Below are 57,671 nucleotides of genomic sequence, written 5' to 3'. Positions count from 1 at the left end.
CGGATCTAGTTTGTACTGCTGTTTCCGTGTAGAGTCGGCGACGGCCAGCGAGCTGTAAACCAATGCCCTTAAAAGATTGTTGTTGACAGAGGCCGAGTCCTTTCGGGACTGGAACGCAGCATCTGCAAACTTTCTTGCGTTTTCAAGATTTTTAAATTCGCCAGTTTTGGTATATAAAGCAAAACTGTTGCTACCCTCTTTCAGATTCGATTGGGCAGCAACAGTTAAACTACTTGCAGATATGAACAATGATATCAGTAAGTTCTTCATTAGAATAATTGATTTTTATAAGTAATGAATCCATCTTGCGTGTTTATTTAATTCAGTACTGAGCTAAATTTACGCTCATGGCAGTTCATTCAATTTATTCTTCGTTTGAATCTGTGGTTTCTTCAGAAGCAAAGCCTTCCGTAGTTTCCGGATTTCCGATTTCTTCATCAGATTCTTCTTCACGATCTACTTTAGTGATGGAAGCAATCTCATCATTATCTTTCAGATTGATGAGTCTGACGCCTTGTGTCGCACGGCCCATGACCCTCAGTTCCTCTACCGCTATGCGGATAACGATGCCTGATTTGTTGATGATCATGAGGTCTTCAGCATCCGTAACGCCTTTTATCGCGACCAGTTCACCTGTCTTCTCCGTTACATTGATGGTTTTTACACCTTTACCGCCACGGTTGGTGACCCGATAATCTTCGATATCTGTACGTTTTCCATAGCCTTTTTCGGAAACCACCAATACGGTTGTTTCTGAATCATTTACACTAATCATGCCAATTACTTCATCTGTCTCCGAAGCTAATGTGATACCGCGCACCCCTGTAGCTGTTCTACCCATTGGACGAACGGTAGATTCATTGAAACGGATTGCCCGTCCCGAACGGAGTGCCATCACGATTTCGCTGCTTCCAGTGGTCAGACAGGCTTCGATCAATTGATCACCCTCGTTGATATTGATCGCATTGATACCATTAGCCCGCGGACGTGAGTACGCCTCCAGTGAGGTCTTTTTAATGGTACCTTTCTTGGTACACATGATAATAAAATTGTTTTCCAGATACTCCTGATCTTTCAGATTTTTGACCAGAATATAGGCTTTGATCTTTTCCTCCTTCGGAACGTTGATGATGTTTTGAAGTGCACGGCCACGTGACGTCCGGCTACCTTCAGGAATTTCAAAAGCCCGTAGCCAAAAACAGCGTCCCGCCTCGGTAAACAACAGCATATAGTTATGTGCCGAGGCTGTGATGATATGTTCGGTGAAGTCCTCTTCGCGGGTGTTGGTGCCGATGGAACCACGGCCGCCGCGTCCCTGGCGTTTATATTCTGACAATGGTGTACGCTTCACATAGCTATTGTGAGAGATCGTGATCACAATCTCTTCGTCATCAATAAAATCCTCCATCCGCATATCTTCCGCAGAATGTACGATCTGGGATCTACGTTCATCGCCATATCTTTCTTTGATTTCAATCAATTCGTCCTTGATGATTTTCATCCGTAAGGATTCATCTTCCAATACCGATTTCAGATAGTCGATTGTTTTCATCAATTCAGCGTATTCCTCTTTGATCTTATCCCGCTCCAGTCCTGTTAGGCGCCGCAGGGTCATATCCAAAATTGCGCGTGCCTGAAGATCGGATAGACCAAATTTGTCCATTAATCCAACCCGTGCATCTTCCGGTGTTTCGGAATTACGAATTAATCTGATGACCTCATCCAGATGATCCAAGGCGATCAGGTAGCCTTCCAGAATATGTGCGCGTTTTTCAGCTTCAGCCAATTCATAACGGGTCCGTCTGATGATAACATCATGTCTGTGCTCAACAAATTCATGAATCATATCTTTCAGATTCAGAAGCTGTGGACGGCCTTTAACTAAAGCAATGTTGTTGACTGAAAAAGAAGTCTGTAGTGCGGTATATTTAAAGAGATTGTTTAATACGACATTGGCGTTGGCGTCACGTTTGATGTCGTAAACAATGCGCATACCCGAGCGGTCTGACTCGTCACGGATAGCGGAAATTCCTTCCAGCTTTTTCTCGTTAACCAATTCGGCAGTACGCTCAATCATATTGGCCTTATTTACCTGATAAGGGATTTCGGTTACAATGATCTGCTCTTTGCCTGAGCTGCTGGTTTCTATTTCTGCTTTGGCGCGCATGACGATGCGGCCACGTCCGGTGTTGAACGCGTCCTGCACCCCTGCATATCCATAGATTAATGCTCCGGTAGGGAAATCGGGACCTTTTATATATTGCATCAGTTCGGACACCTCAATATCACGGTTGTCGATAAAGGCCACGGTGCCGTCAATAACTTCTGAAAGGTTATGGGGAGCCATATTTGTTGCCATACCGACCGCAATACCCGAAGCGCCATTGACAAGAAGGTTGGGTATCCGTGTCGGTAATACGGTAGGTTCCTGTAGTGAGTCGTCAAAGTTATTTTGGAAGTCTACAGTATCTTTGTTGATGTCGGACAGCATTTCTTCGGCAATCTTTTTTAATCTTGCCTCGGTATAACGCATTGCCGCAGGTGGATCGCCGTCAATGGAACCGTAGTTACCCTGACCGTCTACCAAGGGGTAGCGTAAACTCCAATCTTGTGCCATACGGACCATCGTGTCGTACACGGAAGAATCACCATGTGGGTGATATTTACCTAATACATCCCCCACGATACGGGCAGACTTTTTGTAAGGCTTGCCGCTGGTTACCCCCAAGTCCAACATACCATAAAGCACACGTCTGTGAACAGGCTTCATACCATCACGCGCGTCAGGAAGGGCCCGGGATACAATGACCGACATGGAATAGTCAATGTAGGCGGACTTCATCTGGTCCTCGATATTAATTGGGATAATCCGGTCGTTTGCCGGAACAAGATTGTTGTCGTTTTCTGTTTCTTCAGCCATATGAATTTGGTTTCAATAAAACTAGTAAGCAAGCCTTATACCTGGCTTGCTACGCATGCGAAGTTACAAAAAATTAACCTCAAAAGCGAATGAATTGAGCCCTAATATACACAAAAAAGAGAATCTTTTATGGATTCTCCAGGTACTTATGCGGTCTTGTTTTTACTTCAGTTTTTTAAAACGGAGCCGGATGGAGTTGCCGATGACGATAAGGTTTGAAAAGGCCATACTCAAGGCGGCTAACATTGGTCCCAAATAGCCCGCTGCGGCCAGCGGTATAGCGACGATGTTGTAAGCAAAAGCCCAGAACAGGTTTTGTTTGATTGTCAATAGTGTATGGCTTCCGATGCGCAGCAGCTTTTCTATGGACCGCAGATCATTGTTCAGAAGCACTACTTTGGCAGACTGTATCGCGACATGGGTGGCGTCACCAAGGGAGATTCCCACCGTCGCTGCTGTCAAAGCCGGAGCGTCATTGATGCCGTCGCCGACCATAGCTGTCGGTCCCAATTTTTTGATTCCGGATAGGACGTCAAGTTTTTCCGCTGGAGATTTTTCCCAATACACATCCGCGATACCCAGTTTCTGTGCGGTGCGCTCACATTTGCTTTTTCGGTCTCCGCTTAGCAGGATGGGACGTATACCGTTATCCTTCAAAAACTGTATTAATTCCTTCGCATAAGATTTGAGCTGATCTTCCAACACGATGCCTGCGATGACAACGTCATTGATGGTTAATGTAAGATCGTACCGGTTGGAATAGTCTTTTTTACCGATTTTCGCATTGCAAATAGAATAGCTGTTGCCATTGGTGTCGGTCGCAAAAATGCCTTGGCCTTTGACTTCGTTGACTTCTTTAAAAATGATACGATAGGATTTCACCTCTTTTAACTGCTTGCGGATTGATCTGGCAATTGGGTGGTTAGAATAGCCCTCCAACTGTGCAATGATTGACTCCACCTGAGATTGTTCAATGCCAAACGTCTGAATGGCTTTGATGTTAAAATCACCGGTGGTGAGCGTCCCTGTCTTATCAAAGACCATTTGTTTGATATCAGATAGCTCCTCAATCGTACTGCCACCTCTGATCAGAATACCCTGTCTGGCTGCGCGGCCCAATCCGACCATCACGGCAGTGGGAGTGGCCAAACCCATGGCGCAGGGACAGGATACCACCAGTGTCGCTATGGCGTTCATTAAGGACTGCTGCAGGGATAGCTGCGCGATAAAGTAAGCAATGAAAAAGGTAAAAAAGGAAATGGCTACTACAATAGGTACAAAGTACGCTGCCACTTTATCACCAAATTTCTGGATGGGGGGCTTTTTTTGCTGAGCATCCTTGATCAACTGAATAATCTGATAAAGAACGCTTTTCTTTCCGACGCTGGTGGCAACCATACGGATATTGCCTTCTGTTAGCATAGTCCCACCGATCACGGCATCATATTTATCTTTTTCTACGGGTAGGCTTTCCCCTGTGAGCATGGATTCATCCACCCAAGCATGTCCTTCTAAAATATCTCCGTCGGCAGGAATCTGCTCGCCGGCATTCACCTTGAGTACGTCGCCGGACTTGATATCTCTGGCGCTGATTTCGGATTCGGTATCTCCTTCAATCTTTGTGGCGCTGACATCCTGATAACTTACCAGGTCTTCAATAGCGGACCCCGTCTTTTTAACCGCCCTTTTTTCAAGTACATTGCCCATGAACACCAAGGTGATGATGGTGGCACAAGTCTCGTAAAATTGGTAGTCGTGCCCGAGTTGGTAATAAGTGCCAATCAGGCTATAAGCAAATGCAGCTGTGGAGCCCGTAAAAATCAGAACATCCATATTGGGCATTTTATTCCATAAGGATCGCAGGGCGCTGCTTCCAAAGTAGATGCATCCCATCAGGTAAACCGGTGCACACAGCGCCAGCTGCACATAAGGTTCATGCAAAAAGGGAAGCCGGATAAACATGTGGCTCCATAAAGGGATCGTAAACAACAGACAGAGAATAAACTTAAGTTCTACCGATCTCCAGACACTCGGCCGCTTATCGTTGTCCCTCACGACTTTATAACCTAAAGATTCAATGCCCTTAACAAGCGCTGGAACTCGATCCGCAGGTATATCAGAAAATCGGACTTCATCTGAAACAAAATTGACGTAAATGTCCTTTGCACCATTGTCTTCCAGATATTTATGAATTGAAATTGCACAATTTGTACAGTGCATTCCGGTTACGTTCAGTTCAGTTTGCACGTTGGATTCCTTCATTTAGTGGCATGTCATGTCTTTATGCAAAGATAGGTATTTCTAGATACTCCTTTTTACGTAAAAGTAAAATCGTGTCGCGATGAAAAGTTTTTTATTTTCTTTTTAACGCGCAAAATCTTTCTTTGCCAGTAAGAAAACGATAATTTTGCTTTTATTTGCAAAGAGCTAAATGAAGAAGATGACTAAATCTATTTCTGTTTCTTTTGTTGTGAGGATTATTCTATGGATTGCGCTGACTGCTTCGTTTGTGCAGTTTGACGCTTTTTATCAGCAAAAAGAAACCATACGGAATATCGCCTATGGCCTCAATACTTTCCTCACTGCCAATGTACTGATTTCGATCGGTCATTTTATTTTGGTGAAGTTGTACAATAGCAGAAATGAACAGCAGGTCGTGCGCAGCAATTTTGTGCTTGGCGTGACCCGCGTTGCCACGGTAGTCAATGTCTTTTTTATCCTTGTCAGCCTGATGATTGCCGCTGGTATCAACCCGAAGGAGTTTATCACCAGCCTGACGATTGTGGCCATGGCCATTGCTGTTATTTTCAGGGAATATATCACGAATATGATCTCAGGGCTGATTATTATGTTTTCAGATCAGTTTGCCATCGGTGACCGGATTAAAATCGGAGAATATCAGGGGAAAATCGTGGATATAACACTCGCAAACCTCGTTGTCAGGGATGAAGATGATGACGCCGTCATGATTCCCAATAATTTGGTGTTTACAGCGACACTGGTCAATAAGACTTCCCAGAAATCCAATAAAATAGTCGTGAAATTTGAATTGCCCATTGACCGGGCGGTCGGCGTTGAAGAACTGGAACTTTACTTTAAGCCATTGTTCGGGCGCAATCCCAATCTAGACCATGCACAGGGATTTACGGTAAAAGTTGCGGATGTGGGCAAGGACTTTATTAAATATAAAGTGGAGGTGACGACGATCTCATCCAGCAATAAGATCCATCAGCAAGTGCAGAGCAGAATTTTGAATGAGGTGTTGCAATTTAAAAAGACCGTTGTTTAGATCTTCCTGACCTTCACGTTTTTGACAAAGTGGTGGCTACCTTTTTCGAGAATTAGATCTGCACGATAACGCGTGGGCAGAATGTTTTTGATCAGATTGGGTTTGTTGATCTCATTCCAGATGCTCACGGCCATGGCATGACTTTCCGTCGGTGTCATATCGGCATATTTGTGGAAGAAAGATTCAGGATTTTGGAACGCTGTGGCGCGCAGTGACTCAAATCGATTGGTATACCATTCAATAAGATTTTTTTCGCTGGCATGCACATAGATCGAATAGTCAAAGAAATCGGAGACGAAAACGCTATGTCCTTTACGTGGCCGCTGGGAGTTGACCTGTAAGACGTTGATGCCTTCAACGATAAGGATGTCAGGCTGTTCAATGATCTGTTGTTGGGTGTCGGGCAGTACATCGTAAACTAAGTGGCTGTATACGGGGACGGTAATTTTTGGTGCACCGGACTTTACTGCAGATAAAAAATGGATTAAACGTTTGGCATCGTAACTTTCGGGGAAACCTTTGCGGTTTAGTATGCCTTTTTCAATAAGCTGTTTATTGGGATAAAGGAAGCCGTCCGTAGTCACCAGGTCCACCTTTGGTTTGGATGGAAGCATGCTAAGTACACGCTGTAATACTCTTGCGGTCGTACTTTTTCCGACAGCAACCGAACCCGCGATACCAATGATATAAGGCAATCTGCTTTCTACTTTGCCAAAAAAACGGTTGGTTCGCTGGTGCAGGCTTTGAAAGCGGTCAATATGGATCTCGAGCAAATGGCTCAACGGAAAATATACTTCTTCGATCTCCTGATTGGTCAGCGGCTCGTTGAGTGCATGCAACTTTTCGAGGTCTTCCGGACTGAAGCTGTGCAGGACTTTTCCATTTAGATTTTTCCAGTCTTCCCGCTTTATTGATCTAAAAGGAGAGTCTATTGCTATTTGTGGATCCAATTGCATGGCTTTGTTTTTTTGTGCGGACAAATATAAATAGTGTCTTCGGTTATCCCAAGAAACAGCTACAAATGATTTGAACTTATTACAATAGGATTAGTTAATATTTTGTGTACTGGACAGCGGTCTGCAATCTTGAACAACCTTGTCTTCTGTTCCGTGTCGAGATCTCCTTTAAAGCTGATGTGGCATTTTATATAGGTCGTCTGCTGCTGCTCGCTGATTTGTACCTCATAGGTCAGTCGAACGATCACTTCTTCGAGCGGCCATTTTTTGCGGTCGGCATACATTTTTACGGTGATCGCTTTACAGGTCCCCAAAGAAGACAGTAATAGCGGAGTCGGGTTTATTCCCTGATCCTCGCCACCAAGTTCTTCCGGTTCGTCAGCAATGATCTGATGCTTGCCATATTGAACGGTTGTGGTATAAGGCACCTGGCCGATGGTGACGACAACTTCGTTTTCCATTATTCTGTTTAAATTATATTTTGTTAATCAATTAGATCCTCCAGTAGTCCTTCAATGATCAAGCTACCCGTTGCAGGGTTGGTTGCCAAGGGAACATTATACAAGTCACAGACACGCATGAGCATCTGGATATCTGGTTCATGTGCATGTTTTCCGAGCGGATCACGAAAGAAGATGATACCATCGACTTTTCCTTCTGCAGCCAGTGCCGCAATCTGGGCATCACCGCCCATGGGACCGCTTAATTTCAATTCGACAGGCAGTCCTGTCTTACGTACGTACGAACCTGTGGTTCCTGTCGCAATAATATCGGCATGTTCGAGTAGATCCTGATGGTCCTTGACGAAAGCCACCATTTCCGGTTTTTTACCGTCATGTGCTATAAGTGCAATTGTCTTTTTCATCTGTATCGTTGTTTGTGGGCTTTAGCCCCAGTTGCTATATCCCATTTAACGGTTGTGATAAACCTACCGTATTTCAGGTTATTTAAAGAAAATATACGAAATAATAATGGCAGCGACCACACCGGCCAGTTCAGCCAGTAGTGCACAGGGCAGTGCATGGCGCGTACGCCGGATGCCCACCGAACCAAAGTAGACGGCCAGTACGTAAAATGTTGTTTCGGTAGACCCTTGGATAACGCAGGCCACACGCGAGGCAAAATCCATTGGACCTTTGGCATTCATGAGGTCGACCATCAATCCCCGCGCTCCCGAGCCACTGAGTGGTTTCATAAATGCGACGGGTAGCGCGTCTACAAAAGAGGTGTCGAGGCCACAGAATGCGATGGCCCTGGATATACCTGCAACCATGTAATCCATCGTACCCGAGGCCCTGAACACAGCTATGCCGACGAGCATGGCAACAAGATAAGGAATGATTTTGACCGACACTTCAAAGCCCTCCTTGGCGCCTTCGATGAAGGAATCGTAAACATTCACCTTGCGGAAAAGAGCCAGGCCGATAAAAGAAGTAAACAGGCTGAACAAGATCACATTGCCAAATACTTTACTGAATATTTCGATCTCTGACTGTTGTAATCCCGAGAAGTAATACAATAGGCCTCCAATAAATAAGCACATACCACCCAAGTAACCAAGGACGACCTTATTAAACAGGTTGATTTTCTGGTAAATTGCCACAAGGATCAATGCGACCAATGTGGAGAAGAATGTGGCGATAAGGATAGGAAGGAACACATCCGAGGGATCCGGCGCACCTGCTTCCTTTCGATAGGCCATAATCGAGATGGGAAGCAGCGTCAGGCTGGACGCATTGAGGACAATAAACATGATCTGTGCATTGGTTGCCGTCTCCTTATTGTTGTTCAGCTCCTGAAGTTCCTTCATGGCCTTAAGTCCGAGCGGGGTTGCTGCATTGTCAAGACCGAGAGCATTTGCCGAAAAATTCATGAGGATCGAGCCGAGCGCCGGGTGATTTTTAGGTATTTCGGGAAAGAGTTTATGAAAAAAAGGGCCAACGATCTTGGCAAAGATGGCGATCATACCACCTTTTTCGCCGATTTTCATGATACCTAAAGCGAAGCTCATCATTCCGATCAGGCCCAAAGATATTTCGGCTCCGGTTTTAGCGCTGTCAAAGATCGAATTGACAATTTGTTGGAAGATCTCGGTATCACCAAAAAAGATCAGTTTGACAAGGGCAACGGCAAATGTAATTAGAAAAAATGCAACCCAGACGTAGTTTAATGCCATATAAATTTAAAATATGCGTAAAAGTAACTTTTTAGAACTTATCCATCAACTTACTCCATGGATTTTTCTTTTTGTTCTGATTCTTTTCTTTGAGCAGATGAGCCACAATATAGTCCAGTGTTCCCTCATGTTCACTGATCAGACGGTCTGATAAGGAAATCAGCTTCTGTATGTTATTGGCAGAAGCTGCATCCAGTGAGGGGTTGATGCTCGAGAGGTTTGCTGGTTCGAGACGTATGTAGTTTTGGCTTTTGCCGTTGCTATGAAACAGCTGCCTGATAAAATACTCGGTGCTCTCCGAAGAGGCACTGGTCATGATGTCTACCAGGGCAGGGCCGATCTGGATGGCGAGCTTTTTCTTAAAATGTTCGTAATTATAAGCAGTCTTTGACATTCCCGTACCCAACGATACCATAAACATATCATTGATTTGGGTGCTATTAAATGCTTTGAGTACTTCCAGAAGTCCACAGATGGATGGATTTTGTGCAAACACACCGCCGTCAATCAGCGGATATCGCGTTTTCGAAACGGAATAGATCTCAGCTACCGGGAAAAAGGTCGGAGCGGCCGAGGTCGCTTTACAGACATCTTTAAGATAGAAATCACGGGCTTCACCATGTGTAATCGCTTTTTGCTGTCTGAAGAAATGATTTTTCCGTAGCTCGATATTATAGGCTGTGATGATGCAGGGCTTGATGAGCTGGCTAAGCCTTGCATTCTGAAAATACTTGTCAAGCACATTTGCCAGCGGAGCAGATGAATAAAGTTCGCTGACCAGGCCCAAGCTGCTGAGAAAATGCCGCCATTTGGACGCGTTGAAAATTTCTGTACCATGATTGACGAAGAGGTTTAGTGCATCTCGTGCAGAAAACTTAGGTTGGCTGGGGTTGTTTTCATCTGGGAAAAGGAGTATGCTCGTCAGAATTCCGCCGCTGCTTGTGCCGGCAATAAAATCAAAGTAGGAGGCAATGCGCGCATTGGGGTTCATGGTGCTCTTCTGCAATTTTTCTTCCAATGCCACAAGCACCATAGCCGGAATGATTCCTCGAATGCCACCACCATCCAGGGCAAGGATATTCTTCATATGCTAACAAAGTATTTATTCACGATACGTAAATATAGAAAATGTTTGGAATTTGCTCTTCCTTTATGGCCTCGCTGTTGTGTAATAAGTTTATCACTGGGGAGTAGGAAAGGGCTTAGCCGACGGGTTGGAGGAGATTGGGGGACACAGGGCCATAATAAAAAAGGCCGGACTTGTGGGGCCGACCTTCTTGTATAGGAGTGCTATTAATTAAACCAAGCAAACACATCATCTTTTGACGGCATTGCAACATCCAATTTCATTTTTTTGCGCATACCACCAAGGTCGTTGAATACTTTGTTCGGATTGGCTTCTTTGAGGGCTTCAATGGTCGTAAAACCCATTTTTTGTAATGCTGGTACCCACACGGCCGGAATTCCCTGTTCTTCATAATCCTTCACGTCAGCCACTTTTACTATTTTCTCGGGACGCATCTGCGGGAAAAATAAAACCTCTTGTATGGATGCATTGTTGGTCAAAAACATGATTAGGCGGTCCATACCGATGCCCAGACCGGAGGTAGGCGGCATGCCGTACTCCAATGCGCGTAGAAAATCCTGGTCAATGAACATGGCTTCATCATCGCCTTTTTCAGAAAGACGAAGCTGATCCTCAAAGCGTTCACGCTGATCAATCGGATCGTTCAGTTCCGAATAGGCGTTCGCAATCTCTTTACCGCACACCATCAGCTCAAAACGTTCGGTGAGCGCTGGATTATCGCGGTGTTTTTTGGTCAATGGTGACATTTCTTTCGGGTAATCCGTTATGAATGTTGGCTGGATGTAGTTTCCTTCACATTTTGCCCCAAAGATCTCATCGATGAGCTTACCTTTACCCATGGTATCATCGACATCGATACCCATTTCTTTGGCTGCGATACGAATTTCTTCTTCGGATTTGCCGGTTATATCGAATCCCGTAAACTCTTTAATGGAGTCTGTCATGGAAATCCGTTTATAAGGTGCTTTGAAATCAATTTTATGCTCGCCAAAGGTAGCTTCAGTGGTACCGTTTACGGCCAGGGCGCAGTGCTCCAGGAGCCGTTCGGTAAAGTCCATCATCCAATTGTAGTCCTTGTAGGCGACATAGATTTCCATCGCCGTAAACTCTGGATTATGTGTACGGTCCATCCCTTCGTTGCGGAAGTTTTTCGAAAACTCGTACACACCGTCAAAACCGCCGACAATCAGTCTCTTTAGATACAGCTCGTTGGCAATACGGAGGTACAAGGGGATGTCCAGTGCATTGTGGTGTGTAATAAACGGACGCGCCGCCGCACCACCAGGAATGGATTGAAGTACTGGAGTTTCGACCTCCATGTAGCCTGCATCATTAAAGAACTGACGCATGGCGTTGAAAAGCTTGGTACGTTTTACGAAAATATCTTTGTTGGCCGGATTAACGATCAAGTCGACGTAACGCATTCTATAGCGCTGTTCGGGATCGGTAAAAGCATCAAAGGTTTTGCCCTCTGCTGATTTAACGACCGGTAAAGGTCGCAATGATTTGGATAATACGGTGAGCTCCTCCACGTGCACAGCAATGGCTTCCGTTTGTGTCGTAAAGACATAACCTCTGATACCGACGATATCGCCTATGTCCAAAAGTTTCTTAAAAACCACATTGTACAGATCTTTATTTTCTTCAGGACATATATCATCACGTTTGATATACGCCTGGATACGTCCCGTAGCATCCTGAATTTCAAAAAAGGAAGCACTGCCCATGACACGTCGACTCATGATACGCCCGGCTAGGGTAATGTTTTTATAATTCAGCTTATCTCTATCGTAGTTTTTTAATATATCAGCCGCATGTGCATTAACGACAAATTCATTTGCTGGAAAAGGATCGATTCCCATATCCAGCAGGGATTGCATCGCCTGTCTTCTAAGTTGTTCCTGTTCGGATAATACAGTACTCATTCCGTATGAATAATATTTAAAATGTGAAAATCATGCAAAAATAGCCATTTTTTTCAATTCTTTTTATTGAATTTTTTTGAAAGTCCGTGAAGCGCCCAGGCAGCTGCGCGGCACGCCTTAATTGATCTTCGCATTCCAAGGAGCGGCATCCTTGTACCTGCGCATAATGTCGCGATGACGAAGTCGCGTTTTTGACCGGCTGTGAGTTCCCTAAAGTGGCGAAGATTTTTTATTAGGGCTGTAGCGAATTACCCGCCTTGGTCGTTAAAGACTAGAAAATAGTTAAATAGTGAAATTACGCGGGGACATTCGACTATTTGATTTTAAGTTTTATAATTTTATTTTCGTTATTTGAACTTAATATTTAAATAGTTTAAGTGGGAATTATTCAGTCATATTTTTATAACAAGAAGCTATCATCTTTACATGATGCCTTAGAGCGTTGTCTTCGTAATCGTGAGGACGGCAAAGCTTTTGTCTATAAAAAATATTATGGCTACCTCATGGCGATTATCATCCGTTATGTTAAGCAGGATGTCGATGCGGAGGAACTGGTCAATGAGAGTTTTGTCCGGATTTTCAGAAAATTGGAATCTTTTAATATGGATATCGATGCGGAAAACCTCGATAAATCGTTTCGCGCATGGATCGGACGTATTGCTGCGAATATCTCCATTGATTTCCTGCGGGGCAAAAAACAATTTTACTCGGTGGACGATCTGGCGGAGGGCGATATGCATACACCTGCTGTTCAGCTCGACAGCCGTCTGGAGGTCAATGAGATTTTACGTCTGTTGGACCAGCTTCCAGAAATCCAGAAAACTATTTTTAATCTCTATGAAATTGAAGGGTATTCGCATGACGAAATCGCCCAGATGCTCAATATACCAGATAGCACCTCGCGTACTTATTTGACAAGGGCAAAACAGAAGCTTAGAAAATTATACCTGGATTATACTGGTGTGGTTCAGGAAATAAGATAAAATAGTGTTGTTACAAAATGGAAGGCAATAAGAAAAAGGAATTAATAGAAGAGATCGTTGGACAATTGAGAACCCACGAGCTTCCTTATAAAGAAGGTGCATGGGAGAAATTTGCTTCAAATTATGGGGTTGAATCACCGCCTTCGTCCGGCTGGAAATACTGGAGTGCTGCGGCGGCGGTGCTCTTGTGTTTTGGTGTGGGGTATTGGGGCCTGAAACATAATTCCGCGGTAGTAAGTCCATCGCCAACAGTTTTAACAACCGTACCAGAAAATAAGGAGGTTCTGCCTGACAGCCGGGATCTAAAAGAATCTCTTAAACGTTCCTTGTCGGAGGCGACCAAGGAGCCGGGCCTAGGCGCACCAGAGCTGATGTCCCACCGAACTTACACATATTCTAAAATAGATGAAGGACGTATCGCACCGTCAGGGAGACAGCAACTGTCTTTATTTGGAGGTAATGGCTATGAAGGGCTGCCAATCGTCGGTAAAGACAACTTGGCGGCGGTTAGTAGGCCACAGTCTATGCAGCAGAAGACGACCACACCATTGGCATCGATCCATATCGAGGACAATCATGTTGCAGAATCTGTTACCGCTGTCGCAGATCCACGTACAGTGGAACAACTTCGTTCCAGTGGCACCTCATCTTTTTCACAGACCCAGCGTGAAGCAGCACGGCTGTCGGAGTTATACGCTATGCAGCAGGGTAGAAGCAGCGTGGTCGTACAGCAAGATCATGGGAATAAAAAATGGGAGATGGGTGCTTTTGTCTCGCCGGCTTCCACTTCTAAAAGCATAACCCTCGGTGGTGGAGTCGCCTTGGCCTACAACGTGTCAACTAAGGTCAGTATCCGCTCAGGAGCGTCTATCCAGCATTATGGGGCCGTGTCCGGCAATTCACCTATCACGCCGGCTCTTGCTTCCAATTCTTTTGTTGCAGATGCCCCCAATTATATTTCTCAGACGGGGCTCAACAATTCTCCGGTAATGCGTACAGCAGATGCGAAAGAAGCAAAAAGCAATGAGCGGGTTTCAGGAAAGATTTTGACTGTGGATATTCCTGTTGACGTCCGGTATTCGATCAATAAAAACTTCTATACTTCTGTAGGGGTATCCTATGTGGGGATCCTGGATCAGGAACGTGCGACAATCTATGAAACCAATAATACAGAATATAGACAAAAATCCACAGAAAAAAATGTGGATGACCAAGGTGTCAACGGTTTTATCAATTTATCGGTGGGGCGCAAACAGCGGGTCGGCAAGCTGTCCATTTCTGTCGAGCCATATTACAAGATACCTGTTGGTGGACTGAGGTCCTCCGATTTAAATTATACCAATGGTGGTGTGAAGATTATCACCAGCTTTTAAAATAAAAAAGCCCCGCAAGAGGCTTTTATTGTTAGAGTTCATCAACACGGACCCAGCCCATGCCTGCAGCTTTCGCCCCCTCGACGCCTGGTGATCCATCTTCATATACAAGACATCGTTCAGGCGCAATATTCAGTTGAGAGGCGGCCAACAGGAAAGGCTGGGGCGAAGGTTTTCCCTCCGGTGTATCTCCGGCGCATACCAAGGTTTCCAGATCATCCCATACCCCTATAGTAGACAAGGTCATAGACAAGGTTGTTCTGGTACCACCAGATACTGCCCCGATAAGTTTTCTTCCTTTCTGATATTTTAGATGCTCCACTACGTAATCTACAGGTTTGGTCTTAAACACATATTCATCGCGAAATATTGTGGATTTGAGCGTTGAGAATTCTTCATAGTCAAAGGCAACGCCATAGCGTTTGCTGATTTCCTCTGCGACGGCGACGGTAGGCCACCCCGCAGTTTCGTCGATAATGGTCACATCAAGCTGGACGCCATAATGCTCGGCAGCTGCTTTATAGGCCTGTTTATGGGCATCCATATTATCGGCCAATGTACCATCGACATCAAATAGCAGGGCATCATAAGATTCGGCCAGTAGATTCAGGACTTCAAATTTACGTTGTGATTCAGGTGACATATCATTATTAGTGAGCCACAAAAATAAACATTATAATTGGAAGCACAAAAAGCAGAACGCCTTTCCGTATTCTGGGAAAGGCGTTCTGCTAAAGATTACTTGGTATTGGCAATCCGTTATCAGGCTCTTAGTGAGCGCTCAGGTTTTTCGCTTTTTCTTCGTCAAAATTAGCTTCCAGTTCGGCTAATTTTTTCTTTCCATAAGCCATTCTGGTAATGACAACGAATAAAACCGGCACGATAAAGATCGCCAGGAGTGTTGCCGCTGTCATACCGCCGAATACCGTCCAGCCAATCGTCTGACGGGAAATCGCCCCTGCGCCATGAGACAGCATCAATGGGATGATACCCAATATAAAGGCGAAAGAAGTCATGATAATGGGGCGTAAACGCAATTTTACGGCATCCAATGTCGCCTCGTAGAGGTTCATTCCGATATCGACCCGCTCTTTCGCAAATTCGACAATCAGGATCGCATTTTTAGCAGCGAGACCGATGATGGTGACCAGACCGATCTGCGCATAAATATTGTTGTCGAGTGATGGGATCAACGTAAGCGTCAGAATTGCTCCAAACACACCTAGCGGTACGGATAGGAGGATGGAGAATGGTACTGACCAGCTCTCGTATAGGGCTGCCAATAACAGGAACACGAATAGGATACATAGCGCGAAGATCTGGATAGTTTTTGATCCGGACTGCATCTCCTGTAAAGAAAGACCGGAGAACTGGTAATCAAAACCTTCAGGCAACGTCTGTGCGGCTACTTCCTGCAAAGCTTTTAGTGCATCACCCGAAGAATAACCCGGAGCGGAGCTACCGTTGATCTCAATACTTCTAAAGATATTGTAGTGGTTGATGATCGACGGCATGGTGGTCAGCTCATATTTCACCAAGGTACCCATCGGTACTGGATTGCCCATGGTATTGTTGACATACAATTTATTGATGTCTTCAATATTCATGCGGTAAGGGATATCGGCTTGAGTAACGACACGGTAACTACGGCCGTACTTTGTAAAGTCGTTTACATAACTACTTCCCAGATACGAAGAGATTGTCGAATATATACTTGAAATTGGCACACCCATTCGTTTCGCCTGTTCGCGGTTTACTTCCAATTTGTAGTTAGGCGAGTTGGTGTTAAACATCGTATAGGCCATGCCAATTTCAGGACGTTGATTGGCCACCATCAGGAATTTACCAACCGTAGCTTCGAAATCCTTGATATTAACGGTCTGCAAATCCTGTACCTGTAAAGAGAAACCTCCTGACGTACCTAAACCAGGGATTGCAGGCGGAGTTACAGCCAGTACTCTAGCTTTGGTGTAGCCCATGTATTTCCCCATAATCATACCAGCAATATCACTCGCTGTACGAGTACGTTGTTCCCAAGGTTTTAAAGATACGAACACTGTTGCACCATTGGATTTAAACGCGCGGTTCAGGATGTTAATACCCGATATCGCCGTCACATACTTAATTTCAGGAAAAGTCTTATGTAGGTCGGCTTCAATTTCTTTAAGTACTTCATTGGTACGTGCTGAAGAAGAACCCTCTGGCAGCGTAATACCTGCAAAAAATGCCCCACCATCCTCGGAAGGTATAAATCCTGTTGGCTTGGTCGTAAACATCCAGCCTGTACCAATAAAAATACATAAAAGGATAATCAATACAAGAGGTGCTTTTTTTATGGATTGTTTTACACCTCTTGAATATTTGACTGTTACTTTTTCAAACCATACGTTGAATTTGTAGAAGAACTTATTCAATCCTTTTGCGCCCTCATGGACAGCTGTTGGTTTCAGTAAAATCGAACATAAAGCGGGTGTCAACGAAAGGGCAATAAATGCCGAGAGCATAACCGATACCGCAATGGTGATCGCAAATTGTTGATACAGTTTACCCACCATCCCCGGAATAAATCCTACCGGTACGAATACTGCTGCCAAGATTAAGGCAATAGCGATAACCGGTGCCGTGATATCGCCCATCGCGCGGCGGGTTGCTTCTTTGGCATCTAGCTTGTAATGGTCGATATAATGTTGTACAGCTTCCACCACAACGATCGCATCATCCACCACGATACCAATGGCCAGTACAAAGGCAAGCATGGTCAAGTTATTGACCGAGAAGCCAAATATCAAGAAGAAGATAAATGTACCGATAATGGACACCGGAATGGCCAGGACTGGAATCAATGTGGCTCTCCAGCTTTGTAAGAAGAAGAACACCACGACAGTCACCAGAATCAAGGCTTCTACCAGTGTGTGGATAACCGAAGAAATGGATGCGTTTACTACCGAAACGGTTTCGTAACTGATCGTATAATCCACGTCAGTTGGAAAAGATTTCTTTAACTTTTCCAAAGCTGCAACGATACCTTCCGCGGATTCTACTGCATTTCCTCCTGGCGTCTGATTAATCATCATCGCAGATGAGGTCATGCCATTTACGGTAGATGACGTACCATAATTGAATTGACCTAATTCGACACGAGCAACATCTTTTAAGAGTACGATAGATCCATCTTTATTGGTTTTGACGACGATATTTTCAAAGTCCTCGGGATTGGATAAGTCACTGTCTGTAATGACTGGATACTCAAATACTGTCGAAGACTCTTGTGGACGTCCACCAACACTACCGCCAGGTATTCGGGAATTTTGTTCCGCAATTGCTGTCGATACATCAGCGGGAGTCATGCTTAGATTGGCTAATTTGTTCGCATCTAGCCACACACGCATTGAAAATGGTTGCCCAAAAGCGGTTACATCACCGACGCCTTTAACACGTAATAGCGCATCTTTAACGTATAAGTTGTTGTAGTTTGCTAAGAAATTTTCGGATCTTGTCCCTTTTGGTGAAGTTAAAGCAACCAACATCAATATATCGTTATTGGCCTTCCGGGTAGTGATACCCAAGCGTCTTACCGCTTCGGGAAGTGCCGGTTCGGCAATACCCACCCGGTTTTGCACATCCAGGGTCGCGATGTCAATGTCAGTACCCACTTCAAATGTAACAGTAATGGTTGCCTGACCATTTGAAGTACTGTTTGACGACATATATATCATGCCGGGCGTACCATTGATCTGGCTTTCGATCAGCGTCGTTACCGTCTGCTCAACCGTCTGTGCGTCTGCTCCAGTGTAGTTGGCTGTTACCGTTACTGTTGGAGGCGCAATAGAGGGGTACTGGCTAATAGGCAAGGTAGATACGGCAATCACCCCGATAATGGAAATCAATATCGAAATTACGATTGCGGTAACTGGCCTCTTTATAAATACTTCTGAAATCATGCTATATCTTTTAGATTCTCTTTAAAATTTATGCTGTTATTTTCCTTGTGGAGCACCTTTTGCAGCTTGTTGGGCAGCGACGGCGGCATCGACAACTTTAACACCATTCTGGACATTCATGGCGCCATCGACGATGATTTTCTCTCCATCTTTAACACCTTCTTTGATCACAATTTTATCGCCAGCTTTAATACCTAGTTTTACTTGGCGGATCTCGGCTTTGCTGCTATCGTTAACGGTGTACAGGTTAAATACACCCAGCTGTTCGAAAATCGCTTTGTACGGTACCACCACTTCTTCTGTGGCTGACGTAGAAGATACGTTCATGGTGATGTTCATGCCAGCTCTTAACACGTTGGCATTGTTTGGGAAAGTTGCCCTTACTTTGATTGTTCCTGTCGCTGGATCCACAGCACGATCGATCGTAGTAATAGAGCCTTTACCCTCATAGTTGCTGCCGTCGGGCAGGAGGAGGGAGAGATCCGATGACGAACGGCTGTTTTGCATTTGGACAAACTTATTGATGTCTTTTTCGTTGACTTGGAATTCCACCGCAATCGGGCTGGTCGACGATAATGTATTCAGTAAGGTAGTACCCGGATTGACCAAAGCACCTAGACGCACCTGCGATATGCCTACTGTTCCGGCAAATGGCGCCCGGATCGTAGAACGAGACAGGTTGGTGTTGGCCGTTACCAATGCGGCACGTGCAGATTCCACCTGTGCTTGCGAAGCGGCCACATTAGACACGGCATTGTCATAGACTTGTTTTGCGATCGCATCTTTGTCCGCAAGTGCCTGATATCTGGCAAGGTCTCTTTTTTGACGGTCAAGCTCGGTTTGTGCGACTTGAAGGCTTGCTTTAGCTTGCTGTACTGCTGCACTATAACGTGTGCCGTCAATTTCATAAAGTGCCTGCCCTTTAGAGACGACCGCACCGTCTGATACGTATATTTTAGTGATATAACCGCTTACTTCAGCAAATAAGTCTGCTTCGTTCAACGGTTTGACTGTCGCAGGGTAACTCACCGTTCCCGTCACAATCTCATGTGATGCTACGCCGAAGGTAACCGGAACGACCTTCTCAGCAGGTGCCTGTGCTGCACCTTGCTTGTTTGCATCTTTATTTCCGCAAGAGGTCCATACTAAAGCCGTCCCAAGGAAGAAAGCGAATAATAATTGTCTTTTATTCATGATTGTATTAGTTTCCGTTAGTTGATTAATTTGTCTGAATTGCGCCGACTGCTTTTTGAACATCCAATTTGCTCGCCAAGAGGGAATACAATGCATTTAGATAGTTTAATTGAGTTGTCTTAAGATCCGTTTCTGCTGTCATAAGTTCAAGGTAGGTTTTGATTCCCTCGTCGTATTGTAATTTGATCGTCTCATACACTTCCTTTGACAGGTCCACATTCTCTTTCGCCGTTTTCCAATCACTCAAATTAGCGTTATACGTGGCTTTCGCTAAGGAATATTCTGTATTTACCGCAGTTTCAAGATTTTTGATATCCCAGTCGATGCGTTCTTCCAGCAATCGGGACTGACTGATCTGATGCTTCCGTTTAAATCCCTGAAAAATGGGAAGCGAAAGATTTAAACCAGCTACTGAACTCGGGATATTGTCGTTATACAATTTGCCGAAGCTATTGTTTCTATAGTTGAACGCATAATTGTAGAACACGCTGACATTTGGAAGATAAGTCCATTTATAATATTGCGTGTTAAGCTCCTGGATTTTCTTCGAAGTCTGCAATTGTTGAAATTCAATACGGTTTGTAACGTTGACACCTGCAGTGGTATCCAATAGTATCTGACTTTCCATATTGGCATTATTGAATGACAAAGTCAGGTTCTGCGTCTTGTCCAGCGCGAGGAGCTGTTTGAGATAGTCGTACTTATATTTACGTAGTTCAACCGTACGTTTTTCATCTGCCCTGGCGTTTGCCAAAGCAATCTGCGCACGTTTGTAGTCCGTTTTGTCGACAACACCAACTTCATAGCGCGCATGAGCGTCATTGTATTGTTTTTGAAGACGTGCAATATTTTCCTGAACGATCTTGATTTGCTCTTCTGAGGTCAAGATATCATAATAGGCTTTGCTGACGTCAACAACAGCGTCAATTTTTTGGCTTTCTGTGTTCTGCTTATTGCCCAGTCGAATCAGTTCAGCGGCTTTCTTGGCCTGCATTAAGGCTGGATTTAAAAGTTGCTGGTCTGCCTGTAAGGTTAACGCACTGCTATTTTTGGTTCCCATGGGAATGTTGGCCCCATTAAAAAACATGGTTGGCAGTTTTACGTTATGATTAAAGTTGCCGGTTAAGCCGATCTGAGGATACCAGCCAGAAAGCGAAATATCGATATCCTTTTCGCCGATTGATTCATCAAGTTGTGCCTGTCTGATCGAAATCTTATTTCGCAGCGCGTAATCTATCAGCTGCTGAAGGGTCGCATTTGGCGGTAAGCTTTCAGACTGCTGTTGAGCAAATCCTGTATTATTCAACAGCGACAAGGTCACTAAGGAATATACGATTTTATTGAACTTCATATATCTAATTAATTATTTTTATTTCTATTAACAGCGCCATCCCAGATTATCTCTATCAGTTCCTCCATATTTTGCTCGGAAAATTGAAGGTCTTTAAATTTGATGCTATGCACTGTCGACAACGCTACACCAATATAACTGGCTACCAGAAGGTGTACATTTACCTGTTTCAAAATTTTTCGATCAATACCTTCCTGCAGAAAGTCCACTACCTTATTCTGGCCACCTACAGGTTCCTGTATTTCTGCCTTGTTCTTTTCGTAGTAAGGCGAAGAGAAAAACTGCTCAAAAAAGCTGAATATCGGCCCGTTTTCCAGATAAAATTGAACGAAGTTGCGCCACACATGAAAAAAAGACGCTTTATAATCAAAATCATCTTTGATCCCGTCAAAAATATAATCGTTCAATAACGAACGGCAATGTTTAAACAGCGCGAAAATCAGGTCATCTTTGGAGGGGAAATAATGGTAAATCGTTCCTATCGCAACATCAGATTCCTGTGCAATTTTACTCATCGGCGTCCCGTGGAAGCCATTGGTGTGTATCAGTTTAAGTGTGGCAGCAAAAACAGCTGCAATTTTTTCATTTGAATTCATCAATCGAACGTTCATTCGGTTGTAAAATTAGCGATTAAATTGGTGTCAAAATGTCAAATTATTGTTATAAATCAATAAATCCTAAAATCCACTCAAAGCCAATAATACAATAAGGAAAAAAGGTTCAAATTGTTTTGCCATCCACGACTATTTTTTCAAAAATTGATAAGGCTCCAATAAAAAAAGGAACTTTGTTAAAAAGTTCCTTTTTTTATTGACAATTTTTCAATTGCTTTTCCACCTCTTCAACAGGATAAATTTCCTTTCCCTTATTGATCTTGGTATTGATGTAGGTGAGTACGTAAGCGATGTCTACGTTGGAAAGATTTGAAGCGGGCATGCTGTTATTAAATTTCTTCCCTGCCACTTCCAATTCTCCGCTGGTGCCATATTTGATGATGCAGGGCAGCTTCTGACGGTTTGCCGACAGGAAGCTGCTGTCAGTAAGGGGCGGGTAGAGGGCGCCGAGACCTTCGCCGTTTTCGCCATGACAATTTTGGCAATGTGCCACATATACTTTTTGGCCATTCACCGCATATTGGGCAGTTTTGATATCAACCTCGTTTTGGCAGCCGACGAACATAAGCAGCAGGAAACCAATAGTGCAGCAGGTCGTTACAAGTGTACGCATGTTATTTTTTGCTTTCGTTCAATAGCTTGGGCAGATCGTTCAGTAACTTTTGCACCTGTTCATCATTGGTGCCGTCATAGGCCCCACGGATGCGTTTATCTTTATCTACCAATACCAGATAGCCTTGATGATCGTATCCGCCAGGAGCGTTTTTGTCCTCGGCTGTATACACCAAATAGTCATTGGCAATGCCGTATATGGATGCTTTGGTGCCCGAAACGAATTGCCAATGGTCATTGCTCACGCCGAGTTTATTGGCGTAATCTTTCAGGACATGAGGCTGGTCATACTTAAAATCTATGCTGTGTGAAAGAAAGCGTACGGCATCGTTGTCTTTATATTGTTCATAGATTTTCAGTAGATTACGGTTCATCGTCGGGCAGATACTTGGGCAATGCGTGAAAAAGAAATTGGCGATATACACCTTATTTTCAAAGTTTTTCTCGGAGATCATCACACTGTCCTGATTTAAAAAGCTGAAGGCAGGTATGGTATGATAAATGGTGTCTACTACTTTTTTGCCATCAATGGTTTTTTCGACGGCTTCACGTTCGCCGTAGATCGGTAAACTAGACTGATTGTTGTTTTTGCATGAAAAGAAACCCAACAATAGACCTGCAGCGCAACAAAAGTTAAAAATGGATTTCATCGTTAAAAGTTCTTTAATTTTTCCTGGCTTTCTTTAGCAACATTGTCAAATATCTTCTTCATGTCGGTTACCTTTTGCAGTTCAACTTCAAAATATTTGGTATCTGTCGTATCAGGGTTGTAGCCCTTCATCCAATCCATCATATGATCAGTCGCACTCTCCAGATTAGCTTTCAGTATACTGAGCTCTTTTCGGGCCGCGGCCGTATCCAGCCCAGCGTTCGCTGCTTTAATGGACTTTAAATTGTTCAGGATGGAATCTATTTTGATGGCGTCACGGTCAAAGTGAGCAATCTGAGGCATGATCTCATCGTGGATTTTGATCGTTGAATCTTGCAGGGCTTTGACTTTGTTGGTACCCGCGTTTTCACATGCCGCTATTGCCAGGGACGCGATAGCCATGAAAGCGATTTTCTTCATGTTTCTATTTATTTGGTGATTAGACAAAGATATCAATTTCTTATTGTCCTGCCTCCCGATTTCTCGGGGGGAATGTAAAATTCAGGTCACGAATATAAGTCTCACAACGTACGACCGCGCATAATTCATCATAACGATCCTTTATCTCCAGACTGAAATTTTTGACGATCTTCCCTCTGCTAAGAATCGCCTCGGTGCATTCGGACAAGAGCTGATCCGGAAGTTCCACCTTATAGCTCAAACTGGTTTTTCCGGGCTTTTTAAATTCAATCGTTGAAGATTTGAGCCAGGCGACGGTCTTTTTAAAGCCGGTCATTTGGAGATATTGATCGAGCAAGATCGGAAATATCGGGTCGGCAGCAGCAAATATGGTTCCACCAAAGAGAGTTTTGTTGGTGTTGATGTTAAATAATGTTTTATAAATTTTTACTTCTGCGCCTTTAAATCCCGGACTGATTTTTTTGACCCAGATGCCCTGAAAAAGAAAGGGCGGATAGACGCGTAATAACCATGTAAGTGCAAGGGGACTGTATCTCATGCTACAAAAGTAACAGAATGTAGGCGATTATTCCCTGAAATCTTGGTTTTCTTGTTGCACTATGGTATTTTTACGGGATCAAAAGAACCTAAAATGTCAACACAGAGAGACGAACAGACGACAAGCAAAAAAGTGTGGTTATTGGTTACCATCGCTTCATTGGGCTATTTTGTCGATATCTATGATCTTATTATTTTTTCGATTGTGCGGATACAGTCGTTTACGGATATTGGAGTGCCGGCCGAGGAGATGCGGGTCAAAGGTGAGTTTGTGCTCAATATGCAGATGGGTGGACTGTTATTAGGCGGGATTATATGGGGGATAATCGGCGATAAGTTTGGTCGCCTGAAAGTGCTGTTTGGTTCTATCCTGATGTATTCGCTTGCCAATATCGCGAATGGTTTTGTACATGATGTGCTGATGTATGGGATGATCCGATTTATTGCCGGAATAGGACTGGCTGGAGAATTGGGCGCGGGAATTACGTTGGTTTCAGAAAGTATGCATAAATCCAAACGGGGCTACGGTACCATGCTTGTTGCGAGTGTCGGTGTATTGGGGGCTATTTTGGCCTACTTTGTTTCCGAAGAGTACAATTGGCGTACAGCATATTTTGTCGGCGGCGGCATGGGGCTATTACTGCTCTTGCTGCGTGTGGGTTCATTTGAATCCGGTTTGTTTAAGGAGCAAGCCGACAAGGTGGTTGTCAGGGGCGATTTCCGAATGCTTTTTACCGACAGAAACCGTCTGAAGCGCTATATGAATTGCCTATGTATTGGGCTTCCCATCTGGTTTGTGGTAGGCGTACTGGTTACGCAGGCCCCTGAAATCGGAAAAGCACTAGGTGCGGCAGAGACGCTGAGCGCTGGTAAGGGGGTAATGTTTGCCTATATCGGCATTTCGATCGGGGATGTACTCGCGGGTGTTTTTGCGCAGGTATTAAAATCCCGCAAAAAAGTTGTTTTCATCTGTCAGCTGATTATTATTGGCAGTTCGTTATGGTATCTTTTTAGTAACGGTATTTCGGCAAATAAATTTCTGATGCTGGCTTTTGTGATGGGACTGGGCGTGGGATATTGGGCTACCTTCGTCACGATTTCAGCAGAACAATTTGGAACCAATCTACGAGCGACTGTGGCGACGACAGCGCCCAATTTTGTCAGGGGGGCGCTGATCCCCTCGACCATGTTGTACGGACTTTTGGTCAATTCTTTTGGTATCGTACCTGCAGCAATAGCCATGGTATTGTTGCTTTCCGGTATTGCCATTTATTCTTTGACACAGCTGGAAGAGAGCTTTGACAAAGACCTGAATTATTTGGAACATTAATCCCCAGCCGTAACTATTTTTTTCTTCCGGGACATTTTTTGCAGCGTTTTCCTTCTTTGTATTTCTTACAGCATTTTTTAAAACACACGCATGAAAAGTCGGAAAACGGATGCATTGCCGCACTTCTAAATTGAAATGGGCTTGCCTTGCTGTCCATTTGGTCGTGCTCTACAACAGACTCAATAACTTCGTTCATAGGGCAAAGTTACTATTTGTTTAAAATAATTCTAAATAAAAATGCCGATTTTACATTTTTTTAAGAAGATTTTCGATCACTTTCGGAAAATGCTGATGTTCGAGTTGCTGTCCTTTAAATTTTATGATGTCCAGGGTGTCACTGGGATCAATTTTAAACCGCGCCTGGTATATAATCTCCCCTTCATCAAAATGTTCGTTAGCAAAGTGGATAGTGATGCCATGCTCTTCTTCTTTGTTAGCCAGTACAGCTTTGTGTACATGGTCGCCATACATACCCTTACCACCATACTTCGGAAGGAGAGCAGGATGGATATTGATGATTTGGTTTGGATAAGCTTTTAGCAGGTTGTAAGGTACCAGCCAGAGAAATCCCGCCAGGACAATAAGATCTATATTGAGATTCTTAAGGATATTTACGACATTGTCGGTGTTATAGAACTCGTTACGATCAAATATGTGGGAAGGTATTTCAAAATTATCTGCCCGTTGAATAACGTAGGCATCTGGATTATTGGAGAGAACTAGAGCGACCTCAGCTTCATCTGAATATTTAAAATGTTCCATTATTTTCTGTGCATTGGAACCTGAACCTGAAGCGAAAATGGCAATTCGTTTTTTCACGATTATTGGATATTTATAGATTTGATCGATTTAAAAATTAGTTCAAACTTACGCATTTTTTGTAAAAAAACTAAATTAATGACAGATGGAAGCGCCTTTTTAAGTATAATTGAGTAAAATTAATGCATTATTCACTGTTGCTTTAAAATTCTTTAATATGAAGTTGTTCCGTTTGCTTTTTTTTGTTGGTCTGTTTTTTATTCTTCAACCGCTGTTTGCTCAGGCGCCTAAAGTATTGCCGGCTTTTTCCTTTGACGAGGTCTATCAGGCTGGCCGGTTCAGTTCGGATAAGTTGCCTAAGGCAGGTTATATCGTGCTTGATTTTTACGATCCGGGTTGCGGACATTGCCAGAAAATGGGCGCGGGTATCGCCCAGAATTTGCCCAGATTTAAAAACGTCCATTTTTACTTTATCTCCATGAACGATAAACCTTATGTGGACGGTTTTATAAATATGCATGCCAAGCCACTAAGGAACGCCCAGAATGTGAAATTTTTATTTGATCCGGGCACACAGTTTATTGAAAAGTTTAATCCTACGAATTATCCTTCGCTGTATGTATATGATGCCAAAACAAAGACCTTGTTGCAGCACCTGGACGGGGAAGATGATGTAAAGAAACTGTTGAAGTCAGTGAATGGTATAGACTGACTGTCTTTATAAAATATAAAAAAAAAAGCGTTGCGATAGCAACGCTTTTTTTATGCTTCCTGTTTGTTGATGAAGACAAATTTCCCATCGAAAACATCCAGCCGGATGACCGAATCTCGGCTTACTTTCCCTGATAAGATCTCCTTGGAGAGCTCATTAAGGATACGTTTTTGAATCACGCGTTTCAGCGGTCTTGCACCATATACTGGATCATACCCTAGCTGGGCCAGCCAGTCCATGGCTTCATCGGATGCTGTGATGAAGATATTTTGTTCAGCCAGTTGTTTTTGAACATGGGCGAACTGCAGACGAACGATATCGCCGATTTCGTCCCTGCTCAGCGGTGTGAACATAATGACCTCATCGATACGGTTTAAGAACTCTGGACGGATCGACTGTTTGAGGAGTTCGAAAACTTCGTTGCGAGTTTTCGCAATGATTTCATCTTTATTGTCTTCCCGCAAATGACTGAAATTTTCCTGAATGACATGCGAGCCGGTATTGGACGTCATAATAATAATCGTATTCTTGAAATTGACGGTACGCCCTTTGTTATCTGTTAAATGTCCATCATCAAGTACCTGCAAAAGGATGTTAAATACATCCGGATGGGCCTTTTCAATTTCATCCAATAGCACCACAGAATAGGGGCGTCTTCGGACAGCTTCAGTCAACTGGCCGCCTTCATCATAACCAACATATCCGGGAGGCGCACCGATAAGGCGAGACACGGCATGTCTTTCTTGGTATTCGGACATATCGATACGCACCATCGACTGCTCGTCATCGAACAGAAATTCGGCAAGCGCTTTGGCGAGTTCTGTTTTTCCGACGCCTGTTGTTCCCAAAAATATAAAAGAACCGATAGGGCGCTTAGCGTCATTCAGGCCAGCTCTTGAACGGCGTATTGCGTCAGAGATAGCTTCTATAGCTTCGTTCTGTCCTGCAACACGTTTGTGCAGTTCTTCTTCCAGATTAAGAAGCTTTTCACGTTCCGACTGGATCATTTTGCTTACGGGTATGCCAGTCCATTTGGCCACTACATCGGCAATGTCCTCGGAGGTCACCTCTTCCTTCAGCATACGCTTGCTTTCCTGCTTTTCAGCAAGTTCGGCTTTTAGCCTTTCCACCTTCTCCTGCGCTTCTTTAATGCGTCCGTAACGCAGCTCAGCTACTTTTCCATAGTCGCCGGAGCGTTCCGCCTGTTCCGCTTCGAGCTTATAATTTTCAATATTTTCAATCTCTTGGTTGACATGGTCTACGAGATTTTTTTCTTCCTGCCATGAAGCACGCAAGGTATCACGTTCGGCCGACAGGTTGGCAATGCTTTCCGAGAGTTCCTGGACTTTTTTGTCGTCGTTTTCGCGTTTTAGGGCCTCCCGTTCAATCTCGAGTTGCATGATGCGGCGCTCCAGTTCGTCCACCGCCTCTGGCACAGAGTCCATTTCCAGACGCAGTTTTGACGCAGCTTCATCGATTAGGTCGATTGCTTTATCCGGTAAAAAGCGGTCCGAAATATAGCGTTGCGACAGTTCAACAGCAGCGATGATGGATTCATCCAGGATACGTACCTTATGATGGGTTTCATAGCGTTCTTTCAGTCCCCGAAGAATAGAGATCGCGTCCTGGGTGTCAGGTTCTTCGACCATGACCTTCTGAAACCGGCGTTCAAGCGCTTTGTCTTTTTCAAAGTATTTTTGGTACTCATTTAATGTGGTGGCACCGATGGCACGCAGTTCGCCTCTGGCCAAGGCGGGTTTCAGAATATTAGCTGCGTCCATCGCGCCTTCGCCGCCTCCTGCACCGACAAGAGTATGGATCTCATCAATAAACAGGATAATCTCGCCGTTGGAGTCAGTCACCTCCTTGACGACTGCTTTTAAACGTTCTTCGAACTCACCTTTATATTTGGCTCCAGCAATTAGGGCCCCCATATCCAGTGAAAACACGACTTTTGTCTTGAGATTTTCGGGAGCATCACCTTTGATGATCCGATAAGCAATACCTTCGGCAATAGCCGTCTTACCCACTCCGGGCTCACCGACAAGAATGGGGTTGTTTTTGGTACGTCGGGAGAGGATCTGCATGACGCGCCTGATTTCCTCATCACGCCCAATGACAGGGTCGAGCTTGCCCGACTCGGCATACTCGTTCAGGTTACGGGCATATTTTCCCAGTGCATTATAGGTTGCCTCAGCATTTTGGTCCGTCACACGGCTGTTGCCCCGCAGTTCCTTGATCGCAGTCTTTAAATCCTTTTCGGTGACGCCCTGTGCTTTCAGTAAGCTTGACGTTTTGTCCGAAGTGGCCAGCATCCCCAAAAGCAGATGTTCGACAGATACAAATTCGTCGTTGAATTCTTTAAGATATCCTTGTGCTTTCTGCAAGGCTGTATTGGCATCGCTACTCAAATAAATATTGCTACCGCTGACTTTCGGGAAACTCTCGATCTGCTTATCTAGTTCCGTTCCAAGATAAGTAATATTCACATTTAATTTCTTCAGCAGGTGGCTAACCACATTTTCGTCCACGGAAAGCAAAGCTTTTAGGATATGAGCAGTTTCGATCGCCTGCTGCTGATGACCAGCAGCAATTTCCGAAGCTTTTTGTATGGCCTCCTGGGCCTTAATGGTATAGTTGTTAAAATTCATCCGTAAAATATCTTAATTAAAGTTTGTTGATATGTTTTGTTATAACAATTGGGATGCCATTCAGTTTTTGGGTGTTAATACGGAAAAAATGGCATTGAAATTTATTGTTTCATGACAAATTTTCAGGTCATAAAAATAATAATGCTGATTTTTAACGATTTGAAAATCTGAGTGCAAAAATTGCGAGATGGGATTTGGATTTTTGGTCTAGGCTTTCGATATTTGCAGCATCTTAAAAGCGGTAACGTTTTGAAGGTTGAAAAGAAGTAACGCCTCTTTAGCTCAGCTGGTAGAGCAACTGACTTGTAATCAGTAGGTCATTGGTTCGATCCCGATAAGAGGCTCATCGAGTAATACTCATTAAACTTCTTTAAAAAGCCTCTTTAGCTCAGCTGGTAGAGCAACTGACTTGTAATCAGTAGGTCATTGGTTCGATCCCGATAAGAGGCTCAAAAAGACCCCCAAGATTCATTTCTTGGGGGTCTTTTTTTTAATTTAAACTGAGCTGCGCAGCTTTGGCGATTTTCTTAGGAATATCGGTATTGTCCATTTTGTGGTTGAATAGCTCAGCCCCGACACCGATCGCGTACACCGGGGCGTATGCCGCCGAGTGGTTATTGGAAGCCCAAGCGATAGAAGCCATTCTGTTAAGTATGCCAATACTTAAAGCTGCAATCTTATCGTCATTGGCATACAGGCTCTTTGCTGTTTCATTCTGATGGTTAACAAAGCTCTTCTGATAAGCCTCTCGCAATAGTTTATCATCGTTTTCATTGACCTTGATGCCAGTATATAGACCTGTGTGAGTAGCTAGCAACTGTTTGAGCTGCTCCCAAGTTACATTAACTTTGCTGTTGCGGAGATCGCCTATCTGTGCTGAAAGTGCACTATGCGATACGCTTTGTTCCGAAAGCAACTTTGTTTTTAAAGTAGAACTTCCATTACCTATTCCAAGGCCGCCAGTTTCGTGGTCCGCTGTCACGACGATAAGGGTTTCCGTTGGATGTTTCTGGTAAAATTCGTAAGCCAGAGCTGCCGCCGCGTTAAAATCAAGTACCTCCTGCACTGTAGTGGCTGCATCATTCGCGTGGCAGGCCCAGTCAATCTTACCGCCCTCCACCATCAGGAAGAAGCCTTTATCATTGTGATGTTGGAGCGACTGAATGGCTGCAGCGGTGATATCGGCCAGTCTGAGGTCGCCGGGCTGTTGATCAATAGCATATTTTAGTGCTTCTTTTGGGCTACCGTCCGTGTTCATCAGGATAATTTTATCGGACTTCTCTTTGTGCTTTAGATAAGCATCTTTTCCCTTTAGAATTTGGTAACCAGCGTTTTTAAGTTGTGGAAAAAGAGAAGGAGCCTGCTTGCCGTCAAACGTCATTTCGGGTTTTAAAAAGTTGGAGCCTGCAAAGAAATCAAAATTGGAACGGATAATTTCTTGTCCGATTTCATAGTACATATCCCTGTCGGGCTGATGGGCATAAAAGGAAGCCGGCGTTGCATGGTCTATGCTCACACTGGTCACAATCCCGACTTTTAGTCCCCGTTCTTTGGCTGCATAGGCGATACTCTTGTAGGAAGTTGTTCTGCTACTATCCATGCCGATAACGCCATTTTTGGTCTTTTTACCAACGGCCAGGGCGGTGCCGCCAGCGCCGGAATCGGTGACACCGTTGGACAGGGAGTGCGTAGAGGCAAAACCCGTGTGCGGGAACTGCGTAAAGACTAACGGTACCGTACTGTTTTTGTTTTGAATCGCTGCCTGATTGATCTCAGTAAGATTAACCTGATTGAAGCCCATTCCATCTCCAATCAGATAAAAGATATATTTCGCCTCTTGACAGAAGGCTGGGAATACCTGAATAACCGCAAGAAAAAAAAGAAATAAAAAGTGTTTTTTCATGTAAATAGTAGTTTCTTTCAATCCGCAAGTTACCCCGTCTGGATTACCTTGATGTTAAGCTAATGTTATGAATTGCTTTAAGATACAGCCATACTATTCGGAGAGGTCTTTAATATCCCTGACAGAGATGATATTGATTTTCTCACGGCAGCGGCTCACTGATCTGAGCATTGCCAAAGCCACGCGGTCAACTGTCAGTGCTTCATAGCTCCTGAGAAGGCCTATACGATTGAAAATCCGCAGAGCACCTATCGCTAGTTTTTCTCCGGCACGGTCGGTATCTGGACGGATTAGGCCGCCGGGCTGCACTATAATCAGCCTGCTGAAATCTAAAGCTTTGATATGTTGTTCGAGACTGCCTTTCATGCGGTTATAGAAGATTCTTGAACCAGCATCTGCATTGACGGCGGACAGCAAAACAAAAACAGGGATCCCGTTCTTTTTGGCTAAGGCGGCAAAATGTAGATTGAGATCGTGATCTATTTTCCATTGAGCATCCTTACTTCCGGCATCCTTTCGCGTCGTCCCTAGGCAGGAAATCGCCAAGTCACCATAAATAAGGTGTTCGACATCCTGAAGTTTGCCAAAATCTACGATAATCTGCCTCAATTTGGGGTGTGTAGGAAAGACCTCACGTCGCAACAGTAAGACAATTTCCGTAAAATCGACAGAATTTAATAAGTATTGGACAAGTGCTTTTCCGGTTGCGCCCGAACCACCGATGATAACTGCTCGCATATATTGATGTGTTGATCTATCAAGAGAACACTAATCTTGATAGTTTGGTTTTCCGGGAGTGAACCGTACAATGGTTTGATTCAGCCGCAGTGTGTCAGCGACAGTGATCAGATCCTCTTCGACGATAAAGTTCTGCCCAATAGAAGTTTTAATGGTAGTGAAATCTTCCTGATCAGCGTCCTGAAAGTATAATAAGGACTGAATGGTGGATACGGCAACCAGCTCCAGCAAGTCATCTTCTCCTTCTAAGCCTACGTAGAAAAAATCTGCCATAATATTTGATGTTTGGTTTATTGCTAATATAGCTTATTTTATTCTAAAATTAGCTGCCTGCTCATCAATCGTTTATATATGTGGATTTTAATAGAACAACGAAAAGACATGCTTTGTTCATAAAACAAAATGTTATTGCATTTGAAAAGCAATTTATTTAAGTTTGATAGGATCATTTTAAATAGATAATTATATCAAGATGGATAGAGAACAGATACAAAATTGGCTGGACAAAGGGTATGATATATTGCATCATGGCCGGCCGGTTAAAGTTGAGGGGGACCTGTGGGACTACATTGATGGGCTCGGCAGCTATGACAGCGTTTATGTATTGCGTGAATTATTGTATTGGACGGAGGATGAGCTAGCGAAAATCGGAAAGTAGCTCTGAGGCCTTCAATGTCCCATTCAAGACCCTAGAGCTTAAGATCAGAAGATAATATTGCGTTTAAAAGCGCAGCCTAATTCGATGAGTGAATCGGTTTTTGCGATTCCGGGGATGTTATCTATTTTTTCATATAACAGCTTACGCATATGCTCGTGATTTTTGGCGATTATTTTTATGTAAAGTGTATAGTTGCCGGTGATATAATAACATTCAGTCACTTCTGGAATTTTCTTTAGCTCTTCAATAATGCGGCCGGAATCGTGATCTTTTTCTAGACTAAGTCCAGTAAACGCACCCCAGTCATAACCTAATTTTTTCTCGTCCAATACGGGCTTAATTCCGGTTAATATACCTTGGTCCATGAGTCGGCTGATTCGTTGGTGTATCATGGTATTGGAGACCCCAAGAGCAGTGGCTATTGCTGAATAAGCCATGCGGCCATCTGTGTCAAGGTATTTTAAAATCTGTAGATCAAATTCGTCAATGCCGTTCATAGTAAACAGGTTTAAAGTTAATTTAAATATTTCGGTGCTAATTTAGTGTTAATTTGTCTTATTTTGTTGTTGAAAAAGTAAAAATTGTATATTTGTTCGTATTGAAAAAAATCAAAAATTATGAGTACAGTAAATATACTGGGAAAAGGAATGGCGTTTATTGCCAAGGAAGAAAGATATGGAGCACATAATTACCATCCTTTACCGGTGGTACTGGAGCGGGGAGAGGGTGCCATGGTATGGGACGTGGACGGTCGATCTTATTTTGATTTCCTGTCGGCTTATTCGGCAGTCAACCAGGGGCATTGTCATCCCCGTATTCTGGCTGCATTGACTAGGCAGGCGCAGCAGCTGACGCTGACTTCGCGTGCTTTCTATAACAATAGATTAGGCGACTTTGAAGAAATGATGTGCAAACTCTTCGGGTTTGACAAGGCCTTGGTGATGAATTCCGGAGTGGAAGCCGTGGAGACGGCGATGAAACTTTGCCGTAAATGGGCATATAAGGTAAAAGGTGTCGCTGCCAATCAGGCGAAAATTGTGTTTGCCAAAGATAATTTTCATGGTCGTACAATTTCTGTGATATCTGCTTCAAATGACCGTACCGCCACGGATGATTTCGGTCCCTTTGTGGAAGGTATTCTACTTGTGCCTTATAATGATATTGAAGCTCTTGAACAGCTGTTCAAACAGGATCCTACAATTGCGGGCTTTATCGTTGAGCCAATTCAGGGGGAAGCAGGCATTGTGGTCCCCGATGCGGATTATTTGAAGCGTGTACGCCAGCTATGTGATACACATCATGTATTGTTTATTGCAGATGAGATCCAGACAGGTATTGCCCGGACTGGCAGTATGCTGGCTTCCTATGATATAAACAACCCAAACAGCGACAGTAAGCCTGATGTACTGCTATTGGGCAAGGCCTTATCCGGCGGTGTGTTGCCGGTGTCTGCGGTCTTGTCCAATGACGAGATTATGTTATGCATCCGGCCGGGTGAGCACGGTTCTACCTATGGTGGCAATCCGTTGGCTTGTGCAGTGGCCATGGAGGCACTTCAAGTTGTATTGGATGAGGACCTCATTCAGAATGCGCAACGGATGGGAAACTTATTTTTAGAAGGCCTGCGAAAAATTGCTGCCAAATCTGATCTTATACAGGAGGTTAGAGGTAGAGGTTTACTGACCGCAATTGTGATCAATGCGAGTGAAGAGAGCGATCTGGCGTGGAACATTTGCTTGAAATTTATGGAAAATGGTCTTTTGGCAAAACCGACGCACGGCAATAAAATTCGTTTGGCACCGCCATTGGTCATTACAGAAAGCCAAGTGAATACATGTCTGGGCATCATTGAGCAATCGTTGAGTAATCTGAATTGATATATGAAGAAAATGATTGAACTGATCAAGAATAGATCTGATATTGGTGCAGGCACGCGTGGTTCGGATTTGGGGATTGATGCAATCGAAATTGCAGCAATCAACAAGGGCAGCCAATATTTTATAAACTATCCCTTTGTTGACGTACCCACGCGCAACAACTCCATTTATCAGAATGATAACCACCCTTTTGGTAAACATATCCAGCAGATCTATGAACAATGTAAGCAGGTAGCCTCTACCGTCGAAGATAGCCTGTCGGCCGGCAATTTTCCGTTGGTATTTTCAGGAGACCATTCCTCGGCCATGGGCACTATCAGTGGTATCAAATCTGCATATCCGGATAGGACCCTCGGTGTCATTTGGGTGGACGCGCATGCGGATATCCATTCTCCTTACACCACACCTTCCGGCAATATGCACGGGATGCCGCTGGCAGCCATGCTGAATGAAGACAACCTGTCCTGTTCAATCAATGAAGTAGATCAGTCGACTCAGGAGTTGTGGAATAAACTCAAACGCATTGCTGGGCCTGTGGGCAAAATTAAGGCGGATCATCTGATCTATTTTGGTGTTCGCGACACGGAAGAACCAGAGGATATCGTCATCAACCGGCTGGAAATAAAAAATTATCGTGTTGAGGAAACGCGGCAACGTGGTATTAAGCCCTGCGTTGCAGAGGCGATGGAACGCTTAAGAGATTGCGATATGCTGTATATTTCCTTTGACGTGGACAGTATGGACAGCGAGCTCATTTCAGATGGAACTGGAACGCCGGTACCTAAAGGTTTCCTGCCCAAAGAGATTGTTCTCATTCTTGAAGAGATCATTCGTTCAGAAAAGGTAGTCTGTTTCGAGATCGTGGAGGTAAATCCTCTATTGGACAACAAAGGAAATAAGATGGCGGAAGTTGCTTTTTCAATCTTGGAGCATATCACACCCTTAATTGAACTTAAATCTCTACGCTGATGTCGCACAAGCTTTGCTGGCATAGCGTTTAAATGAAAACCCCTTTTAGTCCTGCTGGTCGCTGAAAGGGGTTTTTAAGTGTTCAAGTGTGGGGAATTTTGTATATTTATGCGGTTTATGTTAGTTTGTCGGGCTGTTTTTATCTTCCAATGATAAGCAGGGCATCAAACTCAGAAGTAGCCATTATGGGACTAAGAAAAGTTATTGATATTAAATGCACGAAAGATGAATCAGTTTAAAATACTATTGGTTGAAGATCATATGGTTGTACGGAATGGTATTAAACTATTATTGGAGTCTCAGGAAGAATTTTTAGTTGTAGGTGAAGCTTCGGATGGGGATGAAGCGTTGCAGTTGATAGGGGATGGATTGTTGCCTGATATTATCTTGACAGATATCAGCATGGACAATATGGATGGCATGGAATTGTTGCGGGCTGTTAAGCGGGAGTATGCTTCGATTAAGGTTGTTATCCTCTCCATGCTGAATCAGATTCACTACGTTGTTGAAGGGTTTGGCTACGGTCTTTCAGGATATTTATTGAAAAATGTGGATTATAATGAATTACTTTTTGGCTTGAAACATGTGGCGCAAGGTGGACAGTATATAAGTGCGGAGATCAGTATAGCTTTGTTGGACCATGTTGCCTCAGGTAAAAGCGGCCAGGTGCTTTCCAATCCGGCAATACCCGAATTGGAAATTAGTGAACGCGAGATGGAAGTCCTTAGGCTCATAGCAGACGGTTATACGAATGTGGAGATTGCCGACAAAATCTTTTTGAGCAAGCGAACGGTTGAAGGACATCGACAAAGTTTGATCGAAAAGACAAATGTCAAAAATACTGCTGAACTGGTCAAGGTGGCATTTCAATCCGGACTGCTCAAATAGCGGCCTAAGCTTTGTTACGACTGTTGACAATCAGTAAAATGGATCCGGCCAGGATAAACGGCAGACTCAGTATCTGGCCCATATTGATCGATAAAGCGTCTTCAAAACGTTCCTGATTAATTTTTAAATACTCATCCAAAAAACGGAAAGAAAATAGTAAAATCAGCAGCAGCGCAAAGCTGTTGCCGGTTTGATTTCTAAAGAAAGATCTTTTCCAAAAGCTGTATAGTAGTACGAACAGTAGCATACAATAGAGTGCTTCGTATAATTGTGCAGGATGCCTTGGGATTTGATCAATATGTGTAAATATGAAAGCCCAGGGTAAATGTGTCGGCGTGCCAATCATTTCCGAGTTCATTAAATTTCCAAGACGGATACAGGCGCCGGCGATAGGCACCACCAGTGCTATTCGGTCAGCTACCCAGAGGAAAGAAAGCTTGTGTTTTCTTGCAAATAAGAAAATGCCGATAAGAATACCGATACCGCCACCATGGCTGGCCAAACCTCCTTCCCAAATAGCCAATATCTTAAAAGGGTGGCTCAGATAGTAGGCAGGATCATAAAAAAATATATGACCTAAACGTGCACCGATGACAGTTCCCACTAGGATATAAATACTTAATTGATCAAGGAGTTCGGCTGGCCGGTATTCTTTTTTGAAGATAGTCAGAAGTACCTGATAGCTTAATATTATTCCCAACAACCAAAACAGTCCGTACCAACGTATGGAGTGATCGATGATCGGCAGGGTCAGGATATCGCTTTCAACGTTCCATACAATATAGTTTAAATGTAATGCAGAGCTGCTTGTTATCATGTCTGAATAGCTAAAGTGTGGACAATAGGTATGCACGAAGAGCGAATTGTTACAACTATCTTTCGATTTTTTAAATCATGCGAAGGGATTTGCTAAGCAGGTTCGATCTGTCACGCTATTTAAATATCAGAAAAGAGAATTATTTTGCAGCCAGCCATGTCGTATATTTCAGAATATTCCGATATTCGGTTAAAATCATGGTGCCGCAGGCCGGTGCCTGCTTGAGTTACGCAAGAAAGAACAATTTTCGAATGAAAATACGTCAGACCGGAGCATTAGTTCATCTTATCCTTATTGTACTGCTTTTGCAGCTGTTTTCTTGTCATCAAAACAGGAAGCCAGATACAGCAAAAGAGGAAGAAAAGCCTGTCGATTCACTGGATATGCGCTACCGAGATTTTTTATTAGACCATCTGACCAAACAGGAATTGGAAGATAAGTCTATTGTCCGAAAAAAAAGAAATGAATTATTGCAGAAGGCGTATTTTATGCGTTCCCCATATAATCCGATATACCTGGCCTATGCATACATGTTGGAGGATCGGCTTGATTCTATACCCATTGTGCTGCATGCGCTTGAAGGAAGACCATTGAATCCGGATCAGGCTGTTCTAAAAGATTATTTTATGATCAGGGCTGATTTTAGTTTTGATGAAATGACCAATGTGACGCTGATGAAAAAGCTCATTGATGCCAAGGAATTTGCCGCGAAGAACAAGAGCACTTTTACTTTCCTGTTTTATAATCTGCTTTCCAATGCCAATTACCGGCGGGGAGACTATCGGCAGGCACTGCGCGATATTGAATCCTGGTATTTTTATCATCCAGAGAGAGCCGATCCGCGTGTTTCGCAGGTTTATCAGGAAGTCAAATTTATGCAATATATGGCTTTGCGTGACTTTGCGAAGCTAAAAGGATCTCTGGATAGCTGTAGACATTACGCCAGACTAACTGGAGATACTGCTACTATAATGCGCATGTATGATCTGCAGTCACAGTATTATTATAGTATTAATGACAACAAAAGAGCAGTGGAAGCATCCAGAGCATATTTTGATTATTTGCGCTCATCCCGCGCGCTGAATGCTTATGCTTTTGCAAATCTGGCCAAAAATTTTATGAACAATCAGCAGATTGATTCGGCGATAAAGTATTTTAATGCTGGTCTCAGGTTTATCAAGGAAAATAAGATCAAGCATAATACCTTGTTTTATTACCAGAATCTGCAGGCGGCTTATGCTCTAAAAGGAGATTATGAACGGGCCTATTTTTCTTTGGATTCAGCCTTTCGTGGGTATAAGAATAATGCTACCCGTATGGAATGGGAAAAAATGAATGATATCAATACCAAGTATGAAACCGAGAAAAAAGACCAGGCAATAAAACTGTTAAAAACGACCAATGCATTCAGCCACAAAATCATGGTACAGCAGCGCTGGATATTTGTCATTCTGCTCGCTCTGGTTTTTAGCTTGGCGTTTTTTATTTATTTTAGAAATAAGCAGAAATTACTTCAAAATATCAATCAGCGCATTATGGCGGAAAATAAACAGCTGATCTTGGAGCAAAAGACTAGACAGAATCAGCTTAATCCGCATTTTATCTATAACGCGATAGCAAATCTTCAGGGGTTGATCAGTAGTGAGCAGAAGGCGAAAGCGAATCAATATTTACTTTTATTATCGCGACAGATCCGTGACATTTTGGAACTGAACAGGGAAGACTATATTTCTCTGGAACAAGAGATTAAATCCTTACATAATTACATCCTTCTGCAGCAGATGCGGTATCAGGATGTGTTTGATTTTGAAATCAAGACTGGAGATCTGGATCTGGATAATGTAATGATTCCTCCTATGTTGATACAGCCATTTGTGGAAAATGCCATTGAGCATGCTTTTAAAAATTTATCCCACAAGGGGCAGCTGCGAATTTCGTTCAGGGAAGATGATGAACAATTGCATATTACAGTCAGCGACAATGGATGGGGCGTGCAGATGCATACGGAGCAAGTGAAACACAAGACATCCTTATCACAAACGATTACCAGAGAACGTCTTGAACTATTGTTTGCAGAAGCAGAAGCCAGGGCCAGAATTGAAATAACACCAAATTATAACGAAGATAAAAGCGGTTATAAAGTGGACATTTATATTCCGCTTGTTTTATTTTAATTGAGACTACGATGATGAAAGTTTATGTTCTTGAAGATGAGTATAATATATACTTATATATTAAGTCCCTGCTGGACAGTATTCCTTATGTGAGGCTGGTTGGTTATAGCCCGAGCATTGCGCAGGCAGAGCGCGAGTTGCCAGCTGCAGATCCCGATTTGATTTTAGCTGATATCCAGCTTAAAGACGGTTCGAGTTTGTCTTTTCTTTCCGAGTTAAAATTGGATATCAGTACCATTTTTATAACGGCATTCAACCAGTATGCGATTGAAGCATTAAATATTGGTGCCATTGCCTATCTCCTCAAGCCATTGGTTCCGGATCAATTTGTTGAGGCCATCGAAAAATGCTATAAAAAAAATAGCGAGTTTCGATTCAATAGTTGGCAGCTAGCTATGGCCGAAAATTATCTGAAGACCCCCGACAAACCACGTAAAATAGCATTGCGGACTTTTGAATTTACACAAATAGTTCATATTGATGATATTCTGTACTGCCAGGGCGACAAGGGGTATACCACATTTTATATAAAGGATAATAAACCAATGATGGTTTCCAAAGTGCTTAAACATTTTGAAACCATGCTTCCTGAAACCGAGTTTATAAGATGTCATCAGTCTTATCTGATCAATGCAAACCATATCAAAAAATATTTTAAAGATGGACAACTGGAAATGGCCGATGGCAAAATGATTCCTGTGGCTACACGAAAAAAAGATGTCATTCAGCAGTTTTTGAATGATATTTAATTGTGCGGATCAGATACTGGTCTGGACATAACAAACACCTGCTCGCGTCTTTAGGTTGATGAAAAACTAAAAATTATAGCAATTTAGTTTTATACTAAATATTTTAGTACTAAATTTGCTTAGATTTTAAGATGGAGGACATGAAATCAAATGAGAAACAAGCTTTAATCAGCAAGTTGAAAAAAGATTTGCTGTTGTGGCAGGGAATCCCGCAGCGATCAGCCGACTTGCTTCAGATGGGATTGGGGCCATTAGAGGAAGCCTTTCCTAATGGCGTTTTTCCGCGTGGGGCAATTCATGAATTTGTCAGTTTTGATCGGATAGGTGCCGCGGTTTCCTGTGGTTTCATCAGTACTTTGCTAGGCAAGCTGATGCAGAATCATGGTGTCTGTATCTGGATAAGTACTTTTCACACTTTATTTCCAGCTTCTCTGAAAACCTTTGGCGTGGTTCCGGAAGATGTCATATTTGTGTGCATGCAGCGGGAGAACGATGTTTTATGGGCAATGGAAGAGGCATTAAAATGTGAAGGCATCACGGCTGTACTGGCAGAAGTTCACCATTTGAATTTTGTACAGTCCAGGCGTCTACAGCTGGCGGTTGAAAAAAGCCGTGTAACTGGGTTTATTCTGCAGCATAATCCTCGGCAATTGGGTGCAACCACCTGTGCCGCCCGATGGAAGATTTCTTCACTGCCCAGCATCACAGTTGACGGATTGCCGGGAATAGGCTATCCGGGCTGGAACGTTGAACTGTTGAAAGTGCGGAATGGTCAGCCAGGCTGCTGGCAGTTTTGCTGGACAGCAAATGGTTTTGAAGCCATTACGAAAGCGAAAAAAGTTATTGCAGACTGGGGTGGACGTTACCAAAATTTCAGTTTGGCATGAAAAAGCGATTTGCATCACTGTGGTTTCGTCATCTTAAAACAGATTGGATGACAGTGTGCCGACCTCGGCTGGCTGAAATACCTTTTGTTTTAGCTATTTCTACACATGGAAAAATTGTCGTGAGTGCAAGCAGTCCGTTAGCCGAACAGGAGGGAGTCTTTCCGGGCATGGGCATCGCCGATGCAAAAGCTATTTTACCTGATTTAAAAGTCATCCATGAACGTGTCGGACTGGAACAAAAGCTGCTTCATGCCATAGCACATTGGTGTATCCGGTATACGCCGGTTGCAGCTCTGGACCTCCCTGATGGTATTGTAATGGATATCAGTGGTTGTGCGCATCTTTGGGGTGGAGAAAAGGCGTATTTGGAGCATATTATCTTGAGATTAAAGCAGCATGGCTATGATGTACGCATGAGTATTGCAGATAGTATAGGTGGAGCATGGGCCGTAGCTCGTTATGGACAAGGTGATCCTATTGTTGTGCCCAAAACACTTTCTGAAGTGTTGAAAACTATGCCCGCACAGGCATTGCGGCTAGAACCCACCGTTTTGCAACGTCTTCAGGCCCTTGGATTAAAAACGATAGGAAGTTTCTCCAACATGCCGCGTGTTGCTTTGCGCCGGCGTTTTGGTCATCATTTGCTGCTCCGATTGGATCAGGCAATGGGGAATACGGATGAGTTTATCATGCCCATTAAGCCGATTGTTCCCTATGAAGAACGTTTACCTTGTTTAGAGCCCATCCAAACGGCTAAAGGGATTGAGCTAGCCGTCCAGCAACTACTGGTGAGAATCTGCACCCGTTTGTTGAGCGAAGGTAAAGGCTTGCGGGAAGCTGTGCTGCTTAGTCATCGCATAGATGGCAAAATAGAACAGGTCGCTATTGGAACCAATAGGGCAACCGCACAGGTGCAACATCTGTTTCAGTTATTTGCTCTTAAGATTTCCCAGATTGAGCCTGGATTAGGTATTGAGCTGTTTGTGCTGGAAGTACCCAAAGTGGAAGAGGCGCCCCCTGTCCAGGAGAATCTTTGGAGCGATCGTATCGGACTGGATCATCCGGCACTGACAGAACTTCTGGACCGGCTGAAGAGTAGAGATCCCAGCTGTGATATTTCCCGATATCTTCCTGCTGCGCGTTACTGGCCAGAAAGATCCATGCAGGCCGCCTGTTCACTTCAAGAACGGTCTACTGTTGACTGGCAACAGGGACGTCCCCGGCCAACCCGATTGCTGCATACGCCGGAGCCTATTGTTGTGACAGCACCAATTCCAGATTATCCTCCCATGCTGTTCCGCTATAAAGGGCGCGTCCATGCCATTAAGAAAGCAGACGGGCCCGAGCGGATTGAACGGGAGTGGTGGATAGACAAAGGTGAACACCGTGATTATTATGCTGTTGAAGATGAAGAGGGCCAACGTTTTTGGCTTTATCGCTCGGGGCATTACGACGAGAGTTTGCCTAAGCAATGGTTTTTACATGGTTTTTTTGCTTAAGGATGGCTTATTGTGAACTACAGATCACCAGTAATTTTACTTTTTTACAGGGGGCTTCCCATCCCGAGGAACTGATTGAGCGTGCCGCGCAGTTGGGCTATAGTGCTGTCGCTCTGACCGACCGGAATAGTTTTGCTGGCATGGTCCGGGCACATATTGCTGCAAAAAAGTGGGGGCTCCGGCTAATTCCTGCTTGTAGGCTGGATTTGCTGGATGGTCCAAGTTTATTGGCTTATCCAAAGGATAAAGATGCTTATGGTAGGCTGTCTTCTTTATTGACAATAGGTAATCTCAGAGCGGAAAAAGGTAAATGTGAGCTGTACCGTGCCGATGTCTATCCATACAGTGAAGGTATGCAGTTTATCGTATGTCCACCAGATCGCCTGACAGCTTCATTCGAACTGGATCAATTCTTTATTGATAGGGTAAAAGAATATAAAAAGCATCTGGCGGACACACTTTATCTGGGCATGAAAAGGTTATACCGAGGAGATGATGCCAAATTACTGTTCAGGATCCAGCAGCTTGGCGAACGGTTGTCGATTCCTACTGCCGCTTTGGGGGATGTTTACTACCATATACCTGAGCGGCGTGAACTACAGGATATTTTGACCTGTATCCGGGAAAAGTGCACGATTCATAACGTGGGATTTAAGCTTTATCCGAATGCAGAGCGATATTTGAAGCCCATGGCAGAAATGGAACGTCTGTTTAGAGCTTATCCTGAGGCTATAGCGCGCACGGTGGAAATAGCGCAGGCCTGCCAGTTTTCATTGGATGATTTAAAATATGTGTATCCAGACGAACTGTCGTCTCCAGGGCGTACGGTGCAGGAAGAATTGGCTCATTTGACATGGGAAGGTGCCAAAGAAAAATTTCATGGTCAAATTCCAGATGCCGTCAGGGAAACCATACAGATGGAACTGGATTTTATTGAACAGAAAAATTATGCTTCTTATTTTCTGACGGTCTATGATTATGTACGCTTTGCGAAAGAAAGAGGAATTTTATGTCAGGGAAGAGGCTCTGCTGCCAATTCTACTATTTGTTATTGTCTGGGGATTACCTCTGTAGATCCAGGGCAGTTTAGGCTACTTTTTGCACGTTTTATGTCCGATGCACGGGACGAGCCGCCTGATATAGATGTTGATTTTGAACATGAACGCCGTGAGGAGGTGATTCAGTATATTTACGAAAAATATGGCCGTAACCGTGCCGCTATTGTGGCGACAGTCACGCAGGTCCGTTCCAAAGGCGCCATCAGGGATGTCGGAAAAGCTATGGGCCTCTCTGTGGATGCTGTAAGCCGATTGGCCGCTGTGGTGAGTAGCCATTGGGACGATTATATTGATCTGGACCGTTTGGCTGAGCAGGGGTTTGATGCAGAGGATATCCATCTTCGAAAAGTGCTGGAATTAACTCATCAATACATTGGTTTCCCGCGGCAATTAGGACAGCACACAGGAGGCTTTGTCATTACACAAGGTAATTTACATGAACTTTGTCCATTGATAAATGCCAGGATGGATAACCGGACTAATCTGGAGTGGAACAAAGATGATCTGGAGGCTCTTGGATTTCTAAAGGTAGACGTATTGGGACTGGGCATGCTGACCTGCGTGCGTAAAGCTTTTGATCTTGCTAAAAAACATTATGGTCTGGACCTGTCCCTGGCCGAAATCGGTGCAACAGAGGATTCGAAAGTGTATGACATGATCTGTCATGCGGATACTTTGGGTGTTTTCCAGATTGAAAGCCGTGCTCAAATGTCGATGTTGCCCCGATTGCGGCCTCGAGAGTTTTACGATCTGGTCATTGAAGTGGCTATCGTTCGTCCGGGCCCCATTCAGGGGGATATGGTGCATCCCTATCTTCGGAGACGCAGTGGTGAGGAAGATACTGACTATCCTAATCCTGAAATCAGGGAAATTCTCCGGAAAACCTTGGGAGTTCCCCTTTTTCAGGAACAGGCAATGGAAATAGCCATTGTGGCTGCAGGGTTTACGCCAGCTGAGGCAGATGAACTGCGCCGCAGTATGGCCACATTTAAATCCAAAGGACAGGTGTCGGTTTTCCGAAAAAAAATGGTGGACGGCATGGTCAAAAAAAATTACAGCGAAGAATTTGCTCTGCGGGTTTTCCAGCAATTGGAAGGATTCGGTAGCTACGGATTTCCAGAAAGCCATGCAGCCTCTTTTGCTTTGCTGGTGTATGTTTCTTCTTGGATCAAATGCCATTATCCCGATATTTTTGTAGCATCTTTGCTCAATAGCCAGCCTATGGGATTTTATCAGCCGGCACAGATTGTCATTGACGCTCAAAAACATGGGGTAAAGGTGCTTCCGATAGATATTAATCATTCTTTTTGGGATAATACGCTCGAAGGCGAGCAGGGCAGGCCTCATCATCTACGTCTCGGATTGCGGCAGATCAAAGGATTTTCGGAAGAAGATGCTGTTTTGCTTACGCAAAGACGCGGATTGGGCTACACATCCATCTTCAGCATGCTCGAAACAGGCTTGTCTTTGGCAGCGCTTGAGCTTTTGGCAGATGCTGATGCCTTTCGTTCACTTGGCATCGACCGCCGAAGAGCGCTCTGGGAAATCAGCGCTTTGGGAGATTGCCCTATCGGACTGTTTGAACGACAACCGGTACAGTGCCCAGATGATAACCATATCGAACTGCCACTATTGAGCCAGAGCCAGCATGTTGTGGCTGACTATGCGCGGACCTCATTATCTATTAAAGCACATCCTGTCAGTTTTTTGCGCAGTAGGCTGAATACCTTGCATGTGGTTCCGACAGGGAAATTAAATCAAATCAAAAACAATATGCCCGTCCGGGTCTGTGGACTGATTACTGTCAGACAGCGGCCGGGAACGTCCAAAGGTGTTTTATTTGTTACGATTGAAGATGAGACAGGCTTTGCTAATCTAGTTGTCTGGAGTAAAGTGTTTGAAAAATATCGTAAAGAAATTCTAAGAGCCAAATTGCTCATGGTTGCCGGGAGGTTGCAGGTAGAAGGAGAGGTAATTCATGTGATTGTTCAGCATTGTTTTGATATGTCGGGGCTGCTCGGAGAACTGACAGCCGAACAAGAGGATGTATACAACGTCTTTCATAAGGGACGGAACTTTCATTGATCAATTTAATTTTTGTGGAACATCATAAAAGCGCATTAACTCTTCAGTTTAACCTAATGTGATAAATTAGCGCGATATTGCTGTGGCGAAAGCCCAAAGTGCTCCTTAAACAAATTTGAAAAATTGGATGTACTGTCGTAACCGATCTGATATACAATCTGCGATATCTGTAAATCTTTGTTTTCCAATAGGTGAAGGGCGCGCAAGAGCCTATGTTGTTTGATAAACTGGAATATGGTAAGCTGCAGTTCATCTTTAAACTGCCTGAATAGCGATCGTTGTGACATATTGAAGGCTTCTGCAATCTCGGCTATGGATATTTTGTTGTGGAGATTGTCCAATATATAGGTGCTGACAGCAATCATGACGTCGCTCTGTGCAGCGACAACTTCTGCCTGAAAAGATTTTGTCAGTAACAGTGGTACCATGGATTTAAAAGCCTGGATACTTGTCTGTGTCATGCTTTCGGCGGTATCCAAATTCCAGTGTTTTTCGCCAAATCGTAAAAAATGATCCAATAGTTCCTGCGGCGGGTACACACTGAGCTTATCTTGGATTGGTTCCATATCCAGAAATATTGTTTTCAATAATAGACGAGGCGACCGGGATAGGAGTTTGTGTGGTGTCATGGCTGGGATCTGCACATAAAAACCATTTGGCACACAGACACTGTTTCCTTCGGTATAGATAAATAAGGTCCCATTTGTCGGACTCAGAATCTGGACTTGCTCATGATAATGCATGACGGTATTGAATTGACCATACTCCCGTAATTCAATCGTTCCATCCGGAAAAGACTTTGCACAGGAAAAATTCGTAATGGTAGATTTTGGCATTATTCAATAACAATTGTTTTATTTTCAAATATAGTAAATCGGCTGGTAGTATTAGTTTTGACTCATAATAATATACTCATGAAACAGGTAATGATTTTTGATACGACCTTGCGAGACGGTGAGCAAGGGCCGGGTTGCCAACTGACGTTAGAAGATAAATTAGCGATAGCGGCTAAGCTGGATGCTATGGGCGTGGATGTAATAGAGGCTGGGTTTCCGATCAGTTCGCCGGGGGACTTTAAGGCCGTTACTGAAGTAAGCGGCATTGTTGAAAACGCAACAGTATGTGCTTTGGCAAGGGCACATCAGAAAGATATCGACAGCGCTGCTGAGGCCTTGCGCGATGCAAAAACAGCTCGTATACAGCTCGGGATAGGGGCTTCCGATATCCACATTAAATATAAATTCAACAGTAGCCGGGAAGAGATCTTGGAAAAAGCCTTTGATATGGTGTCCTATGCTTCAAGCCGATGCGATGAGGTCCAGTTTTTTGCCGAGGATGCGGGGAGGGCTTCCAATGATTTTTTAGTCAGAATGACGGATACTGTGGTGCAAGCTGGTGCAAAAATTGTCAATCTGCCCGATACCAACGGCTTTTGTACGCCTTTTGAATATTACGAGAAGATTGCTTATGTCAATAAACATAGAAAGGATAAGGATAAGGCCATACTGTCAGTGCATTGTCATAATGACCTCGGGATGGCCACAGCCAATAGCATTGCCGGCGTGATGGCTGGTGCCGGACAAGTAGAAGGGACGGTCAACGGTGTAGGGGAACGGGCTGGAAACGCAGCCTTGGAGGAGATATTGCTGATACTCCTTGTTAAAGATAACTTATCAATAACAACAAAGGCTGACCCTAAGTTTATTGTAGAACTGAGTTCGATGGTATCCAAGGCAATGTCCAACCCCGTTCAGGCGAATAAAGCGATTGTAGGAAAAAATGCATTCGCCCACTCTTCCGGTATTCATCAGGATGGTGTATTAAAAGATCGCAGAAATTATGAAATTATAGATCCGGCGATCATCGGCGGCACATTGCCCGACCTCGTTTTGTCAGCGCGAAGCGGTCGGGCAGCATTGAAGGACCGCTTAAATGCTCTTTCCTTAACCTTTGCGGCAGACGATTTTGAAAAGATATATAGCAGATTTCTGGTTCTTGCCGATCAGAAGCGCTTTGTTGAGGACGAAGACCTGAAGCGGCTGCTGTAGCCACTCAGGACAAATACCCAGCGTTATTGGCGTGCAGCTATGCATCAGAGGATGCTGGCTGGTGTGTACCAGCCGGCAAAAAAGCGATCGAGCAGGCAACCGTTAATAACAGTACAATGGATAATGAGGTGGCATATCCATAGCCCGTTCGTAAGTTGTTCAGGCCAAAAAACGATACGTCGTTGTGATGTGAAAAAAGCCCGACGATAAAGGCTATTCCCAGGCAGATCGCAAGCTGTTGTACGGTAAGGTAGATAGCCGAGCCTACACCGATCAGCTCTTTGTCAAGATCCTTAAGAGCAAGCGTCATTAATGCCGGCAGTACACTACCGCAACCTGTGCCATAGCAAAAGAACAGGACGTGAATCTCACCCTCGGGCACGATTTGCTTGTCCAGCAAAAATAAGTGAAAGGCAAGGCCCAGTATCATAATCAGTAAACCCGTCAACACCACCGCCTTTCCAAAGCGTTGAACCAACTTACCGAACAGCATACTGGCCAGTACATAGCCGACCCCTTGATAGACAAAAGCGATCCCGGTCATCGTCGGCGTAAAACCTCTGTGGGCTTGCAGGAAGTTTGAATTAATAATAAAATAGGCATCTTGGACCATATAGTAGCTCAATGCCGCCAAGAGCCCTAGATTGAAGGTTCTGCTACGGAATAAGGAAAAATTAAGGAGTACTTGCCGACTGGTTTTATACAGTCGGCGCTCTCTTTTTATAAAAAGAACAGTTAACATAATGGATGCTCCCAATAACAGTACTGTCCAGAAGGGCCAGTGCAATTCAGGTCCCATAATTAAAGGATAAATGATACCCATCAATAAAACAAATAATCTGACCATCGGGGATAGGGCGATCTTAGTCCGGGCACTGGCCTGATCCGGGGGGATATTGCGGTAGGCCGCAGCAAAAGCCAGGATGCCGATCGGAATGTTGATTAAAAAAATAAGACGCCAGCTTTCACTTATCCAGTCCTGATCCGGAAGGATGCCTCCCATAAGCTGTCCGATTACAGAAGCAAGCCCTGCGATGGTCCCATAGACTCCTAGAGCCATAGTGGGTTTGCCGGGATCTTCGAAAAGTACAGTGATGAGTGCAATTCCCTGCGGTACCATCAAACCCGAACTGATGCCTTGTAGCAAACGCCCAAGTAACAGCAAATAGATATTGCCGGAAAGTCCGCAGACAACTGAAGCCACTGTAAACCCAGCCATGCCCAGCAAGTATAGTCTTTTTTTGCCATAGTGATCGCCGGCATTGCCTGCATTGATCAGCAGACTGGCGTATCCGATGACATAAAGCACGATAATCCATTGGGTCTCACTGTTGTCCAGCTCTAAAGCATGCTGCATAGTGGGGAGAGAGACATTGATGATGAACAGGTCGATGACAAATAAAAAAATACCAACGGAAAGTAAGCCTATCTGGATTAATTCTTTGTTGAGTAGTCGCATATAAAGAGTTTTTTAATAATTTTATCGTTAAAAGTAACAGGGTTATTTTACTTAGTCAAGTAGTTCATAAAACCATACTAAGTATGGTTTTATGAACTAATGGTCAGAATGAGCAGATTATGGAAGAAAAAAAAATAGAAAATTTTGGCAGTTGTTGCGATGTCAATGGAATATTTAAGATTATAGGCGGGAAGTGGAAAGTGCTTCTCATCAAAGCGATTGCTCGGGAATGTCCGAAACGATTTGGTAAACTGAGACGGGAGATGGAGGACATGGCGCAGACGACCTTGACGCTACAGTTGCGTGAACTGGAACGGGATGGTATATTATGCCGGCAGACCTATGCGGAATCGCCGCCTCGGGTTGAATATAAATTGAGCGAACTGGGCAAAACTTTACTACCAGTTATTGAGCAGCTCGACCAATGGTGGGCGAGCTACAGGAAGGAACGTCCATAATGCATGACATTCGATTACAACAACACTTCTGTATCTGTCTTGCCGGTGGTCAATAGATCTGATATACTCTTTAAAGTGCGTTCGGCGATCTGTGTCAGGGCCTCTGTAGTAAAAAAAGCCTGATGTGCTGTGACCAGCACATTTGGAAAGCTCATGAGCCGTTGAATGGTGTCATCCTCAATAATCGTTGTGGAGAGATCTTTGAAGAACAATTTTTCTTCCTGCTCGTAGACATCTATGCCCAGCAATCCGATCTTGTGTTCTTTCAAGGCTTGAATAGCATGATTTGTATGGATAAGGTTGCCTCTGCTGGTATTGATAATCGTAACACCATCTTTCATTTTGGCCAGTGTCTCCCGGTTAATCAAATAGTGATTGTCTGCTGTTAGCGGACAATGTAATGAAATAATATCTGATTCTCCAAATAATTCGTCGAGCGACTTATACTGAACTCCCATACTGATCAGACTGGGGTCGGGATATAAATCGTAGGCAATGATCTCTGCTCCAAATCCCATGGCAATTTTGATAAATGCTTTTCCGATTTTTCCGGTTCCGATAACGCCGATTTTCTTTTGGAAGATGTTAAAGCCCAACAGGCCATTCAGGGCAAAGTTCTGTTCGCGAACACGGTTATAGGCTTTGTGGGTTTTACGGTTGAGCGTCAGTAACATCGCCATTGTGTGTTCAGCAACTGCTTCGGGAGAATAGGCCGGAACACGGCAAACCTGGAGGCCACATTCTTTAGCAGCCTGTAGATCGACATTATTGAATCCTGCACAGCGCAGTGCGATCAGCCGGACACCTTTTTCAGCAAGCACCTGTATTACCTGACGATTTAGTTTGTCGTTCACAAAGGCACAAACAACCTCTTCTCCATCAATAGCATTGACGATATGCGGGCCGAGGTGCGTTTCATAAAAATGTAGCTGAAAGCCATAGTTTTCGTTTTCGCGCTCAAAAAATATGCGGTCATAGGGCTTGGAAGAAAAGAATGCTATTCTCATAAAATAAATCTTTAACTAAAGATACTGCATTTCGCTTGATTCTACTAATTGTTATCACCAATAAATGACATTTAGTACTGTAAATTGCGTCATAAAAGCCGTAACTTGCTTTGCAATTCTAGTGAGCTGTTGGTCAATAGTAAAAATAAGTTAGTATGAACTGGTCTACTCAAGTTACGCAATTATTAGGAACTGCATATCCGATTATACAAGCACCGATGTTTGGTGTTACGACTCCGCAAATGGTCGCTGCTGCTTCTGGCGCAGGCGCACTGGGATCCCTAGCTTTGGGCGATTTACCTTACGAAGAATGCATTAAAGCTATAGAGTTAACGAAAAAATTAACAGATGGTCCATTCGCCGTGAACATTTTCGTCAATTCTATACCCGAAGATTCCGAAGAACTCCGGGCAAATTATAAACAGACGAAGACTTTTATCGAATCCTTGGCGCAAGCTCATCACATGGAAATTGAGCTGCCTGAATTTAATGAAATCCGGTTGACGGATTATCACGAACAAGTAAAGGCTATTATAGAGAAAGGATGCAAAATTGTCAGCTTTACTTTTGGAAATTTAGATGCCGAAAGCATCCGTATACTGAAGGAGCATGATACCATACTTATTGGCACCTGCACCGCTGTTGAGGAAGCGCAGCTATTGCAAACATCAGGCATAGATATCATTTGTGTACAGGGATTAGAAGCAGGGGGGCATCGCGGAAGTTTTGACGATATGGATATCCCCCAGATTGGTGGTCTTTCTTTACTGTCCAAGGTACGCGAACAAGTTGACAAACCATTAATCTATGCAGGGGGGATATATAATGCAAATACTTTACTTGCCACAAGAGTCCTAGGGGCCTCGGGGTTTCAGGTGGGAAGCCTGCTTCTGTGTTCGGAAGAAAGCGCACTACTGGACTTTGAGAAGCAACGTCTGGCGCAGGTCCGAGAAGGTGATATTGTGCTGACACGAAGTTTTTCAGGGCGTTATGCCAGAGGAATTAGAAATGCTTTTATTGATGCGGTGGATAATTCTTCCTATATTCTACCTTATCCCTATCAGAATAAGCTAACAAATCTGCTTCGGAAGATTGCTAAATCCAATCGTAATGCTGATTTTGTCAGCCTCTGGGCCGGACAGTCCATCCATCCATATAGTAAAGAATCCACAAAAGACATCTTAGGTAACTTGGTTGTTCAAGTTGAAAAATTGCATCGTAGATAATCAAATGACGTTTTACGGTCATGTAAATGTCATCTTTTTTCGATGGCAGGCCTAAATTGATATTTAAAATGGCCAAAAACGGCTTGTAGTGCTTCTACTACAGGCCGTTTTCTTTTTTTTTCTCAGCTTTGTCTCAAGTATGAAAAACTAAAGATTACACCTATGGGAAATGAAAAGAAACGAATTCTTGTTGTGGAAGATAATGAGATTCTATTGAGCACCATGCAATTCGTCCTTAACCGCGAAGGTTATGATTTGCTGCTGGCTAAATCTGGAAAAGAAGCGCTGTCAATAGTGACCGAAGAAGCAATTGATTTGATGATTACGGACTTAGCTCTACCCTTTGCCAATGGGTACGAAATTATTGACCGTATTCGCAAGAGCAATATCAACAAGCAGGTACCAGTAATTATAATTTCCGGATACCGGGATGATAATAGTATTGTCGAGGGATTTGAGGTAGGGGCAAACGATTATATCAAAAAACCGATATCGCCTTTGGAACTTATTTCACGAGTAAGATTGAGAATTGGGCATGCTTAATTGGTTCGAAACTACGATGAATACAATCCGTACCTTTTTTGAAGGGGAGGGCTGGTCCGTTTTTGTGCTTATTGCCTTAATATTAAGCGTATTATTCTGGATAGGCTGTATCATCGGAATAGCGATATTTTACCATCGCGATTATCGCTATCGGAATTGTTATTCTATAACATATCCAATCTTGCGGGATTTCATTTATGAACACGTGCTGATGGGAGACCAGATCAATCATTTTCCTGTTGACAAATTGAGGCTTCATTTGAATAACAAGCTTGTAGGAAAGGTTGTTCGTGATATCTTCCATGAATTTATTCGATCTATTGGTGGTGAAAAAGGGCGAAGCATGCGAAATTTATTTGGCGAACTCGGATTTGACCGGGAAGCTCAATATGAAATTAGGCACTCCGCTAAACACATGGTAACCATGGTCAGGTCTTTGGCTGATCTCGCATTAATGCAGATTAAGGTTGAGGATAAAGTCTTGCGTCGGTTGCTAAGCAGCCCAAAGGTGGAGATTCGTGTAGCAGCGTGCAAATACTTGATACAGCTTGAGGGCGAACAAGCTTTTGACCATATATTCAGTGAGCTTGAAGAAATCAATGAATTGCATGCCTTGGATATTTACCAAACAATTGTTATTTCAGAGTATTTCGGAACGTATGCTTTTTCACAATGGCTCGGCGTATCCAAATCGTTTGCTTTTAACAAACTTATGATGGATCTGATGGTCCATTTTCACCAAAACGATGCTGCACAATTATGGGAATTAATAAGACATAGCCAAGATCTAAGGACGCTATCGAAGGCTATTAATTCATTAGGTAAGCTGATGTCTGGAGAAAGTGAAGAACGTTTGATAGCACTTTACGATCAACATGATCTCCCATCGGTTCGAATGGAAATTTTGAAGGCCATCGGACGTTTGGGGACAGAGCAGTCCGTTGTTTTTTTAGTTCAGGTATTCGGAGATCGTAATCTTCCCATGAAACTTCGAAAACACGCTTACCGTTCTTTGATCGCTCTAAAACCCTATAGTGCAGCGTATGTGAACAAAATATCTATAACAGCGAATGCCGAAGACGAAAAATTAATACGTCATATCATGCATCCAATGATCCACTATATTTAATCATCTTGTCTGAAAAAAAAGTTGTTATGAAGGATTTTATTTTTTCTATAGAGTTTGTATTCGGGTTCTATTGCCTTTTACTTTTGATGGTATATGTCATGCTATTTCATATGGCATCTATTTCTATCCGCAAGTATCTCCGAAAGAAAAGCTCGAGATGTAAGGAAACTTTAATGGAATCAGAGATTGTTCCCGGTGTTAGTATTGTAGCTCCAGCCTATAATGAGTCGGTAACTATTGTGAATAATGTGCGTTCATTGATGACACTTTTTTATCCGCGATATGAGGTTGTAATCGTTAACGATGGAAGTAAAGATGATACTTTAGCGAAGCTAATCGGCGAATTCGATTTGGTAGAAGTTGATTTTGTGGTCGATTACCTTGTACCCTGCAAGGAGATTAAAGCAATATATAAATCCAGAGATATCTCGCACAAACGGCTTACTGTTATTGATAAGATCAATGGAGGCAGCAAGGCGGATGCTGTCAACGCGGGAATAAATGTTGCGGCATTTCCGTATATCTTAAATACCGACGTGGATTGTGTTCTGGCCAACGATACGCTGGTGCAGCTTATGAGGGCAGTCCTCGACTCCAAAGATCGTGTTATTGCAGTTGGAGCAACATTACGAATGTCCAACTCCAGTTATGTTGACTCAGGGATGCTTGTCGAGGCCGCTTTACCCAAGGCAATACTCGCGCGCTTCCAAGAAATGGAGTATATCCGCTCATATTTACTTGGTAAAATGGGGTGGAATTATCTTAATTGCGTTCCTAATGTATCTGGTGGGTTAGGCTTATTTGATAAAGAAATTCTTATCTCAGCCGGTGGATATGATTCACACTCTTTAGGTGAGGATATGGAAATAATCACACGTATGTGCATGGTAATGTGCGATACCAACCAAAAATATGAAGTCAGATATATTCCGGAGAGCTTATGCTGGACTGAAGGACCGGACAGCCTCAAAATGTTGACACGGCAGCGTATTCGTTGGGCGAGAGGTTTGATGCAAATCATGCGCGCACATCGAAAGGCTTTTTTTAACCCAAAATATAAGCAGTTTGGAATGATCGTATTTCCATATAATGCCTTATTTGAATTCTTCGCGCCGGTGATAGAGATTCTAGGAATTTTCTTTTATATCTATCTTATCTTAACGGGGGGCATCAATTGGCCGATGGCTATTTTATTGCTGATTTTTGTTTACATGTTTTCTGTCTTTCTGACGAGTTTTTCCATTTTACTGGATAATTACGTATATAAATATTACAAACGACGGCGGGATATCATCCAATTATGTTTGACAGCTTTCCTGGAACCCATCCTATATCATCCGATTATTGTCTACAGTTCCATCAAAGGGTATATACAGGAATTATTTGGTAAGAAGCACGCTTGGGGTGAAATGCAGCGAAAAGGTACTTTGTCACCTTTTATCTCCCGACAAGACAACAAAATAGAGAAATGAACAAGTTATTTATATTAGTTATCATTTGCTGTCAGTCATTATGGGGCCAACAGCTCCAAGGACAGGTGATCTGGCAAAACAAGAAGTATGATGTGGACAGCTTGGTTCCACAGGCAGTGAATTACCTGCGGGAAGGGAAACTGGAACAATCTATTCTATTATCCCGTACGGTGTTGTCGATCTATCCAAAATACACTGATTTTAGTTATATGTTGGGGATGAGTTACCAAAAAATGGGCCGCAATGATTGGGCTATTCCTTATTTTGAATCTGTTATTGCAAGAGATGCGGACTACAGAGATGCTTATCTATCACTTGCTTCTCTTTATGAAGTCCGAGGAGAGATAAGTAAGGCGGGCGAGCTATGGCGGCGAGCAATCACGCGTTTTCGCCAAGATACCGCCTTTTATGCCGCTTACCAAGCATTTGAAGCTAGAAAAGTGGGGTATTTTAATGATCAGCGTACAGTACAATGGTATCAGGAAGGACAAAAAAGTATTGCACAGGGTGATGCGAAAAGGACGCTGGATTACTCGGATAGTATACGTCATGTTAGTCCGGACGATAAGCGATATTTATATCTCCGGACTAGTGCATACATGTTTAATAAGGAATACGATAAAGCCAAAGCGGATTACGAATTATTGTTGAGCCGTGGAGATACTAGTGTTTTTATCCGTGAGCAGTTAGCTAATATTGCAGCAGCAAATAAAGATTATCGTTTGGCATTGCAGTACATCGAACAATTGAGAGCAGCACAGCCTCAACCTGAACGTTATCGGCAGCTGGCTCAGGTGTACCGTGAAAATTTGCCTTACGAATTCTATTTGGGAGTGAATCATCTGCAGAGTGCGCAGGATAGACCTAACGGTCATTTTTTCATTTCAGGACTGGAATATGGACAGAAAATCGGTGAAAAAGATGTACTTGTCAGCCAGTTTAACTATGGCAACAGAAGAGGCGCAAAAGGGTATCAGGTAGCTCTTGATGCCTGGCTGAACTACACTGCAAATCTATATGCATATCATCACTTGGCTTGGGCTGATGGTTCGGTATTTCCCAATTGGAGAGCTGCATACAGTCTTTACCGCGAAGCGGGCGTGTGGCTGTTCGATATCGGCGGCCGTTATATACGTACTGTTGATCAGACCAACAACTATGGTGGGGTTGCTTCTTTTGGTCGATATTTTGGAACTACGTTTGTTTATTTAAGAGGCTTTTTGTTGCATGACGAGCAGCGTTGGAATCAGGTTTATTCGTTGAGTGTCAGGCATTACTATAATCCCGAGAAGCCAAATTCTTACGTAACGCTGATAGGTAATATGGGTACGTCGCCCGATGATCCTTCCCGTTATCAGTTACTAAATAATAGCTTTGGTTTTTTGTCAAGGTCAGTTAATGCGGGATGGCAGCATCGTATTGATAGTTGGGGATTTACACTTATGGGAGGATGGACTTATTATAAGATTGCCGAGAATACGTTTATCAACCAATACGATCTGAACTTGTCCTTGAGGAAATATTTTTGATATGTGGAAGTTTATGTTAAGTCTCCTTTTTTGTATCTCCATGGTACAGGCGAAAGAACGCATTCTTCTTGTGAAGAACGGTATACCGCAGTATGTTATGCAAATCGATACGCAAAATCGTGAGGTACTGCAAGCGGCAGCCGTAATTAATGATTTCACCGAACGGAGTACCGGAGCCCGTTTTAACTTTCAGTCGTCGGCTCATCGTCAGCCGAAGATCATCTTACAACAGGTTCCAGTTAGTACCGTATACCCAGAAGATAGTTATTCTCTGCAGTTTGTTAAGGGTGACTTATGCATAAAGGGGAGTGGTCGGGGCATTATTTATGGCGCCTATAGGTATGTTAGGGAAATTATTGGCGCACGTAAATGGTATGTAGGCAGTGAGAATACGAGTATACCGAAGCTCTATTCGTTGGAGGCAGATGTAGATCTTCATATTTTCGCGAAGCCTAGTTTTGATTATAGAGAGCTATATTTTCCTATAGAACTAGATCAGGAATACATGGATTGGTATGGTTTACACAATCTCGAAGAAAGGTGGGGTGACTGGGGACATACATTCAATAAGATACTGCCACCTGCTGTCTATTTTAAGGAGCATCCGGAATATTACGCTTTGTATCATGGCCGACGGCAACCGATGCAGCTTTGTCTTTCCAATGAAGCTGTTTTCGAGCATACTGTAGCTTATTTAAAGAAGAGGATGCTCGAAAACCCAACAGCCACCTATTGGTCCATAGCACCAAATGATGACATCGGCAGTTGTACTTGTGACCGTTGTCAAGCTGTGGACAAGGCTGAAGGTGGACCACAAGGATCATTGATCCACTTTGTAAACAAGGTCGCGGCAAAGTTTCCTGATAAAAAAATCACTACCTTGGCTTACATGCAGACGGCCAATGCACCACTGCATTTGCACGCCGCTGATAATGTCATCGTGATGTTAAGCAATATAGATGCATTTCGGAAATATGATATCGCAAGTGAACCGTCTGCCGCTACCTTTCGAAGACAGC

Annotated in this window: 50 protein-coding genes and 2 tRNA genes (2 of these 52 running past the window's edge); 24 read left to right on the top strand and 28 right to left on the bottom strand. The window is 43.6% G+C overall.

Going from position 1 to position 57,671, the window contains the following annotated elements; all coding sequences use genetic code 11:
• From K7A41_RS19115 to K7A41_RS19105, 3 genes are all read right to left on the bottom strand, one after another.
• Positions 1 to 270, bottom strand: partial view of a tetratricopeptide repeat protein gene (locus tag K7A41_RS19115; RefSeq protein WP_265714956.1) — the beginning only. The gene continues 831 nt to the left of window position 1, outside the view; 270 of the gene's 1,101 nt are visible here — the first part of the coding sequence; its start codon is at positions 268 to 270; its stop codon lies beyond the left edge, outside the window.
• A gap of 94 nt (positions 271 to 364) precedes the next feature.
• Complete coding sequence (gene gyrA, locus K7A41_RS19110) at positions 365 to 2,920, bottom strand: DNA gyrase subunit A (protein ID WP_265714955.1); 2,556 nt, start codon at positions 2,918 to 2,920, stop codon at positions 365 to 367.
• A gap of 162 nt (positions 2,921 to 3,082) precedes the next feature.
• On the bottom strand, positions 3,083 to 5,182 hold the full coding sequence (locus K7A41_RS19105) for a heavy metal translocating P-type ATPase (protein WP_265714954.1): 2,100 nt from the start codon (positions 5,180 to 5,182) through the stop codon (positions 3,083 to 3,085).
• A gap of 178 nt (positions 5,183 to 5,360) precedes the next feature.
• On the opposite strand from K7A41_RS19105, the gene K7A41_RS19100 reads away from it, so the two are divergent.
• Positions 5,361 to 6,209 carry a mechanosensitive ion channel family protein gene (locus K7A41_RS19100; protein ID WP_232048743.1) on the top strand — a complete coding sequence of 283 codons (849 nt, stop codon included), beginning with the start codon at positions 5,361 to 5,363 and terminating at the stop codon, positions 6,207 to 6,209.
• Here the strand turns inward: K7A41_RS19100 and coaA are convergent.
• The 6 genes from coaA to lysS all read right to left on the bottom strand — a co-directional run bounded on the left by coaA (position 6,206) and on the right by lysS (position 12,353).
• Positions 6,206 to 7,165: a type I pantothenate kinase gene (coaA, locus tag K7A41_RS19095; protein ID WP_037532931.1), complete on the bottom strand. Its 960-nt coding sequence runs from the start codon at positions 7,163 to 7,165 to the stop codon at positions 6,206 to 6,208. The genes K7A41_RS19100 and coaA overlap by 4 nt on opposite strands.
• 59 nt (positions 7,166 to 7,224) lie before the next feature.
• Positions 7,225 to 7,626, bottom strand: coding sequence for an OsmC family protein (locus K7A41_RS19090; protein WP_265714953.1), 402 nt, complete (start codon positions 7,624 to 7,626; stop codon positions 7,225 to 7,227).
• A 23-nt stretch (positions 7,627 to 7,649) separates the two neighbouring features.
• The gene (locus K7A41_RS19085; protein WP_028069504.1) at positions 7,650 to 8,030 is read right to left on the bottom strand and encodes a methylglyoxal synthase; all 381 of its coding nucleotides are present in this window, start codon (positions 8,028 to 8,030) and stop codon (positions 7,650 to 7,652) included.
• 78 nt (positions 8,031 to 8,108) lie between these two features.
• Positions 8,109 to 9,341, bottom strand: coding sequence for a nucleoside recognition domain-containing protein (locus K7A41_RS19080; RefSeq protein ID WP_265714952.1), 1,233 nt, complete (start codon positions 9,339 to 9,341; stop codon positions 8,109 to 8,111).
• Between the two features lie 31 nt (positions 9,342 to 9,372).
• Positions 9,373 to 10,428: a patatin-like phospholipase family protein gene (locus K7A41_RS19075; RefSeq protein ID WP_265714951.1), complete on the bottom strand. Its 1,056-nt coding sequence runs from the start codon at positions 10,426 to 10,428 to the stop codon at positions 9,373 to 9,375.
• A 206-nt stretch (positions 10,429 to 10,634) separates the two neighbouring features.
• Entirely contained in the window at positions 10,635 to 12,353 is a 1,719-nt protein-coding gene (lysS, locus tag K7A41_RS19070; RefSeq protein WP_265714950.1) for a lysine--tRNA ligase, read from the bottom strand.
• A gap of 377 nt (positions 12,354 to 12,730) precedes the next feature.
• Here lysS and K7A41_RS19065 point away from each other — a divergent pair, with 377 nt between their 5' ends.
• Entirely contained in the window at positions 12,731 to 13,336 is a 606-nt protein-coding gene (locus tag K7A41_RS19065; protein WP_265714949.1) for an RNA polymerase sigma factor, read from the top strand.
• A 17-nt stretch (positions 13,337 to 13,353) separates the two neighbouring features.
• Positions 13,354 to 14,709 carry a hypothetical protein gene (locus K7A41_RS19060; protein WP_265714948.1) on the top strand — a complete coding sequence of 452 codons (1,356 nt, stop codon included), beginning with the start codon at positions 13,354 to 13,356 and terminating at the stop codon, positions 14,707 to 14,709.
• Between the two features lie 31 nt (positions 14,710 to 14,740).
• On the opposite strand, the gene K7A41_RS19055 is transcribed toward K7A41_RS19060, so the two are convergent.
• The 9 genes from K7A41_RS19055 to K7A41_RS19015 all read right to left on the bottom strand — a co-directional run bounded on the left by K7A41_RS19055 (position 14,741) and on the right by K7A41_RS19015 (position 24,028).
• Positions 14,741 to 15,352, bottom strand: a complete 612-nt coding sequence (locus tag K7A41_RS19055) for an HAD family hydrolase (RefSeq protein WP_265714947.1) — start codon at positions 15,350 to 15,352, stop codon at positions 14,741 to 14,743.
• Positions 15,353 to 15,479: 127 nt separating this feature from the next.
• Entirely contained in the window at positions 15,480 to 18,650 is a 3,171-nt protein-coding gene (locus K7A41_RS19050; protein WP_265714946.1) for an efflux RND transporter permease subunit, read from the bottom strand.
• 36 nt (positions 18,651 to 18,686) lie between these two features.
• A complete protein-coding gene (locus K7A41_RS19045; RefSeq protein WP_265714945.1) occupies positions 18,687 to 19,844 on the bottom strand; it encodes an efflux RND transporter periplasmic adaptor subunit in 1,158 nt (385 codons plus the stop codon).
• Between the two features lie 25 nt (positions 19,845 to 19,869).
• Positions 19,870 to 21,195 (bottom strand): TolC family protein, encoded by a 1,326-nt coding sequence (locus tag K7A41_RS19040; protein WP_028069513.1) that lies wholly within the window; start codon positions 21,193 to 21,195, stop codon positions 19,870 to 19,872.
• Positions 21,196 to 21,203: 8 nt separating this feature from the next.
• Positions 21,204 to 21,791, bottom strand: a complete 588-nt coding sequence (locus K7A41_RS19035) for a TetR/AcrR family transcriptional regulator (protein ID WP_265714944.1) — start codon at positions 21,789 to 21,791, stop codon at positions 21,204 to 21,206.
• Positions 21,792 to 22,002: 211 nt separating this feature from the next.
• Complete coding sequence (locus K7A41_RS19030) at positions 22,003 to 22,422, bottom strand: c-type cytochrome (protein ID WP_265714943.1); 420 nt, start codon at positions 22,420 to 22,422, stop codon at positions 22,003 to 22,005.
• Position 22,423: 1 nt separating this feature from the next.
• Positions 22,424 to 23,071: an SCO family protein gene (locus tag K7A41_RS19025; protein ID WP_265714942.1), complete on the bottom strand. Its 648-nt coding sequence runs from the start codon at positions 23,069 to 23,071 to the stop codon at positions 22,424 to 22,426.
• A 2-nt stretch (positions 23,072 to 23,073) separates the two neighbouring features.
• The gene (locus K7A41_RS19020) at positions 23,074 to 23,490 is read right to left on the bottom strand and encodes a transposase (RefSeq protein WP_265714941.1); all 417 of its coding nucleotides are present in this window, start codon (positions 23,488 to 23,490) and stop codon (positions 23,074 to 23,076) included.
• A 40-nt stretch (positions 23,491 to 23,530) separates the two neighbouring features.
• Entirely contained in the window at positions 23,531 to 24,028 is a 498-nt protein-coding gene (locus K7A41_RS19015; protein ID WP_265714940.1) for a DUF4442 domain-containing protein, read from the bottom strand.
• Positions 24,029 to 24,121: 93 nt separating this feature from the next.
• On the opposite strand from K7A41_RS19015, the gene K7A41_RS19010 reads away from it, so the two are divergent.
• Positions 24,122 to 25,357: an MFS transporter gene (locus K7A41_RS19010; protein ID WP_265714939.1), complete on the top strand. Its 1,236-nt coding sequence runs from the start codon at positions 24,122 to 24,124 to the stop codon at positions 25,355 to 25,357.
• A 246-nt stretch (positions 25,358 to 25,603) separates the two neighbouring features.
• Here the strand turns inward: K7A41_RS19010 and purN are convergent, their stop codons facing one another.
• Positions 25,604 to 26,176: a phosphoribosylglycinamide formyltransferase gene (gene purN / locus K7A41_RS19005; RefSeq protein WP_028069519.1), complete on the bottom strand. Its 573-nt coding sequence runs from the start codon at positions 26,174 to 26,176 to the stop codon at positions 25,604 to 25,606.
• Between the two features lie 157 nt (positions 26,177 to 26,333).
• Here purN and K7A41_RS19000 point away from each other — a divergent pair, with 157 nt between their 5' ends.
• Positions 26,334 to 26,828, top strand: a complete 495-nt coding sequence (locus K7A41_RS19000; RefSeq protein WP_265714938.1) for a TlpA family protein disulfide reductase — start codon at positions 26,334 to 26,336, stop codon at positions 26,826 to 26,828.
• A gap of 50 nt (positions 26,829 to 26,878) precedes the next feature.
• Here the strand turns inward: K7A41_RS19000 and clpB are convergent, their stop codons facing one another.
• Positions 26,879 to 29,479, bottom strand: a complete 2,601-nt coding sequence (clpB, locus tag K7A41_RS18995; protein WP_265714937.1) for an ATP-dependent chaperone ClpB — start codon at positions 29,477 to 29,479, stop codon at positions 26,879 to 26,881.
• 271 nt (positions 29,480 to 29,750) lie between these two features.
• On the opposite strand from clpB, the gene K7A41_RS18990 reads away from it, so the two are divergent.
• Positions 29,751 to 29,823 (top strand) — tRNA-Thr (locus K7A41_RS18990).
• 33 nt (positions 29,824 to 29,856) lie between these two features.
• Positions 29,857 to 29,929 (top strand) — tRNA-Thr (locus tag K7A41_RS18985).
• Positions 29,930 to 29,969: 40 nt separating this feature from the next.
• On the opposite strand, the gene K7A41_RS18980 is transcribed toward K7A41_RS18985, so the two are convergent.
• The 3 genes from K7A41_RS18980 to K7A41_RS18970 all read right to left on the bottom strand — a co-directional run bounded on the left by K7A41_RS18980 (position 29,970) and on the right by K7A41_RS18970 (position 32,393).
• Positions 29,970 to 31,382, bottom strand: a complete 1,413-nt coding sequence (locus K7A41_RS18980) for an alkaline phosphatase (RefSeq protein WP_265714936.1) — start codon at positions 31,380 to 31,382, stop codon at positions 29,970 to 29,972.
• A 93-nt stretch (positions 31,383 to 31,475) separates the two neighbouring features.
• Positions 31,476 to 32,120: an NAD(P)H-binding protein gene (locus K7A41_RS18975; RefSeq protein WP_265714935.1), complete on the bottom strand. Its 645-nt coding sequence runs from the start codon at positions 32,118 to 32,120 to the stop codon at positions 31,476 to 31,478.
• 30 nt (positions 32,121 to 32,150) lie between these two features.
• Entirely contained in the window at positions 32,151 to 32,393 is a 243-nt protein-coding gene (locus K7A41_RS18970) for a hypothetical protein (RefSeq protein WP_265714934.1), read from the bottom strand.
• A gap of 199 nt (positions 32,394 to 32,592) precedes the next feature.
• Between K7A41_RS18970 and K7A41_RS18965 the strand changes: the two genes are divergently transcribed.
• Positions 32,593 to 32,778, top strand: a complete 186-nt coding sequence (locus tag K7A41_RS18965; RefSeq protein WP_028069525.1) for a hypothetical protein — start codon at positions 32,593 to 32,595, stop codon at positions 32,776 to 32,778.
• Positions 32,779 to 32,822: 44 nt separating this feature from the next.
• On the opposite strand, the gene K7A41_RS18960 is transcribed toward K7A41_RS18965, so the two are convergent.
• A complete protein-coding gene (locus tag K7A41_RS18960) occupies positions 32,823 to 33,275 on the bottom strand; it encodes an Lrp/AsnC family transcriptional regulator (protein ID WP_265714933.1) in 453 nt (150 codons plus the stop codon).
• A 120-nt stretch (positions 33,276 to 33,395) separates the two neighbouring features.
• Between K7A41_RS18960 and rocD the strand changes: the two genes are divergently transcribed.
• The 3 genes from rocD (at position 33,396) to K7A41_RS18945 (ending at position 36,512) form a co-directional block, all read left to right on the top strand.
• Positions 33,396 to 34,655 carry an ornithine--oxo-acid transaminase gene (rocD, locus tag K7A41_RS18955; RefSeq protein ID WP_265714932.1) on the top strand — a complete coding sequence of 420 codons (1,260 nt, stop codon included), beginning with the start codon at positions 33,396 to 33,398 and terminating at the stop codon, positions 34,653 to 34,655.
• 3 nt (positions 34,656 to 34,658) lie between these two features.
• The gene (locus tag K7A41_RS18950) at positions 34,659 to 35,624 is read left to right on the top strand and encodes an arginase (RefSeq protein ID WP_265714931.1); all 966 of its coding nucleotides are present in this window, start codon (positions 34,659 to 34,661) and stop codon (positions 35,622 to 35,624) included.
• A 225-nt stretch (positions 35,625 to 35,849) separates the two neighbouring features.
• Positions 35,850 to 36,512: a response regulator gene (locus tag K7A41_RS18945; protein ID WP_037532963.1), complete on the top strand. Its 663-nt coding sequence runs from the start codon at positions 35,850 to 35,852 to the stop codon at positions 36,510 to 36,512.
• Between the two features lie 4 nt (positions 36,513 to 36,516).
• Here the strand turns inward: K7A41_RS18945 and lgt are convergent, their stop codons facing one another.
• Positions 36,517 to 37,329: a prolipoprotein diacylglyceryl transferase gene (lgt, locus tag K7A41_RS18940; RefSeq protein WP_265714930.1), complete on the bottom strand. Its 813-nt coding sequence runs from the start codon at positions 37,327 to 37,329 to the stop codon at positions 36,517 to 36,519.
• Positions 37,330 to 37,580: 251 nt separating this feature from the next.
• Between lgt and K7A41_RS18935 the strand changes: the two genes are divergently transcribed.
• The 5 genes from K7A41_RS18935 to K7A41_RS18915 all read left to right on the top strand — a co-directional run bounded on the left by K7A41_RS18935 (position 37,581) and on the right by K7A41_RS18915 (position 45,781).
• The gene (locus tag K7A41_RS18935; RefSeq protein ID WP_265714929.1) at positions 37,581 to 39,503 is read left to right on the top strand and encodes a sensor histidine kinase; all 1,923 of its coding nucleotides are present in this window, start codon (positions 37,581 to 37,583) and stop codon (positions 39,501 to 39,503) included.
• An 11-nt stretch (positions 39,504 to 39,514) separates the two neighbouring features.
• A complete protein-coding gene (locus K7A41_RS18930) occupies positions 39,515 to 40,252 on the top strand; it encodes a LytR/AlgR family response regulator transcription factor (protein WP_265714928.1) in 738 nt (245 codons plus the stop codon).
• A 140-nt stretch (positions 40,253 to 40,392) separates the two neighbouring features.
• The gene (locus tag K7A41_RS18925) at positions 40,393 to 41,139 is read left to right on the top strand and encodes an ImuA family protein (protein ID WP_265714927.1); all 747 of its coding nucleotides are present in this window, start codon (positions 40,393 to 40,395) and stop codon (positions 41,137 to 41,139) included.
• Positions 41,136 to 42,638 (top strand): Y-family DNA polymerase, encoded by a 1,503-nt coding sequence (locus K7A41_RS18920; protein WP_265714926.1) that lies wholly within the window; start codon positions 41,136 to 41,138, stop codon positions 42,636 to 42,638. The genes K7A41_RS18925 and K7A41_RS18920 overlap by 4 nt, the downstream gene beginning before the upstream one ends.
• A gap of 2 nt (positions 42,639 to 42,640) precedes the next feature.
• Entirely contained in the window at positions 42,641 to 45,781 is a 3,141-nt protein-coding gene (locus tag K7A41_RS18915) for an error-prone DNA polymerase (RefSeq protein WP_265714925.1), read from the top strand.
• Between the two features lie 53 nt (positions 45,782 to 45,834).
• Here the strand turns inward: K7A41_RS18915 and K7A41_RS18910 are convergent, their stop codons facing one another.
• Positions 45,835 to 46,617 carry a helix-turn-helix domain-containing protein gene (locus tag K7A41_RS18910; RefSeq protein ID WP_265714924.1) on the bottom strand — a complete coding sequence of 261 codons (783 nt, stop codon included), beginning with the start codon at positions 46,615 to 46,617 and terminating at the stop codon, positions 45,835 to 45,837.
• Between the two features lie 78 nt (positions 46,618 to 46,695).
• Here K7A41_RS18910 and K7A41_RS18905 point away from each other — a divergent pair, with 78 nt between their 5' ends.
• Positions 46,696 to 47,829 carry a 2-isopropylmalate synthase gene (locus K7A41_RS18905; RefSeq protein ID WP_265714923.1) on the top strand — a complete coding sequence of 378 codons (1,134 nt, stop codon included), beginning with the start codon at positions 46,696 to 46,698 and terminating at the stop codon, positions 47,827 to 47,829.
• 37 nt (positions 47,830 to 47,866) lie between these two features.
• Here the strand turns inward: K7A41_RS18905 and K7A41_RS18900 are convergent, their stop codons facing one another.
• Positions 47,867 to 49,288: an MFS transporter gene (locus tag K7A41_RS18900; protein ID WP_265714922.1), complete on the bottom strand. Its 1,422-nt coding sequence runs from the start codon at positions 49,286 to 49,288 to the stop codon at positions 47,867 to 47,869.
• 119 nt (positions 49,289 to 49,407) lie between these two features.
• On the opposite strand from K7A41_RS18900, the gene K7A41_RS18895 reads away from it, so the two are divergent.
• Positions 49,408 to 49,746, top strand: coding sequence for a winged helix-turn-helix transcriptional regulator (locus K7A41_RS18895; protein ID WP_138096968.1), 339 nt, complete (start codon positions 49,408 to 49,410; stop codon positions 49,744 to 49,746).
• A gap of 14 nt (positions 49,747 to 49,760) precedes the next feature.
• Here K7A41_RS18895 and K7A41_RS18890 read toward each other — a convergent pair whose 3' ends face one another.
• Positions 49,761 to 50,753: a 2-hydroxyacid dehydrogenase gene (locus K7A41_RS18890; protein ID WP_265714921.1), complete on the bottom strand. Its 993-nt coding sequence runs from the start codon at positions 50,751 to 50,753 to the stop codon at positions 49,761 to 49,763.
• Between the two features lie 155 nt (positions 50,754 to 50,908).
• Here K7A41_RS18890 and K7A41_RS18885 point away from each other — a divergent pair, with 155 nt between their 5' ends.
• From K7A41_RS18885 to K7A41_RS18860, 6 genes are all read left to right on the top strand, one after another.
• Positions 50,909 to 51,979 carry an NAD(P)H-dependent flavin oxidoreductase gene (locus K7A41_RS18885; protein ID WP_265714920.1) on the top strand — a complete coding sequence of 357 codons (1,071 nt, stop codon included), beginning with the start codon at positions 50,909 to 50,911 and terminating at the stop codon, positions 51,977 to 51,979.
• A gap of 162 nt (positions 51,980 to 52,141) precedes the next feature.
• Positions 52,142 to 52,522 carry a response regulator gene (locus K7A41_RS18880; RefSeq protein WP_265714919.1) on the top strand — a complete coding sequence of 127 codons (381 nt, stop codon included), beginning with the start codon at positions 52,142 to 52,144 and terminating at the stop codon, positions 52,520 to 52,522.
• Between the two features lie 16 nt (positions 52,523 to 52,538).
• Entirely contained in the window at positions 52,539 to 53,651 is a 1,113-nt protein-coding gene (locus K7A41_RS18875; RefSeq protein WP_265714918.1) for a HEAT repeat domain-containing protein, read from the top strand.
• A 26-nt stretch (positions 53,652 to 53,677) separates the two neighbouring features.
• Positions 53,678 to 55,123 carry a glycosyltransferase family 2 protein gene (locus tag K7A41_RS18870; RefSeq protein ID WP_265714917.1) on the top strand — a complete coding sequence of 482 codons (1,446 nt, stop codon included), beginning with the start codon at positions 53,678 to 53,680 and terminating at the stop codon, positions 55,121 to 55,123.
• Complete coding sequence (locus tag K7A41_RS18865; protein WP_265714916.1) at positions 55,120 to 56,652, top strand: YaiO family outer membrane beta-barrel protein; 1,533 nt, start codon at positions 55,120 to 55,122, stop codon at positions 56,650 to 56,652. Before K7A41_RS18870 ends, K7A41_RS18865 begins: the two co-directional genes overlap by 4 nt.
• A gap of 1 nt (position 56,653) precedes the next feature.
• A protein-coding gene (locus tag K7A41_RS18860) for a DUF4838 domain-containing protein (protein WP_265714915.1) crosses the window boundary here: on the top strand, positions 56,654 to 57,671 show its beginning. Its footprint extends 1,193 nt past the window's final position; the window shows 1,018 of its 2,211 coding nt (coding positions 1–1,018); the start codon lies at positions 56,654 to 56,656; its stop codon lies beyond the right edge, outside the window.

Source organism: Sphingobacterium sp. InxBP1 (genome assembly GCF_026191775.1).
Lineage (GTDB): Bacteria > Bacteroidota > Bacteroidia > Sphingobacteriales > Sphingobacteriaceae > Sphingobacterium > Sphingobacterium thalpophilum.
This window is presented reverse-complemented; position numbering and strand designations above follow the sequence as displayed.

What these genes read in the sequence shown, in the direction of transcription:
- K7A41_RS18950 (WP_265714931.1), top strand. Translation starts at nt 34,659, where the DNA reads ATGAAGAAAATGATTGAACTGATCAAGAATAGATCTGATATTGGTGCA.
- K7A41_RS19050 (WP_265714946.1), bottom strand. Translation starts at nt 18,650, where the DNA reads ATGATTTCAGAAGTATTTATAAAGAGGCCAGTTACCGCAATCGTAATT.
- K7A41_RS18930 (WP_265714928.1), top strand. Translation starts at nt 39,515, where the DNA reads ATGATGAAAGTTTATGTTCTTGAAGATGAGTATAATATATACTTATAT.
- K7A41_RS18980 (WP_265714936.1), bottom strand. Translation starts at nt 31,382, where the DNA reads ATGAAAAAACACTTTTTATTTCTTTTTTTTCTTGCGGTTATTCAGGTA.
- K7A41_RS18870 (WP_265714917.1), top strand. Translation starts at nt 53,678, where the DNA reads ATGAAGGATTTTATTTTTTCTATAGAGTTTGTATTCGGGTTCTATTGC.
- coaA (WP_037532931.1), bottom strand. Translation starts at nt 7,165, where the DNA reads ATGCAATTGGATCCACAAATAGCAATAGACTCTCCTTTTAGATCAATA.
- K7A41_RS19025 (WP_265714942.1), bottom strand. Translation starts at nt 23,071, where the DNA reads ATGAAATCCATTTTTAACTTTTGTTGCGCTGCAGGTCTATTGTTGGGT.
- K7A41_RS18910 (WP_265714924.1), bottom strand. Translation starts at nt 46,617, where the DNA reads ATGCCAAAATCTACCATTACGAATTTTTCCTGTGCAAAGTCTTTTCCG.
- K7A41_RS18920 (WP_265714926.1), top strand. Translation starts at nt 41,136, where the DNA reads ATGAAAAAGCGATTTGCATCACTGTGGTTTCGTCATCTTAAAACAGAT.
- clpB (WP_265714937.1), bottom strand. Translation starts at nt 29,479, where the DNA reads ATGAATTTTAACAACTATACCATTAAGGCCCAGGAGGCCATACAAAAA.
- K7A41_RS18900 (WP_265714922.1), bottom strand. Translation starts at nt 49,288, where the DNA reads ATGCGACTACTCAACAAAGAATTAATCCAGATAGGCTTACTTTCCGTT.
- K7A41_RS18885 (WP_265714920.1), top strand. Translation starts at nt 50,909, where the DNA reads ATGAACTGGTCTACTCAAGTTACGCAATTATTAGGAACTGCATATCCG.
- gyrA (WP_265714955.1), bottom strand. Translation starts at nt 2,920, where the DNA reads ATGGCTGAAGAAACAGAAAACGACAACAATCTTGTTCCGGCAAACGAC.
- K7A41_RS19055 (WP_265714947.1), bottom strand. Translation starts at nt 15,352, where the DNA reads ATGTCACCTGAATCACAACGTAAATTTGAAGTCCTGAATCTACTGGCC.
- K7A41_RS18970 (WP_265714934.1), bottom strand. Translation starts at nt 32,393, where the DNA reads ATGGCAGATTTTTTCTACGTAGGCTTAGAAGGAGAAGATGACTTGCTG.
- K7A41_RS18915 (WP_265714925.1), top strand. Translation starts at nt 42,641, where the DNA reads ATGGCTTATTGTGAACTACAGATCACCAGTAATTTTACTTTTTTACAG.
- K7A41_RS18965 (WP_028069525.1), top strand. Translation starts at nt 32,593, where the DNA reads ATGGATAGAGAACAGATACAAAATTGGCTGGACAAAGGGTATGATATA.
- K7A41_RS19010 (WP_265714939.1), top strand. Translation starts at nt 24,122, where the DNA reads ATGTCAACACAGAGAGACGAACAGACGACAAGCAAAAAAGTGTGGTTA.
- K7A41_RS19040 (WP_028069513.1), bottom strand. Translation starts at nt 21,195, where the DNA reads ATGAAGTTCAATAAAATCGTATATTCCTTAGTGACCTTGTCGCTGTTG.
- K7A41_RS18925 (WP_265714927.1), top strand. Translation starts at nt 40,393, where the DNA reads ATGAAATCAAATGAGAAACAAGCTTTAATCAGCAAGTTGAAAAAAGAT.
- K7A41_RS19030 (WP_265714943.1), bottom strand. Translation starts at nt 22,422, where the DNA reads ATGCGTACACTTGTAACGACCTGCTGCACTATTGGTTTCCTGCTGCTT.
- K7A41_RS18945 (WP_037532963.1), top strand. Translation starts at nt 35,850, where the DNA reads ATGAATCAGTTTAAAATACTATTGGTTGAAGATCATATGGTTGTACGG.
- rocD (WP_265714932.1), top strand. Translation starts at nt 33,396, where the DNA reads ATGAGTACAGTAAATATACTGGGAAAAGGAATGGCGTTTATTGCCAAG.
- K7A41_RS19000 (WP_265714938.1), top strand. Translation starts at nt 26,334, where the DNA reads ATGAAGTTGTTCCGTTTGCTTTTTTTTGTTGGTCTGTTTTTTATTCTT.
- K7A41_RS19015 (WP_265714940.1), bottom strand. Translation starts at nt 24,028, where the DNA reads ATGAGATACAGTCCCCTTGCACTTACATGGTTATTACGCGTCTATCCG.
- K7A41_RS19080 (WP_265714952.1), bottom strand. Translation starts at nt 9,341, where the DNA reads ATGGCATTAAACTACGTCTGGGTTGCATTTTTTCTAATTACATTTGCC.
- K7A41_RS19105 (WP_265714954.1), bottom strand. Translation starts at nt 5,182, where the DNA reads ATGAAGGAATCCAACGTGCAAACTGAACTGAACGTAACCGGAATGCAC.
- K7A41_RS18875 (WP_265714918.1), top strand. Translation starts at nt 52,539, where the DNA reads ATGAATACAATCCGTACCTTTTTTGAAGGGGAGGGCTGGTCCGTTTTT.
- K7A41_RS18890 (WP_265714921.1), bottom strand. Translation starts at nt 50,753, where the DNA reads ATGAGAATAGCATTCTTTTCTTCCAAGCCCTATGACCGCATATTTTTT.
- K7A41_RS18895 (WP_138096968.1), top strand. Translation starts at nt 49,408, where the DNA reads ATGGAAGAAAAAAAAATAGAAAATTTTGGCAGTTGTTGCGATGTCAAT.
- K7A41_RS19045 (WP_265714945.1), bottom strand. Translation starts at nt 19,844, where the DNA reads ATGAATAAAAGACAATTATTATTCGCTTTCTTCCTTGGGACGGCTTTA.
- K7A41_RS18880 (WP_265714919.1), top strand. Translation starts at nt 52,142, where the DNA reads ATGGGAAATGAAAAGAAACGAATTCTTGTTGTGGAAGATAATGAGATT.
- K7A41_RS19035 (WP_265714944.1), bottom strand. Translation starts at nt 21,791, where the DNA reads ATGAATTCAAATGAAAAAATTGCAGCTGTTTTTGCTGCCACACTTAAA.
- K7A41_RS18960 (WP_265714933.1), bottom strand. Translation starts at nt 33,275, where the DNA reads ATGAACGGCATTGACGAATTTGATCTACAGATTTTAAAATACCTTGAC.
- K7A41_RS18935 (WP_265714929.1), top strand. Translation starts at nt 37,581, where the DNA reads ATGAAAATACGTCAGACCGGAGCATTAGTTCATCTTATCCTTATTGTA.
- K7A41_RS19085 (WP_028069504.1), bottom strand. Translation starts at nt 8,030, where the DNA reads ATGAAAAAGACAATTGCACTTATAGCACATGACGGTAAAAAACCGGAA.
- lgt (WP_265714930.1), bottom strand. Translation starts at nt 37,329, where the DNA reads ATGATAACAAGCAGCTCTGCATTACATTTAAACTATATTGTATGGAAC.
- K7A41_RS18975 (WP_265714935.1), bottom strand. Translation starts at nt 32,120, where the DNA reads ATGCGAGCAGTTATCATCGGTGGTTCGGGCGCAACCGGAAAAGCACTT.
- K7A41_RS19075 (WP_265714951.1), bottom strand. Translation starts at nt 10,428, where the DNA reads ATGAAGAATATCCTTGCCCTGGATGGTGGTGGCATTCGAGGAATCATT.
- K7A41_RS19060 (WP_265714948.1), top strand. Translation starts at nt 13,354, where the DNA reads ATGGAAGGCAATAAGAAAAAGGAATTAATAGAAGAGATCGTTGGACAA.
- K7A41_RS18905 (WP_265714923.1), top strand. Translation starts at nt 46,696, where the DNA reads ATGAAACAGGTAATGATTTTTGATACGACCTTGCGAGACGGTGAGCAA.
- K7A41_RS19020 (WP_265714941.1), bottom strand. Translation starts at nt 23,490, where the DNA reads ATGAAGAAAATCGCTTTCATGGCTATCGCGTCCCTGGCAATAGCGGCA.
- lysS (WP_265714950.1), bottom strand. Translation starts at nt 12,353, where the DNA reads ATGAGTACTGTATTATCCGAACAGGAACAACTTAGAAGACAGGCGATG.
- K7A41_RS18865 (WP_265714916.1), top strand. Translation starts at nt 55,120, where the DNA reads ATGAACAAGTTATTTATATTAGTTATCATTTGCTGTCAGTCATTATGG.
- K7A41_RS19090 (WP_265714953.1), bottom strand. Translation starts at nt 7,626, where the DNA reads ATGGAAAACGAAGTTGTCGTCACCATCGGCCAGGTGCCTTATACCACA.
- K7A41_RS19100 (WP_232048743.1), top strand. Translation starts at nt 5,361, where the DNA reads ATGACTAAATCTATTTCTGTTTCTTTTGTTGTGAGGATTATTCTATGG.